Source organism: Geodermatophilus sp. SYSU D00684 (genome assembly GCF_054050455.1).
On the sequence record NZ_JBJGZI010000006.1, the window covers coordinates 1 to 55,682 of the forward strand.

Consider the following 55,682-nt stretch of genomic DNA (forward strand, 5'->3'; position numbering starts at 1 on the left):
GGTTGCCCACGTGTTACTCACCCGTTCGCCACTCATCCCCCCGCAAGCGGGGTTCAGCGTTCGACTTGCATGTGTTAAGCACGCCGCCAGCGTTCGTCCTGAGCCAGGATCAAACTCTCCGTAGATGCATTCAATCGCTGGCCGAGAACCGAGAGCTAGCACTCTCGATGTCATCAACCAAAGGAATCCCCCCGCGCCCGAAGACGCGGACAGGGGTTTGTTACTTGGCACTGACTTTCGGCACGCTGTTGAGTTCTCAAGGAGCGGACGCACACCAACTCGACCCTCTCGGGCTTCCTCGGTGGCTGCTTGTCCTACTCTACGCCGGCTCCGGAGTCCTGCACCGCTCGGGTGCTCCTCCGTGGCCCTCGCGGGCTCCGTCCGGCGCGAAGAGAACGGTACACGACATTCGAGGGGCGTGCACACGGGGTCTCGGTCACACCCCGGCACGGGACGGATCAAAGGCCGAGGAAGGTCTCGATCCCCACGGTCAGCCCCGGCCGGCGGCCGATCTCGCGGACGGCCAGCAGCACACCGGGCATGAAGGACGCGCGGTCGAAGGAGTCGTGCCGCAGCGTCAGCGTCTCCCCTGCCGCACCCATGAGGACCTCCTGGTGCGCGACCAGGCCGGTGAGCCGCACGGCGTGCACCGGGATCCCCTCGACATCGGCACCGCGGGCGCCGGGGAGCGCGTCGGTGGTGGCGTCCGGCGACGCCGGCAGCCCGGCCGCCCGGCGGGCGGCGGCGACGAGGCGCGCGGTCCGGACGGCGGTGCCCGACGGGGCGTCGACCTTGTTCGGGTGGTGCAGCTCGACGATCTCCGTGGAGGGGAAGAACCGCGCCGCCTCCTGGGCGAAGCGCATGAGCAGCACGGCGCCGATGCCGAAGTTCGGGGCGATGACCACGCCCACCTCGGGCTTCGGCTGCAGCCACTCGGCGACCGTGGCCAGCTTCTGCTCGTCGAAGCCCGTCGTCCCGACGACGCAGTGGATGTTCTGGTCGATGCAGAACCGGATGTTGTCCATGACGACGTCCGGCCGGGTGAAGTCGACGACCACCTGCGCGCCGGCGTCGGCGACGTTGAACAGCCAGTCCCCCTCGTCGACCATCGCGACGAGCTCGAGGTCGTCGGCGGCGTTGACCGCCTTCACCACCTCGGTGCCCATCCGGCCCCGGGCGCCGAGCACACCGACCGAGATCCGGGGCGGTTCGCCCGTGGCCGCGCCGGTCGCCTGCTGGTCGGGTGCGGGGGTGCTCGTGGTCACCGGGTCAGGCTTCCCGGCGACCGGTCCCGATGCAAGACGGCCCCGGCACGGGTCACCCGGGCGGTCCGGCGCTCCCCCACTGCCCACAGCACCAGGCCGAGCCCGACACCGACGGCGTCGGCGAGCCAGTCGAGGACCGAGCCCGAGCGCTCGACGGGCGTGATCGCCTGGACCACCTCGCTGACCGCGCCGTAGACGAGCAGCAGCACCGCCAGCGGCCCCCGGCACGCCCCCGCCCACCGTCCGGCCAGCGCCAGCGTCAGGAACAGGGCCAGGTGGACGAGCTTGTCCACGCCCGGCGGGGCGGCGGGGACGTCGGAGGCCGGCGCGAACAGCACGGCGAGCGAGACGAGCACCGTCACCGCGAAGGCGCCGCGGGACAGCGCCCCGTGCACGCGGAACGCCGAGGTGGGGCTCGGGTCGGTCATCGGTCTCCGGTCGTCGGGCTGGGCGGGGTCAGAGCCGGTCGAGGTCGGACTCCCGGTAGGGCCCGACGACGGCGAGGCAGGTCTCCCGGCCGAGCAGGTCCGCGGCGACCGCGCGCACCTGCTCCTCGTCGACGGCGGCGATCCGGTCGAGCACCTCGCGCACCGGCACGTACTCCCCGTGCGACAGCTCGCTCTTGCCCAGTCGGCTCATCCGCGAACCGGTGTCCTCGAGGCCGAGCACCGTCCCGCCGCGCAGCTGGCCGCGGCCGCGGGCCACCTCCTCGGCGGTGAGCCCCTCGGCGGCCACCCGGGCCAGCTCCTCGCGCACCAGGCGCAGCACCTCGGGCACGCGCTTCTTGGCGCACCCGGCGTAGACGGAGAACGCCCCGGTGCCGGCGTAGGAGGTCAGCGCCGACCCGACGCTGTAGACCAGCCCGCGCTTCTCCCGGATCTCCTGGAACAGCCGCGAGCTCATCCCGCCGCCGACCGCCGTCTCCAGGACCGCGGCGGCGTAGCGCCGCTCGTCGAAGCGGCTGAGGGCGAGGCTGCCCAGCAGCAGGTGGGTCTGCTCGGTCTTGCGGTTGACCAGCCCCGCGGGCCGCGCAGGGCGGCCGGGGACGAGCTCCTCGCCGCGGCGCAGCGGCGCCGGGGACGCCGAACCGGACAGCCGGTCGCCGAAGACCGCCGCCACCAGGTCGACCACCTGCTGGTGGTCCACCCGGCCGGCGGCGGTGACCACCATCGAGGGGACGGCGTAGCGCGAGCGGTACCAGCCGTCGACGTCGTCGCGGGTCAGCCCCTCGATCGACTCGACGGTGCCGAGCACCGAGCGGCCCAGCGGGGTGCCGCCGAACAGGGTCTCGGCGAACAGGTCGTGCACCAGGTCGGAGGGCTCGTCGTCGCGCATGGCGATCTCCTCGAGCACCACCGTCCGCTCGGACTCCAGGTCCTCGGCGGTGTTGAGCGCCTCGGTCACCAGGTCGCCGAGCAGCGTGACCGCCAGCGGGAGGTCGCTGGCGAGCACGTTGGCGTAGTAGCAGGTGTGCTCCTTGGCGGTGAAGGCGTTCATCTCACCGCCGACGGCGTCCATCGCCGTCGCGATCTCCAGAGCGCTGCGGCTGCGGGTGCCCTTGAACAGCAGGTGCTCGAGGAAGTGCGAGGCGCCGGCCACCCGGTCGGTCTCGTCCCGGGAGCCGACGCCCACCCAGATGCCGAGGGTGGCCGAGTGGACGCCGGGCATCGTCTCGGTGAGCACGCGCAGCCCGCCGGGCAGCACCGTGCGCTCGACCCGGCCGCCGACCTCGTCGACGTCGATGACGCGGGTGACACCGACCGGGGCCGGGGCGGACGTGAGGTCGGTGGACCCCACGCCCGGCCCGGCCCCGGTCGTCGTCGGTTCGGCGACCGTGTCAGGCCTCCGCGGGAGCGGGGGCGTCGGCCGGGGCCGCGCCGTCGCCGGCGGCGGCACCCTCGCCCTCGCCCTCGGCGGCCACCGGGACCAGGCTGATCTTGCCGCGGGCGTCGATGTCGGTGATCTCGACCTGCAGCTTGTCGCCGACGTTCACGACGTCCTCGACCTTGCCGATGCGCTTGCCGCCGCCCAGCTTGCTGATGTGCACCAGGCCGTCCTTGCCCGGCAGCAGCGAGACGAAGGCGCCGAACGGCGTCGTCTTGACCACGGTGCCGAGGAAGCGCTCCCCGACCTTCGGCATCTGCGGGTTGGCGATCGCGTTGATGCGGTCGACCGCGGCCTGGGCCGAGGGGCCGTCGGAGGCGCCGACGTAAATGGTGCCGTCGTCCTCGATGGTGATCTCGGCGCCGGTCTCGTCCTGGATCGAGTTGATCATCTGGCCCTTGGGGCCGATGACCGCGCCGATCTTGTCGACCGGGATGCGCACCGTGGTCACGCGCGGGGCGTACGGGCTCATCTCGTCGGGGCCGTCGATGGCCTCGTTCATCACGTCGAGGATGTGCAGGCGGGCGGCGCGGGCCTGGGTCAGCGCCTGGGCGAGCACGTCGGACGGGATGCCGTCGAGCTTGGTGTCCAGCTGCAGGGCCGTGACGAAGTCCTTGGTGCCGGCGACCTTGAAGTCCATGTCACCGAAGGCGTCCTCGGCGCCGAGGATGTCGGTCAGCGCGACGTACTCGGTCTTGCCGTCGACCTCGTCGGAGACCAGGCCCATGGCGATGCCGGCGACCGGGGCGCGCAGCGGCACACCGGCGTTGAGCAGCGACAGGGTCGAGGCGCACACCGAGCCCATCGACGTCGAGCCGTTGGAGCCCAGCGCCTCGGACACCTGCCGGATCGCGTAGGGGAACTCCTCGCGGTCGGGCAGCACCGGCAGCAGCGCGCGCTCGGCGAGCGCGCCGTGGCCGATCTCGCGCCGCTTGGGCGAACCCACGCGGCCGGTCTCGCCGGTGGAGTACGGCGGGAAGTTGTAGTTGTGCATGTAGCGCTTGCGCGTCTCGGGCGAGAGCGTGTCGAGCTGCTGCTCCATGCGGAGCATGTTCAGCGTGGTGACGCCCAGGATCTGGGTCTCGCCGCGCTCGAACAGCGCCGAGCCGTGCACCCGCGGGACGACCTCGACCTCGGCCGACAGCGGCCGGATGTCGGTGACGCCGCGGCCGTCGATGCGGACCTTGTCGCGCAGGATGCGCTGCCGGACGACCTTCTTGGTGACGGCGCGGAAGGCGGCCGACACCTCCTTCTCGCGGCCGGCGAACTGCTCGGCCAGCGAGGCGGCGACCTCGTCCTTGAGCGCGTCGGTGGCGTCGTTGCGCTCCTGCTTGCCGGCGATGGCCTGCGCCTCGGTCAGCCGCTCGAGAGCGGCGGACTCGACGGCGGCGTAGACGTCGTCCTGGTAGTCCAGGAAGCGCGGGAACTCGGCGACCGGCTTGGCGGCCTTCTCGGCCAGCGCGGTCTGCGCCTCGCACAGCGCCTTGATGAAGGGCTTGGCGGCCTCGAGGCCCTGCGCGACGACCTCCTCGGTCGGCGCGGTGGCGCCGCCGCGGACCAGCTCGATCGTCTTCTCGGTGGCCTCGGCCTCGACCATCATGATCGCGACGTCGCCGTCGGGCAGCAGGCGGCCGGCCACGACCATGTCGAAGACGGCGTCCTCGAGCTCGGCGTGCGTGGGGAAGCCGATCCACTGGCCGTTGACCAGCGCGACCCGGGTGCCGCCGACCGGGCCGGAGAACGGCAGGCCCGACAGCTGGGTGGACGCCGACGCGCCGTTGATGGCCAGCACGTCGTAGAGGTGCGCCGGGTCCAGCGACAGCACGGTGATGACGACCTGGACCTCGTTGCGCAGGCCCTTGGCGAAGGTCGGGCGCAGCGGCCGGTCGATCAGTCGGCAGGTGAGGATCGCGTCCTCGCTGGGGCGGCCCTCGCGGCGGAAGAACGAGCCGGGGATGCGCCCGGCGGCGTACATCCGCTCCTCGACGTCGACCGTCAGCGGGAAGAAGTCGAAGTGCTCCTTGGGCTGCCGGCCGGCCGTGGTGGCCGACAGCAGCATGGTGTCGCCCATGCTGACGACGACCGAGCCGGCGGCCTGCTTGGCCAGCCGCCCGGTCTCGAAGGTGATGCTGCGGCTGCCGTGGCTGCCGTTGTCGATGACCGCGGTGGCGGTGGTGACCCCGTCCTCGGGGTCGTACTCGGCAGCGATGCTGCCCTGGGTGGTGGGTGCGGACACGTCGTCCTCTTCCTACGTCGCATGCGGCGACGTCCTCTTCGTGGCGTCTGCGCCGGACTGCTCCCGGGTGACCGGTCTTCGATCGAAGCCCACGGGGGTCGTTCCCCCTCCCGTGGAGGGGCATTCCCGGGGGCCACCACCGAGGACCGGCCGGCGTCGGGGTGCGCGGGCGGGGCGCCGTGGGTCCCGTGGGGCGGGTGCCCCACGAGAGAGGGGACCGTCCCGGGCGGGACGGTCCCCTCTGGGTCAGCGGCGCAGACCGAGCCGCTCGATGAGCGAGCGGTAGCGGTTGATGTCGGTCTTCGCCAGGTAGTTCAGCAGCCGGCGACGGCGGCCGACCAGCAGCAGCAGGCCGCGACGGCTGTGGTGGTCGTGCTTGTGCTGCTTGAGGTGCTCGGTCAGGTCGCTGATCCGGCGGGTGAGCATCGCGACCTGGACCTCGGGCGAGCCCGTGTCCTTCTCGACCGTCGCGTACTCGGTCATGATCTGCTGCTTCGTCGCGCTGTCGAGCGCCATGGGCGGGCCTCCTGGCCAGGTCGGGTGTGGCCCCCGGTCTGGTTCACGGGGGCAGGGGTGCACACACGTCGGGCAGGGCCCGACAGCTGCGAGGCTACCAGCGCGCCGGCGGGGGCCCGGCGCGGTGATCACCCGGCGGGGGGCAGTCCCAGGACGGCGCGGGTGCGGACGACGTCGTCGGCCATGGCCGTGACGAGCTCGTCGACCCCGGCGAAGGTGGTCATCGGCCGCAGCCGGGAGACGAACTCGACGCCGACGTGCTCGCCGTAGAGGTCGCCGGCGAAGTCGAGGACGTAGGCCTCCACGGTGCGGCGGGAGCCCTGGAAGGTGGGGTTGGTGCCCACCGAGACGGCGGCGGGCCGGCTGTCCAGGGTGCGCCCGGCGGGGTCGCGGGTGACCAGGGACCCGGCGTAGACGCCGTCGGCGGGGATCGCGGTGTACGGCGGGCACTCGACGTTCGCCGTCGGGTAGCCCAGCTCCCGGCCGCGGCGGTCGCCGCGGACGACGACGCCGTCGACCCGGTGCGGGCGGCCCAGCGCCCGCGCCGCGCTCTCCATGTCGCCGGCGGCGACGCAGGCGCGGATGTAGGTCGAGGAGATCGTCACCTCGCCGTCGGCGGAGGCGTCGCCGGCCAGCGGGATCCCCTCGACGGCGAAGCCGAACCGGCGCCCCTCCTGGGTCAGCGTGCCGACGTTGCCGGCGGCCCGGTGCCCGTAGGTGAAGTTCTCGCCGACGACGACCGCCGAGGCGTGCAGGTCCTCGACGAGCACGCCGTGGGCGAACTCCTCGGGGGTCAGCCGGCTGAACTCGGGCGTGAACGGGATGACGCACATCGCGTCGACCCCGAGCCCGGCGACCAGCTCGGCCTTGCGGTGCAGCGAGGTGAGGATCGCCGGGTGCGAGCCGGGCCGCACGACCTCGGTCGGGTGCGGGTCGAAGGTGACCAGCACGCACGGCCGGTGCAGCGCCCGCGCGCGGGCGACGGCGGTGCCGATCAGCTGCTGGTGGCCGCGGTGGACGCCGTCGTACATGCCGACGGTGACCACCGTCCGGCCGAGGTCGGCCGGGACGTCGGCCAGCCCGCGCCAGTGCCGCACCCGCCCGCTCCCCCGTGTCGCCGCCGGGTCGCTCAGGCGACCCGGTGCAGCCAGCCGCGGGTGTCGGGCACCCGGCCGTGCTGGATGTCGAGCAGGTGCTCGCGCAGGCCCATGGTGACCGGCCCCGGCGTCCCGTCGCCGACGGTGAAGTCGCCGGTGCGCGCCTTCACCTCGCCGACCGGGGTGATGACCGCCGCGGTGCCGCAGGCGAAGGTCTCGGTGACCGTGCCGTCGGCGACGCCGGAGCGCCACTCGTCGACGCTGAACTTCCGCTCGGTGACCCGCATGCCCCGCTCGCGGGCCACGGAGATCAGCGAGTCGCGGGTGATGCCGGGCAGCAGCGTGCCGGTGAGCTCGGGGGTGACCAGCTCGGCGTCGTCGCCGGAGCCGAGGACGAAGAACAGGTTCATCCCGCCCATCTCCTCGACGTAGCGCTTCTCGACCGCGTCGAGCCACACCACCTGGTCGCACCCGGCGGCGATGGCCTGCTCCTGGGCCAGCAGGCTGGCGGCGTAGTTGCCGGCGCACTTGACGTCGCCGGTGCCGCCGGGCGCGGCCCGGATGTAGTCCTCGGAGAGGTAGACGCTCACCGGGTGCACGCCGCGCGGGAAGTACGCGCCGGCGGGGCTGGCGATGACGAGGAACAGGTACTCGTTCGCCGGCCGCACGCCGAGGAACGGCTCGGTGGCCAGCTGGTAGGGCCGGAGGTAGAGCGTCTGGTCGGGGCCGGTGGGCACCCAGTCGCGGTCGGCGTCGACGAGCGCGTCGACGGCGGCGAGGAAGGCCTCCTCGGGCACCGGCGGCATCGCCAGCCGGCGGGCGCTGCGGGCGAAGCGGGCGGCGTTGGCCTCGGGCCGGAAGGTCGCCACGCTGCCGTCGGGCTGGGCGTAGGCCTTGAGCCCCTCGAAGATCGACTGCGCGTAGTGCAGCGCGGCGGTGGCCGGGTCGACCTGCAGCGGCGCGTACGCGGTGAGCCGGGCGTCGTGCCAGCCGGTGCCGGCGGTCCAGCGGGCCACGAACATCGAGTCGGTGAAGTGCCGGCCGAAGCCGGGGTCGGCGAGCACCGCCTGGCGCTCGGCGGCCGGGCGGCGGGGCACGTCCTCCACGGTCACCGGGACGCCCTCGGTGAAGACCCGGGGCGTGGTCCTGCTGTCGGCGAGCGTGTCGGTCATGGCTCCCACCTGCGCGTGCTCCGTCTGCGGCCGGGGCGGCGTCGGGCCCGCCCCTCCGCTCACAGTAGCCCCGGGCCCGGCGGCGGCCGGGAGCCGACCGCCGCCGTCGCCCGCGCGGGTCAGGGCCGGTCCGGCGCCGAGCTCTCGACGACCTCGTAGGACCACAGGTGGTGGGAGTCGCTCGCGGCCGGGGCGAGCTCGTCCCCGCCGCCCTCGTGGGCGCGGGCGAAGTCCTGCCCGTCCTCCCAGGAGCGGTAGGCCTCCTCGCTCTCCCACCGGGTGTAGACGAGGTACTGGTCGGTGCCCTCCAGCGGGCGCAGCAGCTCGAACCACTCGAAGCCGGGGGTCTTCTCCACGGCGCCGGCGCGGCCGCGGAAGCGCTCCTCGAAGCGCTCGTGCATGTGCGGCGGCACGGTGATGGCGTTGATCTTGACGACGCTCATGGCAGGCCCCTTCCCGCCCGGGGGGACCGTCAATCCCCTGCGGCGTCCCGCGGGCCGGGCGAGGATGGCCCGATGACCTCGGCTCCGCGGCCCGGCGTGCTGTTCGACGTCGACGGCACCCTGCTGGACACCAACTACCTGCAGGTCCTCGCCTGGTGGCAGGCCTTCCGCGACACCGGGCACCCCGAGGTGTCGATGGCCGCCTGCCACCGGGCGATCGGCATCGCCAGCGAGGAGCTGGTCACCCACCTCCTCGGCGACGACGCCGACGACGCGTCCGAGGTGTCCGACACCAAGACCCGCCGCTACGAGCCGCTGCGCGAGCTGGTGACACCCTTCCCGCGCGTCGACGAGCTGCTGGCCGCGTGCCGGGAGCGGGACCTGGCGGTGGTGCTGGCCACCAGCGGCAAGGACTCGGACCTGGAGTGGATGGTGCCGGCGATCGGCGGCGAGGACGTCGTCGACGGGGCCACCTCCTCGGCCGACGTCGAGTCGGCCAAGCCGGCGCCGGACCTGCTGCAGACCGCCGTCGACCAGCACGGACTGGACGCCTCGCGCACCGTCGTCGTCGGGGACACCGTCTGGGACGTGCGGTCCGCGCGCGCCGCCGGGCTGCCGTGCATCGCGCTGACCTGCGGCGGCATCTCCCGCGCCGAGCTGCTCGAGGCCGGTGCCGACGAGGTCTACGACGACCCCGCCGACCTGCTCGACCACCTCGACGACTCGCTGATCGGCAAGGCCGCCCGCGGCTAGGACGGCGGGAATCCGACGGCGACCCGGGCGGTGGACCCGGCGTCCTCGACCAGCGCGACCAGCCGGCCCGCGGGGTCGACGGCGGCGGTCAGCCCGGACCGCCCGGTGGCCGGGACCCGCTGGCCGTAGCCGAGGGCGCGCGCCTCGTCGTCGGTGAGCCGCCGCTCGGGGTAGATCGCCGTCGCGGCCTCGGGGAGGGTCAGCGTCCCCGGCCCGCCCCCGGCGGCGAGCGCCGCCGCGGCCTCCTCGACCGGGGCGGCCTGCGCGGTGGTGAACGGGCCGGAGGCGGTGCGGCGCAGCGCGGTGAGGTGCCCGCCGACCCCGAGCGCGGCACCGGCGTCGCGGGCGATCGCCCGGACGTAGGTCCCGGCGGAACAGGCCACGGTCACCTCGACGTCGACCAGGCCGGGCCCGGTCCGGTCGACGCGGTGCACGTCGATGCGGTGCACGGTGACCGGGCGGGGCTCGAGCACGACCTCCTCGCCGGCCCGGACGCGGTCGTAGGAGCGGCGGCCGCCGACCTTCACCGCGCTCACCGAGGAGGGCACCTGCAGCAGCGGGCCGGTCTGGGCGGCCAGCGCCGCGCGGACCGCGTCGTCGTCGAGGTGCCCGGCGGGGATGGTGGTGAGGACCTCGCCCTCGCGGTCGTCGGTGACGGTGGTCTGGCCGAGGCGGATCGTGGCGTCGTAGACCTTGTCCGAGCCGCCGAGGTGGCCGAGCAGCCGGGTCGCCGACCCGACGCCGAGCACGAGCAGGCCGGTCGCCATCGGGTCGAGCGTGCCGGCGTGGCCGACCCGGCGGACCGAGAGCACCCGCCGGGCCCGGGCGACGACGTCGTGCGAGGTCATCCCGCCGGGCTTGTCGACCAGCAGGATCCCCGGGGTCACGTCGGCGTCGGCGGCGCGGCGGCGGCTCATGCGCCCACGGTCGCAGGTGCGGTCAGCCACCTGTCCCCCGCCACCCGGGCGAGCACCGCGACCAGCCGCAGCGCGATGAACGCCGTCAGGCCGGTCCACACGCCGGCCAGGCCCCAGCCCAGCGGCCCCGACAGCAGCGACAGCGGCAGGAAGCCGGCCAGTGCCGCGCCGACGGTCACCGTGCGCAGGTAGGCGACGTCGCCCGCGCCCATGAGCACGCCGTCGAGGGCGAAGACCACCCCGGCCAGCGGCTGGAACCCGGCGAGGAACCACCAGACCAGCTCCGCCTGCTCGCGGACGGCGGGGTCGCCGGTGAACAGCGGCACGAGCAGGTCGCGGCCGGCCAGCAGGGCGACGGCGACCAGCACGCCGGTGCCCAGGCCCCACAGGGTCACCCGGCGGGCGGTGGCCCGGGCCTCGGCGGGCCGGCCGGCGCCGAGCGCGTGGCCGACCAGCGTCTGCGCGGCGATGGCGTAGGCGTCGAGGACCAGCGCGAGGAAGAGGAACAGCTGCAGCGCGATCTGGTGGGCGCCGAGCTGCGCCTGGCCGGCGCGCGCGGCGACCCCGGCGGCGACCAGGAAGGCCAGCTGCAGGACGGTGGCGCGCAGCAGCAGGTCGCGGCCGAGCACCAGCTGCGCGCGGACGGCGGCCGGCCGGAAGCGCCAGTCGGCGCCCTCGCGCAGCAGCGCCCGCACGAACAGCGCCGCCGTCAGGGACTGGCCGGCGAGGTTGGCCACCGCGGAGCCGGGCAGCCCGAGACCGGCCGGGTGCACCAGCAGCGGGCACAGCACCAGGCTCAGCAGGCTGCCGGCGAGCACGAAGCGCACCGGGCGGCGCAGGTCCTGCACGCCGCGCATCCAGCCGTTGCCGGCCATGGAGACCAGCAGCAGCGGGGCCCCGCAGCCGGCGACGCGCAGCCACTGCTCCCCCGCCTCGGCCACCGCGCCCGGCCCGCCGGCCAGCGCGCGGGTCAGCGGCCCGGCCAGCACCTGGAACAGCAGGACGACGGCGGCGCCGAGCAGCAGCGCCAGCCAGGTGGCCTGCACGCCCTCGGCGACGGCGCCGGCGCGGTCCCCCGCCCCGGCCCGGCGGGCGGCCCGCGCGGTGGTGCCGTAGGCGAGGAAGTTCAGCAGCGCGGCGGCCCAGGCCAGCAGCCCGCCGCCGACGGCGAGCCCGCCCAGGGGGACGGTGCCCAGGTTGCCGACGACCGCGGTGTCGACCAGCAGGTACAGCGGCTCGGCGGCCAGCACGACCAGCGCCGGGACGGCCAGCCCCAGGACGGACGGCGCCCGCCCGGTCACCGCGCCGTCGTCGCGGCCGACACCTGCGACCGGATGGCCGCCACCGTCGCCTCGCGGTCCAGGTGCGAGGTGAAGCCGGCCGCGGCCCGGTGCCCGCCGCCGCCCAGCGCCATCGCGACCCGGGCGACGTCGGTGCCGCCGCGGGAGCGCAGCGACACCGCCCACGAGCCGTCGTCCTGGCCCTTGAGCACGCAGGCGACGTCGGCCTCGGCGGTCGACCGGACGACGTCGACCAGCGCCTCGAGCTGCTCGCCGGGCAGGCCGTGCTCGGCCGCCTCCGCGGTGCTCGACCAGGTCCACACCAGGCCGGCGCCGACGCCGGGCTCGAGCACCGCGCGCCCGGTCACCGCCGACAGCAGCCGCAGCCAGCCGAACGGGGCGGTGTCGAACAGCCGCTGGCTGATGGCGGCGTGGTCGATGCCGGTGGACAGCAGCCGGGCGGCCAGCGCGTGGGTGTCCGGCCGGGTGCTGCTGAAGCGGAAGGAGCCGGTGTCGGCGGCGAGGCCGGCGTAGAGCAGCGTGGCCAGCTCGGCGTCGAGGGCGACGCCGAGCTCGTCGAGCAGGCCGGCCACGAGGACGACGGTCGCCGGGGCGGCCGGGTCCACCAGCCGCACGTCGCCGAAGCCGGGGTTGCTCGCGTGGTGGTCGACGACGACCGAGGTGCCGGCGTCGCCGAGCACCGCGGCCAGCTCACCCAGGCGGGCGGGCGAGGCGGCGTCCAGGCTGACGAAGACGTCCGGGGACGCGGGGACGGCGGTGGAGGGCACCAGGTGCTCGGCGCCGGGCAGCCAGCCGAGCGAGTCGGGCAGCACGGGGCGGCCGGGGAACGTGGCGGTCACCCGGGCGCCGCGGCGGCGCAGCCCCTCGGCGAGGGCCAGGGTGCTGCCCAGCGCGTCGGCGTCGGGCTGCACGTGCCCGCTGAGCACCACGGTGGCGCCCGTGTCGGCGGCCGCGGCCAGCACGGCGGCCGGGGTGCGCAGGGGCACCCCGGCGGTCGGTGCGGTCACCGGTCAGGCGTCGGGGCCGGGATCGGCCACCGGGGGTGCGTTGCGGTCCTCGGTCACCAGCCCGCCCCCCGGCGGCAGCGGCGGGCCGCCGTCGTCGGGCTCGTCCTCCGCGATGGAGGGCACCTCCCCGATCTGGCCCTCGCGGCCGCCCTCGGTGGGGTCCCCGGCGTTCGGCTCGGCCCGCCCGCCGAGCTCCGAGCGGCCCTGTCCCTCCCCGGGGAGGTACGGGTCCGGGTCGTTCTCACTCACGAGGCACTCCTGTGCTCGGGGGACGCGCTGACGTCGGCGTCGGAGGACTCGTCGTCCTCCTCCGGGTGCCGGTAGGGGTCGGCCTCGCCGGCGTAGGTGGCGTGCTCGCGCAGCCGGGCGAGCTCGGCGTCGGCGTGCCGGACCCGCTCGAGGGCCTCGTCGAGCTCGCGCGCGGTGTCGGGGACGTGGTCGGCGACGAAGGCCAGCGTCGGCACGAACTTGATGCCGGTCTGCCGGCCCACCGTCGAGCGCAGCACCCCGGTGGCCGAGGCGAGCGCCTTGGCGGAGTCCGCGACGGCGGTGGCGTCGCCGTAGACGGTGTAGAAGACGGTGGCCTCGCGCAGGTCGCTGGTCACCCGGGCGTCGGTCACGGTGACCATGCCCAGCCGGGGGTCCTTGATCTGGGACTCGATCGCGGCGGAGACGATCTGTCGGATGCGCACCGCGAGCTTGCGGGCGCGGGCGGGGTCGGCCACGACGGACCTCCGGGGGTCTCAGGGGCGCGCGAGGAGGCGCGCCCGGACGGGCGTGGGCAGGCCGGATCAGGCGTCGGTGTCGGAGAACAGCTGCCGGTGCGTCGACAGCAGCGTCACCTCCGGCCGGTCGGCCAGCAACCGCTCGCAGGCGTCGAGGACGTCGGTCACCTGACCGGCGTCCCCCGCGACGGTGGCGACGCCGACCTGCACGCGGCGGTGCAGGTCGACGTCGCCCACCTCGGCCGCGGCCACGGCGAAGCGGCGCCGCAGCTCGGCCACGATGGGCCGGACCACGGCGCGCTTGCCCTTGAGCGAGTGGACGTCGCCCAGCAGCAGGTCGGCGGTCATCGAGCCGGTGAACACCGACCGGGGACCTCCCTCTCCCTGCTGCCGGGCGATCGTCTACCTGTGGCCCCCTCGCAGGGGCCCACCACGAGCGTGCGGGTGGTGGGGGGCGAGGGGGTCCTTCCTCAGTCGCGCGGCTTCTCGCGGACCTCGAAGGTCTCGATGACGTCCTCGACCTTGACGTCGTTGAACGACCCCAGGCCGATACCGCACTCGTAGCCCTCGCGGACCTCGGTGACGTCGTCCTTGAAGCGGCGCAGCGACTCGACGGTCAGGTTATCGGCGATCACCACACCGTCGCGGATCACCCGGGCCTTCGAGTTCCGGTTGATCGTGCCGCTGCGGACGATCGAGCCGGCGACGTTGCCGATGCGCGGCACCCGGAAGACCTCGCGGATCTCCGCCGTGCCGAGCGCGACCTCCTCGAACTCCGGCTTGAGCATGCCCTTGAGGGCCGACTCGATCTCCTCGATCGCCGAGTAGAGGACCGAGTAGTACCGGACGTCGACGCCCTCGCGGTTGGCGAGCTCGGTGGCCTGGCCCTCGGCCCGGACGTTGAAGCCGATGACGATGACGTCGTCGGCCAGCGCCAGGTCGATGTCGCTCTTGCTGATCGCGCCCACGCCGCGGTGGATGACCCGCAGCGAGACGTCGTCGCTCACCTCGATCTTCATGAGCGCGTCCTCGAGCGCCTCGACGGTGCCCGAGTTGTCGCCCTTGATGATCAGGTTGAGCTGGCGGTTCTCCTTCAGCGCGGCGTCGAGGTCCTCCAGGCTGATCCGCTTGCGCATCGAGGCGTTCTGCGCGTTGCGGATGCGGGCCTGCCGGCGGTCGGCGATCTGCCGGGCGACGCGGTCCTCCTCGACGACGAGGAAGGTGTCACCGGCACGCGGCACCGAGGTGAGACCCACGACCTGCACCGGGCGGGCCGGCGTGGCCTCCTTGAGCTTGGCGCCGTGCTCGTCGAGCAGCGACCGCACGCGGCCGAAGGCGTCACCGGCGACCAGCGAGTCACCGACCCGCAGGGTGCCGCGCTGGACCAGCACCGTGGCGACGGGGCCGCGGCCACGGTCCAGCTTGGCGTCGATGACGACGCCCTGGGCGTCCATCTCGGTGTTGGCGCGCAGGTCGAGCGCGGCGTCCGCGGTGAGCAGGATCGCCGCCAGCAGGTCGTCCAGACCCTGCCGGGTGACCGCCGAGACGTCGACGAACATCGTGTCGCCGCCGTACTCCTCGGCCACCAGCCCGTACTCGGTGAGCTGCTGGCGGATCTTGGCGGGGTTGGCCCCCTCCTTGTCCACCTTGTTCACCGCGACCACGATCGGCACCTCGGCGGCCTGGGCGTGGTTGAGCGCCTCGACCGTCTGCGGCATGACGCCGTCGTCGGCGGCCACCACCAGGACGACGATGTCGGTCACCTTCGCGCCACGGGCACGCATCGCGGTGAACGACTCGTGACCCGGGGTGTCGATGAAGGTGATCGCCCGGTCCTGGCCGTCCAGCTCCGTGTCGATCTGGTACGCGCCGATGTGCTGGGTGATGCCGCCGGCCTCCCGCGCCACCACGTTGGTGTTGCGGACGGCGTCGAGCAGCTTCGTCTTGCCGTGGTCGACGTGACCCATGACGGTGACGACCGGCGGACGGGTCTCCCAGTCCTCCTCGTCGCCCTCGTCACCGAAGGTGAGGTCGAAGGTCTCGAGGAGCTCGCGGTCCTCGTCCTCCGGGCTGACGACCTCGATGTTCCAGCCGATCTCGGCACCGAGCAGCTGCAGGGTGTCCTCGTTCACCGACTGCGTCGCGGTGACCATCTCGCCCAGGTGGAACAGGGCGGTCACCAGCGCGGCCGGCTGGGCGCCGATGCGCTCGGCCAGGTCGGTCAGCGAGGCGCCGCGGGGCAGCCGGACGGTCTGCCCGTTGCCGCGGGGCAGGCTGACGCCGCCCATGCTGGGCGCCGCCATCTGGTCGAACTCCTGGCGCCGCTGCTTCTTGCTCTTGCGCCCGCGGACCGGACCGCGGCCACCCGGACGCCCGAAGGCACCCGCGGTGCCCGCACCGGAGCCACCGCGACCACGGCCGCGGCCACCACCGCCGCCGCCGCCACGGAAACCACCGCCGGCCGGCGCCCCGGCACCGGGGCCACCGCCGCCGCCGGGACGGAAACCGCCACCGCCGCCGGGACCACCGGGACGGCCGCGGCCACCGGCACCGCCGGGGCCGCCGGGACGGCCGGCACCGGCCGGACGCGGCGGCATCATGCCCGGGTTCGGACGCGGCGGCATCATGCCCGGGTTCGGCCGGGGACCACCCGGACCGGCCGCGGGACGCGGACCGCCGGCACCGGGACCCGGACGCGGGCCACCGGGACGGGGACCACCGGCGCCGGGCGCCGGACGCGGACCGCCGGCACCGGGACCCGGACGCGGGCCACCCGCCGCCGGACCCGGACGCGGGCCACCGGCAGCCGGACCCGGACGCGGGGCGCTGCTGAAGGGGTTGTTGCCCGGCCGCGGAGCCGGACGCGGGCCCGGACGCGGACCGGCACCCGGGGCGCCGGGCGCGGCACCGCCGGGACGGGCGCCACCGGGAGCCGCCGGGCGCGGGGCACCCGGACGCGCGGGACCGGGGACGGGGCCGCCGGCCGGACGCGGCGCGGGCGCACCCGGACGCGGGGCATCCGGCGCGGCCGGGCGCGGACCCGAGGGCGCGGCCGGCTGCTGCGCCGGCGCACTGGCCGCCGGGGCCTGGGGCGCGGCCGGACGCGGGCCGGGCGTCGGCGCACCCGGACGCGGGGCACCGGGCCGCGGCCCCGGCGTCGGACCGGCCGACGGCGCGGGCGCGGACGGCCCGGCGGGGGGCTGCGGCGCACGCGCGGCGGGCGACGGCGCGGGGGCCGACGCGGCCGGCGAGGGCGCCGCCGGGCGCGGGGCGGCCGGGCGGGCGGGGGCACCGCCGCCGTTGCCGCCGCCGGCGTTACCGCCGGTGGACGCGCCGAGGGCCTCCCGGAGCCGCCGGGCCACGGGGGCCTCGACGGTCGAGGAGGCGGACTTCACGAACTCGCCCTGCTCCTTGAGCTTGGCGAGCACGGTCTTGCTGTCGACCCCGAACTCCTTGGCGAGTTCGTGGACGCGGGCTTTGCCTGGCACGGATCTCCTCTTGTGAGGCCGGCGGCTCGCCCGCGCGACCTCGTCGTCAGTGGTACATGGTCTGGCTTGTCATCGTGGGGACTTCACGGCTGACTCATCCGACGACGTCCTGCTCTCGACGTGCGGACCGGCCGGTTGCCGGTCCGTCTGTGGGAAGTGCGGTCTGTCGTTCGTCCGCTGTCGCCCGTCCCGGGCCCGGGTCCCCCGGCGCGGAGGCGCCGAGGACGTGGGCCCGGAGCGGACCGGCCTCCACCGCGGCACCGCGCGGGAGGCGCAGCGCCCGGGAGAAGGCCCGGCGTCGCTCCGCTGCGTGGAGGCACTCCGGGGTGGGGTGCACGGACGCACCCCGGCCGGGGAGCCGCCGTCGCGGATCGGGCACGAGGGTCCCGGACCGGAGGACGACACGCAGCAGGTCGGTGACCGGAGCGCGCTCCCGGCAGCCCACACACGTGCGCACCGGGATCGACGTTTCGGCCACCCGTCACTCTAGCGCGCTGCGGGACCCCGTTGTTCCGGACGCCGCGGACCGGACCGCAGCCCGCCCCCACCGGGGGACGGCCGCCCGCCCGGGGCGCCGGCCCGGACCGGCGGCGGGCCCGAGCGCAGCGGCGGGCGCCCCACCCCGGGCGAGGGGGTGGCGTCGTCGGGCCGGGCGTCGCTGCGGATGTCGATCCGGCAGCCGGTGAGCCGGGCGGCCAGGCGGGCGTTCTGCCCCTCCTTGCCGATGGCCAGCGACAGCTGGAAGTCCGGGACGACGACCCGCACCGCCTTGGCCTTCGGGTCGACCAGCGTGGCGCTGCTCACCCGGGCCGGGCTGAGCGCGGAGGCGACGAAGGTCGCCGGGTCGTCGGACCAGTCGACGATGTCGATCTTCTCGCCGTGCAGCTCGCTCATGACGTTGCGCACCCGCTGCCCCATCGGGCCGATGCAGGCGCCCTTGGCGTTGAGCCCCGGCACCGAGGTGCGGACGGCGATCTTCGAGCGGTGCCCGGCCTCCCGCGCGACGGCGACGATCTCCACGCTGCCGTCGGCGATCTCGGGGACCTCAAGGGCGAACAGCTTGCGCACCAGGTTCGGGTGGGTGCGCGAGACGGTCACCTGCGGGCCCCGGTGGGTGCGGGACACCGAGACGACGTAGGCGCGCAGCCGGCTGCCGTGCGGGTAGCTCTCGCCGGGCACCTGCTCGGCGGCGGGCAGGACCGCCTCGACCTTGCCGATGTCGACCAGAACCGCGCCCTGGGCGTTGCGGCGCGCGTCGGCCTGGACGACACCGCTGACGATGTCGCCCTCCTTGCCGGCGTACTCGCCGAAGGTCTGCTCGTGCTCGGCGTCGCGCAGCCGCTGGACGATGACCTGCTTGGCGGTGCTGGCCGCGATGCGGCCGAAGTCACTCGGGGTGTCGTCCCACTCGCGCACGACCTCGCCGTCGGGGCCCAGCTCCTGCGCGAGCACCGCGACCTCACCGGTCTTGCGGTCGACGTGCACGCGCACGTGCTTGGCCGCGCCGTCGGCGTGGCGGTACGCGGTCACGAGCGCCGTCTCGAGGGCCTCGATGACCGTGTCGACGGGGATGCCCTTCTCCCGCTCGACCGCCTTGAGGGCGGTCACGTCGATGTTCACTGTCCTCCTCCGTCGTCGTCGCCCTCGTCGTCGTCCGCGTCGAGCACGTCGTCCGGCTCGTCCGCCGGGTCGTCCGTCAGGTCGTCCGTCTGGTCGTCCTCGCCCGGGCGGCCGAACTCGACCTGCACCCGGCCGGGGCCGAGCTCGGCCCACGGCACCTGCCGCGGCGTCGGCGGCCGCTTGCGGGCCCCGGGCTTGGCCTTCGGCTCGACGGCGAGGGTCACGCCCTCGTCGTCGACGGCGGTGACCCGGCCGGTCACCTGCTCGGCCGCCCCGGCCGGGCCGACGGTCACGGTGACCAGCCGGCCGGTGTTGCGCCGCCAGTGCCGCGGCTCGGTCAGCGGCCGGTCGACACCGGGGCTGGTCACCTCGAGCACGTAGGGGGCGCGGCCGAGCTCGCCGTCGTTCTCGTCGAGGACCGCCGACACCGCCCGGCTGACCTCGGCGACGTCGTCGAGGGACACGCCCTCGTCCCGGTCGACGACCACGCGGACGACGCTGCGCCGGCCGGCGGGCGTGACCACGAGCTCCTCGAGGTCGTAGCCGGCGGCCCCCACCACGGGCTCGATCCAGCCGGCCAGCCGTGTGGCGGCCGGGTCCTGCCGTCCCCTCACGGCCGGGTCCTGCCGGGACCCCACGGCCGGGTCCTGCCGGGACCCCACGGCCGGGTCCTGCCGGGACCCCACGGCCGGGTCCTGCCGTCCCCTCGCGGACACGGGCTCCCTCCCCTCCTGCAACCGGTCGGAGCTCGTGCTCGGCGGACCGCACCGTCCGGGGCCGCGCCCGGTGGCGCGGGTCAGCGCGGCACCGGCCGCGGCGTACCCGGGGAGTCGTCAGGCTACCGCTCCACCGGGCATCGGGGCCCGGCCGCTCGGGCGGGTGAGCTCCCGGAGGTCCCGACGCGCCCGGGAGCCGTCCGGGCGGGCCGGGCGGCTCCTGGGAGGATGGCGGGCGATGTCCCCCTCCCCCACCCCCGCCGGGTTCCCGCGCCGCCGCCTGCTCGCGGGCACGGCGGGGCTGGCACTGCTCCTGGCCGGCTGCACCTCCGGCGACTCCGGGGAGGCGGCCCGGGAGACGGCGGCGCAGCAGGACCGGCTGGCCGGCCAGGTCGCCGTCCAGGAGGCGGTGGTGGCCGCCTACGACGCGGCGGTCGCCGCGGACCCCGCGTTCGGCGGGACCATCGCCGACCTGACCGGACAGGCCCAGGAGCAGCTGGAACGGCTGCGCGCGGCGGCACCGGGGGCGACCCCGTCGCCGCCGTCGCCGCCGGCGGCGCCGGCGGGCGGGGACCTGCGCGCGTGGCTGCGCGAGCAGGTGGGCGCCGCGGCCGCCGCCCACGCGGCCGCCTGCGTGGAGGTCCCCGGTGCCGGGGCCGCGCTGCTGGGGTCGATCGCGGCGGGGCTGCGCGGGCACGCCGCCGCGCTGGCGTGAGGGAGGCCGCACGTGGCTGAGGACGGGACCGCCGGGAGCGCGGAGGACACCGCGCTGCGCGAGGTGGTGGCCGCCGAGCACGCGGCGGTGTGGGGGTACGGCGTCGTCGGGGCGGCCCTGCCGGCCGACGGCCGGACGCCCGCCGCCGATGCCGAGCAGGCCCACCGGGACTCCCGCGACCGCCTGGCGGAGCTGCTCGACGAGCGCGACGCCGACCCGGTGCCCGCCGAGGCCGGCTACGAGCTGCCGTTCCCGGTGCTCTCGGCGGTCGACGCCGCGGCCCTGGCCGTCGTGCTCGAGGACGGCGTCTCCGCGGCCTGGGTGGCGCTGCTCGACGCGGCGGAGGAGCCCGGGGTGCGGCAGCTCGCCGTCGACTCCCTGGGCGCCGGCGAGGAGCGCGCCGTGACCTGGCGCGCCGCCGCCGGCCGCACCCCGGTCACGTCGGCCCTGCCGGGCCTGCCCGAGAGCTAGCCCAGCGCGCCGAGGAAGGCGTCGGTGACGGCGACGGCGGCGCTGCTGGACTGCCCGCCCTCGACCAGCACCGCGAACGCGATGTCGCCCTGCGGGCCGCCGAGCTGGTAGCCGGTGAACCAGCCGTGCGCGTCCGGCGGGGTGTTGCTGCCGAACTCGGCGGTGCCGGTCTTGCCGTAGACCTCGCCGCGGTCGGCCAGCGCCTGCGCGGTGCCGGTCAGCACGACCTGGCGCATCATCGGCCGGAGCTGGTCGAGCACCGCCTGGCCCGGGCCGGCCGGCGCGGGGCCCGCCGGGTCGGCGCCGACCACCTCGACCGGCGCGGCCGGGGTGCCGCTGGCCACGCCCGCGACCACCAGCGCCATCTGCGCCGGGCTCACGAGCACCTGGCCCTGGCCGATCGCGTCCGCGGCCTTCGTGGTGCCGGTGGCGTCGGCCGGGACGCTGCCGCTGAACACGTCGACCGGCAGCTGCCAGTCGCTGCCTACCCCGTAGGAGGCGGCCGCCGCGGCGAGGGCGTCGTCGGGCAGCTGCAGGCCGGCCTGGATGAAGGTGGTGTTGCAGGACCGGGCGAACGCCTCGGTGAACGGCACGGTGCCGAGGTCGAACTGGTCCTGGTTCTCGAACTCGCGGCCCTCGACGACCGTCGTCCCCGGGCAGGGGACCGCGGTGTCCGGGGTGAGCGCGCCGGCGGACAGCAGCGCCGTCGCCGTGATCGTCTTCATGCTCGACCCCGGCGGGTACTGGCCGGTCAGGGCGTTGCCGGCCGCCGCGGCCTCGTTCGAGGAGACGGCCAGCAGCTCCCCCGTGCCGGGCCGGACGACGACCAGGTGGGTCGCCAGCGGCTGGGTGGCGACGGCGCCGTCGGCGGCGTCCTGCAGCGCGCGGACCAGCGGCGTCCGGATCGGCTCGCCGGGGACGGGCTCGGCGGCGCCGACCTCCTGGCCGGCGTCGCCGGTGGACTCGTCGGTGCTCACCACCGAGACGGTGAAGCCGGCGGTGCCGGTGAGCTGCTCCTGGTAGGCGCGCTGCAGGCCGGAGAGGCCGAGCTGGTCCCCCGCGGCGTACACGGCCCCGTCCTCCCCGGTGCTCTCCTCGAGCACCTCGGCGGTGGCCGCCCCGACCCGGCCGAGCAGCGCGGAGGCGAACCCGGCCGACGGCGCGAGCAGCCGCGTCTCGGTGGGGAACACCGCGCCGGGCAGGTCGAAGACCTGGGCGCGGATGGCCTCGAAGTCCGGCCGCCGCAGGGTGATCACGGGGACGAACTGGCCGGCCGGGGCGGCCTGGACGTCGGCGGTGATCTCCTCGGCGGACACCCCGGTGGCCGCCGACAGCGCCGCGGCCAGCGACGGCAGGTCGGCGACCTGGCCGGTGTCGACGCCCACGTTGACGACCTCGGTCGGGGCGAACAGCGGCTGGCCGGCGGCGTCGGTGATCGCGGCGCGCTCGGGCAGCGACCGGGTCAGCTGCAGGCGCTGGCCCTCGCCCAGCTCGGGGTGCACGAGCGTGGGCTCGGCGACCACCTGCCAGGCGTCCTCACCCTCCCGCAGCTCCAGGGTGGCCTCGTAGCTCCAGGCGGGTGCCGCGGCGAGGTCCCAGGTGGCGGTCCAGGCGGCGGTGGCGGTGCCGTCCCGGACGGTGACGTCGCCGAGCTCGGCGCCGAGCGTGGCCTCGGGCAGGTCGGTGGCGGTCTGCTCGAGCAGCGCGGTGGCGGCGTCGGGGTCGGTGGTGGCGTCGGCCGCGGCGCCGGTGTCGCCCCCGGCCCAGTCGTCGAGGAAGGCCTGCGCGGCGGCGCGGACGTCGTCCTCGGAGCTGCCGGAGCAGGCGGCGAGGGCCGGCGCGGACAGGAGCGTGAGGACAGTGCCGAGGACCGCCGTGCGTCGTGCTGCCACGACGGGACACCCTCTCAGACCGGGGCGGCGTTCCCCGGGAGGTGGCTCAGAACAGGACGCTGGCGTAGCGGCCGACCTCGCGGAACCCGACCCGGCGGTACACCGCCCGTGCGGGGGCGTTGTAGTCGTTGACGTAGAGGCTGACCACCGGGGCGATCATGGTCCGCGCGTACTCGACGACGGCGGCCATCCCGGCGGCGCCGATGCCGCGGCCGCGCATCTCGGGGGCGGTCCACACGCCCTGCACCTGGCAGGCCGCCCGCGACACCGCGCCGATCTCGGCCTTGAACAGCACCCGCCCGTCCTCGATCCAGGCCAGCGACTGGCCGGCGCGGACGAGGTCCTCGACCCGCGCGCGGTAGCCGACGCCGCCGTCGGTCCGCAGCGGGCTGACGCCGACCTCCTCGGTGAACATGGCCACCGCCGCGGGCAGCAGCACGTCCACCTCGCGCGGGCGCACCGGCCGGACCCGCGGCTCGGGGGCGACCGCCGGCGGGCCCTCGATGGCCATCAGCGGCTGCCGGGGCCGGTGGTCGCGGCACGGGCCCCACGCGGGCTCGAGCAGCTCCCACAGCGGGTCGACGGCCGCGGCCGGCCCGACGATCGTCGAGCAGCGGCGGCCGGCCCGGCGGGCGCGCTCGGCGAACGCCTCGGCCGCCGCCTGCTCGGCGCCGGGGACGGCGAACGGGATGAGGTTGGCCCCGGCCAGGCAGACGGCGTCGAGGCTGCGGCCGGCGCCCATCCCCCACAGCGGCGCCCCGAGGGTCGACGGCGCGGTGCCGGCCGCCTCCACGCGTCCGGCGAGCACGCACGCGGCGACCGGGTCGGAGTCCAGCAGCCGGCGGACGGCCGGCTCGTCGGTCTCGTCGAGGACGCGGGCGGTCGGCGAGCGGAGCACGGATCTGGCCCAGGAGGACGGACGGCGGGGCGGGTCAGCTGACGGTGACGACCGGCGGGCCGGACGGCGTGCCGGCGTCGACCTGCTCGCCGGCAGGCATCTCGGCGGCGAGGCGCATGGCCTCCTCGATGAGCGTCTCGACGATCTGCGACTCGGGCACGGTCTTCACGACCTGGCCCTTGACGAAGATCTGCCCCTTGCCGTTGCCCGAGGCCACGCCGAGGTCGGCCTCGCGGGCCTCGCCGGGGCCGTTGACGACGCAGCCCATGACGGCGACCCGCAGCGGCACCTCGAGCCCGTCGAGGCCGGCGGTCACCTCGTCGGCCAGCTTGTAGACGTCGACCTGCGCGCGGCCGCACGAGGGGCAGCTGACGATCTCCAGGCCGCGCTGGCGCAGGTTCAGCGACTCCAGGATCTGGGTGCCGACCTTGACCTCCTCGACCGGCGGCGCCGAGAGCGAGACGCGGATGGTGTCGCCGATGCCCTGCGACAGCAGCGCGCCGAACGCGACGGCCGACTTGATCGTCCCCTGGAAGGCGGGGCCGGCCTCGGTGACGCCGAGGTGCAGCGGGTAGTCGCACTGCGCGGCGAGCAGCTCGTAGGCGCGGACCATGACCACCGGGTCGTTGTGCTTGACCGAGATCTTGATGTCGCGGAAGTCGTGCTCCTCGAACAGCGAGCACTCCCACAGCGCCGACTCGACCAGCGCCTCGGGCGTGGCCTTGCCGTACTTGGCGAGCAGCCGCTTGTCGAGGGACCCGGCGTTGACGCCGATGCGGATCGGGATGCCGGCGTCCTTGGCCGCCTTCGCGATCTCACCGACCCGGTCGTCGAACTTCTTGATGTTGCCGGGGTTGACCCGCACCGCGGCGCAGCCGGCGTCGATCGCGGCGAACACGTACCGCGGCTGGAAGTGGATGTCGGCGATGACCGGGATCTGCGACTTCTTCGCGATCGCCGGCAGCGCCTCGGCGTCGTCGGTGTCGGGGACGGCGACCCGGACGATCTGGCAGCCGGCGGCGGTCAGCTCGGCGATCTGCTGCAGGGTGGCGTTGACGTCGGCGGTCTTCGTCGTCGTCATCGACTGCACGCTGACCGGGGAGTCGCTGCCGACGCCCACGCCGCCGACGTCCAGCTGCCGCGTCTTCCGGCGCGGGGCCAGGACGGGCGGGGGCGCGGCGGGCATGCCGAGAGCGACGGGGATGGCCATGACCACGAGTATCCCCGCTCTCCCGGGGTCGGCGCCGACGCCTACTGGAGTGTGATCGGGTTGACGACGTCGGCGATGAGCAGCAGCCCCGACAGCGCGATGAACAGCCCGGCGACGACGTAGGCGACCGGCATCAGCCGGGCGATGTCGAAGGGGCCCGGGTCGGGCCGGCCGCGCCAGCGGGCGACCACCGAGCGGGCCTTCTCGTACAGCGCCCCGGCCACGTGCCCGCCGTCGAGCGGGTAGACCGGCAGCAGGTTGAACAGGAACAGCACGAGGTTGACGCTGGCCAGCAGGCCGAGGAAGAAGCTCAGCTTCTCCGCGCCGCTGAACTCCTGGATGGCGAAGACCTCGCCGGAGATCCGCCCGACGCCGACGACGCCGATCGGGCCGTTCTCGTCCCGCTCCTCGCCGAGGAAGGCGGCGCGGAACAGCTGCGGGACGCGCTCGGGGACCTCCAGCAGCCGCTGCACCGACTGGGACACGACCATGCCGAAGTAGCCGGGCAGGTCGGCCACCGACTGGCGGGCGAAGCCGAACACCGGGCTGACGCCGAGGTACCCGGCGGTCATCGTGCCCTCGCCGTCGTCGGCGGCGACGACGTTCTCGATCGGCGTGACGGTGAGGTCCCGGCGCTCGCCGTCGCGCTCGACGGTGAGGGTCAGCGACTCCCCCGCCGAGCCGCGGATCGCCTGCTGCACCGTCGTCCAGCTGTCGTAGGCGGTCGGGTCGACCTCCCCGCCGTCGATCGCGACGATCGTGTCGCCCGGCCGCAGCCCGGCCCGGGCTGCGGGGCTGGCCACCGGCTCGGCACAGCCGGGGGTGCCCGCCTCGCAGAGCTGCCCGGCGTCGGCGCCGCTGGTGACGATCGGGATGTCGCAGACGTCGCGGTCCTGCTCACGGGCGACGGCGATGCTCTCCGCCCCGGCGGGGACCACGCAGGCGGGGACGGTCTCGAGCTGGGTGGTGATGACGCTGGTGCCGATCGCGGTGAGCGTGATCGCGAAGAACACGACCGCGAGCACCAGGTTGTGGAACGGCCCGGCGAACATGACGATCACGCGCTGCCACCAGGGCTTGGCGTAGAAGACCCGGCCGGCGTCGCTGGGCCGGACGTCGTCGAGGGCCTGGCCGCGCACCTCGGCGATGAACGTCCGCATGCGGGTGGCGCGCTTGCTCTCGTTCTCCTCGGCCGGCGGGATCATGCCGACGATGCGGATGTAGCCGCCGAGCGGGATCGCCTTGATGCCGTACTCGGTCTCGCCGCGCCGGAAGGAGAACACCGTCGGGCCGAAGCCGACCATGAACTGCGGCACGCGCATGCCGAACTTCCGCGCCCAGTAGAAGTGGCCGAACTCGTGGAAGCCGATGCTGAACAGCAGGCCGATCGCGAACGCGACGATCCCGAGGACCGTCAGGAGGGTGGTCAGCTCAGGCCTCCGGCGACAGCGGCGCGGGCGTGCTGCCGGGCCCAGCGCTCCGCGGCCAGCACGTCGTCCACGCAGGTGGGGGCGCCGAGGTCCGGCGCGTCGTCGAGGGTACGCGCGACCAGGCCCACGACGTCGGTGAAACGCAGCCGCCCGGCGAGGAAGGCGGCGACCGCCTCCTCGTTGGCCGCGTTGTACAGCGCCGGGACGACGCCGCCGGCCTCCCCTGCCGCGCGCGCGAGCCGCACCGCCGGGAACGCCTCGGGGTCCAGCGGCGCGAACTCCCAGGTGCTCGCCGTCGACCAGTCCAGCGCCGGCTGCACGTGCGGCAGCCGGTCGGGCCAGGCCAGCGCCAGCGCGATCGGCAGCCGCATGTCCGGCGGGCTGGCCTGGGCGATGGTCGCGCCGTCGGCGAAGGTGACCATCGAGTGCACGATCGACTGCGGGTGCACCACGACGTCGATGTCGGCGTAGGGCACGCCGAACAGCAGGTGCGCCTCGATCAGCTCCAGGCCCTTGTTGACCAGCGTGGCCGAGTTGATCGTCACCACCGGGCCCATGGCCCAGGTGGGGTGCGCCAGCGCCTGCTCGACGGTGACGTCGGCGAGGTCGGCGGCGCTGCGCCCGCGGAACGGCCCGCCGCTGGCGGTGAGCACCAGCCGGGCGACCTCGCTCCGGTGCCCGCCGCGCAGGCACTGCGCCAGCGCCGAGTGCTCGGAGTCGACCGGCACCAGCTGGCCGGGCGCGGCCGCGGCGGTCACGAGGTCCCCGCCGGCGACCAGCGACTCCTTGTTGGCCAGCGCGACGACGTTGCCGGCGCGCAGGGCGGCGAGCGTGGGGCCCAGCCCGATCGAGCCGGTGATCCCGTTGAGGACGACGTCGGTGGGGCGGGCGGCGAGCTCCTCGGCGGCGCGCGGCCCGGCGAGGATCTCCGGCAGCGCGTACTCGCCGCGCGCCCAGCCGCGCTGGGAGGCCGCCGCGTAGAAGGCCAGCTGCAGGTCCTGGGCGGCGGTCGCGCGGGCCACCGCGACCGTGCGGACGCCGAGGGTCAGCGCCTGCTCGGCCAGCCGGGCGACGTCGCCCCCGCCGGCGGCCAGCGCGGCGATCCGCAACCGGCCGGGGTTCTGCTCGGCGACCGCGATCGCCTGCCGGCCGATCGACCCGGTCGAGCCCAGCACGGTCACCTCGCGCGGCTCGCTCATGCCGCGATCCTCCCAACCGCCCGCCCCCACCCGCGCACCGGCGGCCCCCGCGCCACTCCAGCCCCTCCTGACCCGAAGTGATCATGTTCGCTACAGCGGAACGGAACCGTGCCGATGGGGATCACGACGGCCCGGGGAACGGGCCACCGAACGCCCCGGAGGGCCCATGTCCCGCGTGTCCCCGCTCCGCCTCTGCACCGTCGCAGGGCTCGCCGCCGGTACCGCCGCGGCCGGCCTCGCGCTCGCCCCCGCCGCCCTCGCCGCCGGGCTCCCCGCCCTCACCGGCCCCTCGACCGTCGCCGCCGACGTCGAGTTCGACGTGGCCGGCGAGGGGTGCACCGCCGCCGACCCGCTGGACCCGGCGATCGTCTACGTCGCCACCGACGTCGACCTCAGCGACCCGGAGGGCTGGGCCCAGGCGATCCTCCCCGAGGACGACGGCTCGTGGACCGCGACGCTGAGCTTCCCCGCCGGCACGACCGGCACCCACCAGGTGCTCGCCGGCTGCGGCTCGATGTACGCCGAGGGTGCCGTCGACTACCCCGAGTTCACCATCACGGTGGGGACCCCCACGCCCGGCACCCCGACGACGCCGACCAGCGCGGCCCCCACCACCGCCGCCCCCACCACCGCCGCCCCCACCGCCGCGGCCGTCACCACCCCGGCGACCGGCGCCATCCGCGGCACCACGGCCAACACCGCCGGCGTCAGCAGCCCCGACACCGGCGCCGCCACCGGCGACAGCGCCGTGCCCGGCCGCACGGTCGTCAAGATCCTCACCGGCTTCGAGCCGGGCGAGGTCGTCACGGTGACCCTGCACTCCACCCCGCAGACGGTCGGCCGGTTCACCGCCGACGCCTCGGGCACCGTCCGCGTCGAGTTCACCGTCCCGGCGGGCACCCCGGTCGGCGACCACACCCTCGTCTACGAGGGCAGCCAGGGCACCTACTTCCAGGAGGCGTTCGCGGTGACCGCGGCGTCCGGCACGCCGTCGTCGCCGGCCCTGGCCTACACCGGCGCCAGCGTCGCGCTCCCGCTCGGCCTCGGCGCCGGCGCCCTCGCGGTCGGCGGCGGCCTGGTGTTCCTCGCCCGGCGCCGGGCCGCGGAGGCCCCCCCGGCCTGAGCATGACCCCCGCGCCCGACACCGACGCCGGCCAGGGCTCCCCTGGCCGGCGTCGGTCGCGTCCGCGGCGCCGACGGTGGTCCCGGGCCGCGCTCACCGCCCTCCTGCTGACGCTCCTCGCGCTCGGCACGGACGCCGCCGTCCTCGCCGGCCGGGTGGACGAGGTCAACGTCGGCCTGACCGCCGACGACGCCGACGGCCGCACCTGGGTGCTCGTCGGCCTCGACTCGCGCGCCGCGCTGCCCGAGGGCGCCGACGTCCGGCACTTCGGCACGCCCGACGACGTGCCCGGAGCGCGAGCCGACGTGGTGGTCGTGGTCCACCAGACCGACGCCGGCACCACCGCGTTCTCGGTCCCGCGCGACCTCGTGGTGGCCAGCGGACGCCACCTCGACCGACTGGCGCTGACCTGGCTCGGCGGGCCGTCGGCCACCGTCGCCGCGCTGTGCCGGCTGGGCGTCCCCGCCGACCACCTGGTGACCGTCGACCTCGCCGGCTTCGCCGCGGTGGTCGACGCCGCCGGCGGCCTCGACGTCGACGTCCCCGCGCCCGTCCGCGACCGGCCGGCCGGGCTGCTGCTCGAGCGCGCCGGACGGCAGCACGTCGACGGCGCGACCGCGCTGGCCCTCGTCCGCTCCCGGCACCCCGAGCACCGGGTCGACGGCGTCTGGGTGCCCGCGCCGGTCGACCCCGACGGCCGGGCCACGGCGGCCGGCGCCGTCCTGTCCGCGCTCGTCGCGCAGGTGCAGCGGTCCCTCGTGCTGCCCTGGCGCGTCCAGTCGGTCGCCTGGGCGGCCTCGGGCGCGCTCGCCGTCGACCCCGGCACCTCGGTCCCCGACCTGCTCGCCCTGGCCCGGGCCGACGTCGGCACAGTGGACGTCCTCCCGGCGGCCGACCCGGTCGACGGCACGCTGCCCCGCCTGCCCACGGCGGAGACGACCGCGGCCGTCGCCACGGCCGGGATGTCCTGCGACGGCTGACGACCCGCCGCGACCTCGACCGGTGACCCGCGGACGGGACTGGCAGGATGAGGGGCGTGAGCGAGCAGTCCGGCCCCGGGGTCCGCCAGCACGACCCGCTGACCACGCGCGTCAACCAGCCCAACCGCGAGGAGGGCGTCGTCCGCGCCGGGGAGCACCCGGTCGAGGAGGAGCGGCCCGAGGACTGGGGCTGGCACGCCCGCAGCGGCAAGTGGGCGCAGATCGCCGGCTGGCTGACCGTGCTGGTCATGCTGTCCTACACGTGGGGCAACCACGAGGGCCGCATGGAGGACCTGTGGCTGTTCGGCATCGCCGCCGGCCTGGTCGTGCTGCTGCTCTGGGACCTGCGCCGCAAGCGCACCGCCTGGCGCAGGTGACCCCCACCGACACCGACGCCCGATCCGGCTCCCGCCGGGTCGGGCGTCGTCGTTCCTGAGCCGTCGTTCCGGAGCCGTGGTTCCGGAGCTGTCGTCTCCAGGACGGCTCAGGAGACCGCGACGCCGATCGCCGCGCCGATGGCGTACGTCGCCCCTGCCGCGAGCGCGCCGAAGAGCAGCTGCCGCAGGGCCGCCGACCACCAGGAGCGCGGGGTGAACCGCGAGGACAGCGCCCCGGCCGCGGCCAGGCCCACCGCGCCGCACACCAGTGCCGCGGCGAGGACGGAGAACCCGAGCAGGTAGGGCAGCAGCGGGATCACCGCGCCGGTGGCGAAGGTGAGCAACGAGGAGACCGCCGCGGTCCACGGCGAGGGCTTGTCGGCCGGGTTGAGGCCCAGCTCGGCGACCACGTGCAGCCGCAGCGCCGTGTCGGGGTCGCGGTGCAGCTGGACGGCGACCCGCTCGGCGAGGTCGGCGTCGACGCCCCGGACCCGCAGCATCTCCACCAGCTCGGCGAGCTCGCCCCGCGGGTTGCGCTCGAGCTCGCGGCGCTCCTTCTCCACCTCGAGGTCGAGCTGCTCGTTCTGCGTGCTGACCGAGGTGTACTCCCCCAGCGCCATCGAGATCGCGCCGGCGACCAGACTGGCGACGCCGGAGAGCACGATCGCCTGCGACGAGGCGCCACCACCGCCGACGCCGGCGACCAGCGCGGTGTTGGTCACCAGACCGTCCATCGCGCCGAAGACGGCCGCCCGAAGCCACCCGCCCGAGACGTCGGCGTGACTGTGCTCGTGCGCCTCGGCCGCGGGGACCTCGGCGCTCACGCGGCGGCCCCGGTACTCATGCGTCCGACTCGGCCCCGAGCTCGACCGGGGGCTCCAGCGCGGGGACCGGCGTGGCCACGGTCGGCACGCCCACCCCGTCGTCACCAGCGCGGTCGGCCGCGGCGAGCTGGCCGCAGGCGCCGTCGATGTCCTGGCCGCGGGTGTCGCGGACCGTCGTCGGCACCCCGTGCGCGCGCAGCCGGGCCACGAACTCCCGCTGGGCGGGCAGCGGGCTGGCGTCCCAGGGGCTGCCCGGCGTCGGGTTGAGCGGGATGAGGTTGACGTGCGCGAGCCGCTTGGCCAGCAGCCGGCCGAGCAGGTCGGCGCGCTCGGGCTGGTCGTTGACGTCGCGGATGAGCGCGTACTCCACGGAGTAGCGGCGTCCGGTGCGCGCGGCGTAGGCGTCGGCCGCGTCGACGACGTCGGCCACCTTGTGCCGGGTGTTGATCGGCACGAGAGTGTCCCGGAGCTCGTCGTCGGGGGCGTGCAGGCTCACCGCGAGGGTGACGCCCAGGCCCTCCTCGGTCAGCCGCCGGATCGCCGGCACCAGGCCCACGGTGGAGACGGTGACCGACCGCTGCGACAGGCCCAGGCCCCACGGCGCGGAGGTGAGCAGCGCGTCCAGCGTGCGGCGGACGCGGGCGTAGTTGGCCAGCGGCTCGCCCATGCCCATGAAGACGACGTTGGACAGCCGGCCCGGTCCGCCGGGGATCTCCCCCGACGCCATGGCCGCGGCGGCGGCGACCGCCTGGCCGGTGATCTCGGCGGCCGAGAGGTTGCGGGTCAGCCCGTTCTGGCCGGTGGCGCAGAAGGGGCAGGCCATGCCGCAGCCGGCCTGGCTGGAGATGCAGACGGTGGCCCGGTCGGGGTAGCGCATGAGCACGCTCTCGACCAGCGCGCCGTCGTGCAGGCGCCACAGGGTCTTGCGGGTGCGCCCGCCGTCGGCCGACTGGTGGCGCACGGGCGTGAGCAGGCCCGGCAGCAGCGCCTCGGACAGCGGCTCGCGCACCGCGGCGGGCACGTCGGTCATCTGCGCCGGGTCGGTGGTGCCGCGGAAGAAGTGCCGGGCGAGCTGGTCGGCGCGGAACGCCGGCTGCCCGAGCTCGGCGACGGCGGCGCGCGCCTCCTCGCGGGTCAGGTCGGCGAGATGACGCGGCGGCTTGCCCCGGCGGGGGGCGTCGAGGACGAGCGGCAGGGCAGTCATGACCGCTCCATCGTCCCACCCCCGCGCCGGGCGTGGGCCGCCGTGCAGGTGAGGTCGCTCGCTCAGGACGCCTCTGCGCCCGTCGGCGCGGCCGTGGGCACCGGTGTCCCGGAGGGCGGCGTGGGCGTCGGGGTGGGGGTCACCTCGCCGTCCGCCGGGTCCGGGAGGGGGTGCTCGGTCGGGGTCGAGGGCGGCGCCGGTGTCTCGGACGGCGTCGGCGTCGTCGTCGGCGGGGCCGTGGGCTCCGGGGGCTCGACGGTCCCGGTCGACGGGGGCACGGTCCCGGTCGTCGGGGCCGGGTCCGTGACGGGCACCGGCGGCTCGACGGAGGGCAGCACCGCGACGGTCTCCGGCGTCGCGGACGGCTCCGGCGCGACCACCGTCGGCAGCGGCGCGTCCGGGGTCGTCACGGGGGACGGCGTCGCGCCGGTCCGCACCGGGGCCGGGTCAGGGTCGTTCGCCGCCGCGGACGGGGAGGGCACGGGCACGCTGCTCGTCGGCGCGAGGGGGACGACACCGGCGACGGTGGACGGCCGCGGCACCGGGACCGCCCGGGTCGGCGCGGCGGCCGTCGGGGACGTGGACTGCACGGCCGCCGTCGGGACCGAGCCGGACGAGGCGCCCGCCAGCAGGACCGCACCGGTGATGCCGCAGGCGGCGAGCACTCCCGCCGCCACGGCGACGCCGACCCGGCGCCGGGGACGCACCCGCGGGCGGACGACGACCCGCGGCGTCACGATCTCGGCGAGCGCCGGGACCGGGAGCACGTCCGGGTCCGGCAGCGCGTCCGGGTCCGGGAGCGCGTCCAGGACCGGCAGCACGTCCGGGACGGCGGGCGCCACCTCCGGGGCATCCTCGGCGGCGGCGCCGTCCGGCAGGACGGGGTCCCCCGGGACGCCCTCGTCCTCCGCGGTCCCGCCGTCCGGCGCCTCCTCGACAGGCGTCCCGCCGTCCGGCGCCTCCTCGACAGGCGTCCCGCCGTCCGGCGCCTCCTCGGCCGGGACCGCTGCCCCGGCGACCTCGTCGACCGGGACCTCGTCCTCCGCCGTCCCGCCGTCCGGGAACTCGGCGAGCGGGACCTCGCCGACCACGACCTCGCCGCCCACGACCTCGCCGACCGGGGCGTCCTCGAGGACCTGCTCGGCCGGGGCGTCCTCGTCAGCCGCCTCGGGGTCGGGCTCGTTCACCCACCCGGGCAGCCACTCCCCCCACGGCTCGACCGGGGTGCCGGCCTGCTCGGGGTCGCCAGGGTCACCGTCCTGCCGCGCCGTCATCCCACCTCGCTGTCACTCACGGTCATCTGATGCTCACCCCGTGGAGTGGTCATCGTGCCCCACGGACCCGACCGGGTGGCGGAGGCGCGGCCGGGCGGCGGGGCGCGGCCCGCTAGCGTCGGGCGGGTGTCCGAGGCCGAGCGCGCACCCGTCCCGCTCGACTCGGTCGGCGTCGGCCCGTGGGAGGGGCCGTGGCCGGAGGACCCGCGCTACGACCCCGAGCTGCTGGCGCACGGCGACCGGCGCAACGTCGTCGACCGGTACCGCTACTGGACCGTCGAGGCGATCGTCGCCGACCTCGACCTGCGCCGGCACGGCTTCCACGTCGCCATCGAGAACTGGCGGCACGACCTCAACATCGGGACGGTCGTGCGCACCGCCAACGCGTTCCTCGCCGCGGAGGTGCACGTCGTCGGCCGGAAGCGGTGGAACCGCCGGGGCGCGATGGTCACCGACCGGTACCTGACCGTGCGGCACCACCCCGACGCCGCCGCGCTCGGCGCCTGGGCGCGGGATCGGGGCGTGCCGGTGCTCGCCGTCGACAACCTGCCCGGCGCCCGGCCGATCGAGACCGCCGTCCTCCCCCGGTCCTGCGTGCTGCTGTTCGGCCAGGAGGGCACCGGGCTGTCGGAGGAGGCGCGGGCGGTGGCCGACGACGTGCTGTCCATCGCCCAGTTCGGCTCGACCCGCTCGGTGAACGCCGGCGTCGCGGCGGGGATCGCCATGCACGCCTGGATCCGCCGGCACGCGCAGCTGCCGACCTGACAGCGCGGGCCGCATGGGCCAGTCTCTGCGGGGTGGGCCGACTCGACGACGTGGACCTCACCCTCCGGCTGGGCAAGCGCGAGGCCAAGGACCAGCTGACCGCCGCGCAGCAGCGCCTGGTGCACCTGCGGCTGTTCCTCGGCGGGCAGCTGGGCACCCCGCTCGGACCGCCGGTCTGCGTGCTGTTCGAGGGTTGGGACGCCTCGGGCAAGGGCGGCGCGATCAAGCGGCTGGTCGACCAGCTCGACCCCCGGCACGTGCGGGTGGCCCAGTTCGCCGCCCCGTCGTCGAACGAGAAGCGACACCACTTCCTGTGGCGGTTCTGGCCCGTGCTGCCCGGCTGGGGCGGCATGGCCGTCCTCGACCGCACCTGGTACGGCCGGGTGCTGGTCGAGCGGGTGGAGGGGTTCGCCTCCGAGGAGGCCTGGCGGCGGGCCTACGGCGAGATCGTCGACCTGGAGACCACGCTGGCCGCCGAGGGCATGGTCCTGGTGAAGTTCTGGATGCACGTCTCCCCCGAGGAGCAGCTGCGCCGCTTCGAGTCCCGCGCGGCCGACCCCTACCGGGCCTGGAAGCTGACCGACGAGGACTGGCGCAACCGGGAGAAGCGCCCGGCGTACGAGGCCGCCGTCGAGGAGATGCTCGAGCGCACAGACCACCCGGCGGGCCGGTGGACGCTGGTCGCGGGCGACGACAAGCGGTGGGCGCGGGTGGCCGTCGTCCGCACCGTCTGCGAGGCGATCGAGAAGGCGCTGGCCGCGCGCGGGATCGACCCGGACGAGACCCCGGGGGCATGAGCGTCCTGGCCCACCTGTGCGCCCCGGCCGACTGGCGGGCCGCACTGTCCGCCGGTGCGGTGCCGCCCGCCGGGGCGCCGTTCGTGCACCTGTCGCACCCGGAGCAGGTGCACCTGCCCGCCGCGCGGCTGTTCCCGGGCCGGCGCGACCTGGTGCTGCTCGTCGTCGACCCGGCCCGCCTGACCCACCCGGTGGTCGAGGAACCCGGCGTCGCCGCCGACCCCGCCGGCATGCGCTTCCCGCACCTGTACGGCCCGCTGCCGACCGCGGCGGTGCTCGCCGTCGTGCCCTACCGGCCGCCCGTGCCGCCGGTCCTGCCCGCGCCGGACGACGCGCTGGGCCGGGCGCTGGCGCACGGGTTGTCGCTGCGCACCCGGCGGGCCGCCGAGGTGCGCGACGTCCCCGGCGGGGTCGCCGTCCTCGACCCGCGCTTCGCGCACTCCCGCGACGACAACCGGCTGGTGCTCGACGACCCCGTCGACGCCGCCACCGTGGCGCGGACGGCCGGTGAGGTCGCCGCGGACGCGGGCCGGCCGGCCCGGGCGGCGGTGCTGCGTTGGCGCGGCGCCGGCAAGGTCGCCGCCGAGCTGGCCGCGGCCGGCTGGGAGGCCGGGGAGCTGGTGGTCATGGCCCGCCCTGCCACCCCCGGCCTGCCCGGGGCCGAGCGGGCCGAGGTGGTCGCGCAGGAGGAGGTGCACCCGCTGTGGGAGGCGGGGTGGCGGCGCGACCTGGCCGGGATCCCGGACCTCGACGAGGTCGTCGCCCAGCTGGTGGGCCGGGAGTCCCGCAACGACCGGGTCGTCGCGGTCAGCGACGTCGTGGTGCGGGAGGGCGGCCGGGTCGTGGCCGCCGGGCAGCTGCGGGTCGACGGCGCGACCGCGGCGGTCGAGTCGGTGATGACCGAGCCCGCCGCCCGCGGGCGCGGCCACGCCGACGCCGTCCTCGCCCGGCTGCTGGAGCTGGCCGCGGGCGCCGGCTGCGACCTCGCCGTCCTCGAGGCCGACGCCGGCGACTGGCCGCGCCGGTGGTACGCCCGCCGTGGCTTCGCCGCGGTCGGGTCGACGTGGGAGCTCAGCGCCCCGTGGCCGCCTCAGCCGGGCGGCGCGACCCAGGACAGCAGCAGGTAGGCCACCGCCGCCGAGGGCAGCAGGCTGTCGAGCCGGTCCATGATCCCGCCGTGGCCCGGCAGCAGGTTGCCCATGTCCTTGATGCCGAGGTCCCGCTTGATCAGCGACTCGCCGAGGTCGCCCAGCGTGGCGGTCACCGCGAGCGCGACGCCGACGAGCACGCCGCCCCACCACGGGCCGTCGAGGGCGAGCACGACGATCGGGGTGGCGACGGCGACGCAGGCCACGACCGACCCGGCCATGCCCTCCCACGACTTCTTCGGGCTCACCGACGGCGCCATCGGGTGCCGGCCGAACAGCACGCCCGCGGTGTAGCCGCCGACGTCGTTGCCGACCACGGTGGCGATGAACGCGAGCACCCGCGCGACGCCGTCGTCCGGGACGAGCAGCAGGACCGCGAACCCGGCCAGCAGGGGCACGTAGAGGGTGACCAGAACGCCGGCGGCGGCGTCGCGGCGGTAGTCCGCGGGGCCGTCGCCGAGCCGCCAGAGCAGCACCGCGACGACGGTGAGCAGGAAGCCGACGACGAGGCCGTCGGGGCCGCGGGTCCACGCCAGCGCCAGCATCGCGACGGCGCCGACCAGCACCGGGGCGAGCGGCGGCCGGGCGCCGCCGGCCTGGAGCGCGCGGACGAGCTCGACGATGCCGACGAGGATCGCCGCGACGATGACCAGCAGGAACGCCGGCCGGTAGACCAGCAGCGAGGCGAGGATGACCGCGCCGAGGCCGAGGCCGACGCCGATGGCGGCGACCAGGTCACGCCCGGCCCGGCCGCCCTTGCGCGGCTCCGGCCCGGTGCCGGCGTCGCCGCCGGCCGCGTCGCCGCCGGCCGTGTCGGGGCCGGGCGCCGCCGGCGCCTCGGGCACCGGCGGGACGGCGATGCCGGCGGCCGGCACCGCCATCTCCTGGGTGCCCGGCGCGGGGGACCCGGGGGCCGTCGCGATCGGGCCGGTCGGCGGAGCCGCCGGCCGGAGCGGGCCGGGCGGCGGGGGCGGCGGCGAGGGACGCCGGACCACGGGGATCGGCCCGGTGTCGGCGTCCCCGGACGGGCCGGCCCCGGCGGCGTCGGGACGGGAGGTCATGGCAGGGATCGGGGCGAGCGGCTCAGACCTCGAGCAGCTCGGACTCCTTGTTCTTCACGGCCTCGTCGATGGCCGCCACGTGCTGGGCGGTGAGGTCGTCGAGCTCCTTCTCCGCGCGGCGCACGTCGTCCTCGCCGGCCTCGCCGTCCTTGGCGATCCGGTCGAGCTCCTCCTTGCTGCGGCGGCGCACGTTGCGGATGGCGACCTTGGCGTCCTCGCCCTTGGACCGGGCCTGCTTGACCAGGTCGCGGCGGCGCTCCTCGGTCAGCTGCGGGAAGACCACGCGGATGATCTGCCCGTCGTTGGTCGGGTTGACGCCCAGGTCGCTGTCGCGGATGGCCTTCTCGATGGCCGACAGCTGGCTGTTGTCGTAGGGCTTGATGACCGCCATGCGCGCCTCGGGCACCGTGATCGACGACATCTGCGGCACCGGGGTCGGGGCGCCGTAGTAGTCGACCAGGACCTTGTTGAACATCGAGGGCGCCGCGCGGCCGGTGCGCACCGAGCCGAGGTCCTCCCGCGCGACCGACAGGGCCTTGTCCATCCGCTCCTCGGCGTCGAGCAGGGTGTCGTCGATCACGGTCTCTCCTCCTGCGGCGGGATCGTCCCCGCCGTCGTCCTGCGGTGCGGCGTGCGCGTTCCGGCGCGCGCTCAGCTGATCAGCGTCCCGATCCTCTCACCTGCCACCGCGCGGGCGATGTTGCCGTTCTCCAGCAGGTTGAAGACGACGATCGGCATCTGGTTGTCCATGCACAGGCTGATGGCCGTGGCGTCGGCGACCTTGAGCTGGTCGGCGAGGACCGTGGCGTAGTCGAGCTCGTCGTACATGGTCGCCGCCGGGTTGGTGCGCGGGTCGTCGTCGTAGACGCCGTCGACGCCGTTCTTGGCCATGAGCAGCACCTGGCAGCCGATCTCCAGCGCGCGCTGGGCGGCGACGGTGTCGGTGGAGAAGTACGGCATGCCGGCGCCGGCGCCGAAGATGACCAGCCGGCCCTTCTCCAGGTGCCGGACGGCCTTGCGCGGGATGTAGGGCTCGGCGACCTGGCCCATGGTGATCGCCGTCTGCACCCGGGTCTCCAGGCCCACCTGCTCGCAGAAGGCCTGCAGCGCCAGGCAGTTCATGACCGTGCCGAGCATGCCCATGTAGTCGGCGTGCCGGCGGTCCATGCCCGCCTGGGACAGCTCGGCGCCGCGGAAGAAGTTGCCCCCGCCGACGACGACGGCGACCTGCGTGCCGCCGTGGACGACCTCGGCCAGCTGGGTGGCGATGTCGTGGACGATCTTGGAGTCGACGCCGACGTTGCCGCCGCCGAAGGCCTCACCCGAGAGCTTGAGCAGCACCCGCTGGTAGCCGGCGCCGTCGGCCGGCTGGAAGGCGCTCGGGGCCGACAGCGGCGGGTGGGGTGCCTCGGTCGTCTGCGTCGTGGCGGTCTCGGTCAACAGCTCTTCCCTCGCTCGACGTCGTTCTTCGTGATCCTGACAGAGTGCCCGGCGCTCGCCAGCCGGACCCGGACACACCACCGGCCCCGTCCCGGGGATGGGGCGGGGCCGGTGGCGCGATGTCTCCGTCGCCTGCGGCTCAGGCCTGGCCGACCTCGAAGCGGGCGAACCGCTGCACGGTCAGGCCGGCCTCGTCGATGACCTGCTTCACCGTGCGCTTGGGCTCGGTGATCGACGGCTGCTCGAGCAGGACGAAGTCCTTGTAGTAGGCGTTGACCCGGCCCTCGACGATCTTGACGATCGCCTGCTCGGGCTTGCCCTCCTCCTTGGCCGTCTGCTCGGCGACCCGGCGCTCGGTCTCGACGGCCTCCGCCGGGACCTCCTCGCGGGACAGGAAGCGCGGGCGGGCGGCGGCGATGTGCATCGCCAGGGCGCGCGCGGCCTCCTCGTCGCCACCCTGGTACTGGACGGCGACGCCGATGGCCGGGGGCAGGTCGGTGGCCCGCTTGTGCAGGTACACCGCGGTCGGGCCCTCGAAGGTGGCGAAGCGGGAGAGGACGAGCTTCTCGCCGATGCGGGCGGACTCGGCCTCGATGAGCTTGGCGACGGTCTGGCCGTCGACCTCGGTGGCCATCAGGGCGTCGAGGTCGGCCGGCGACTGCTCGAGGACGATCTCGATGAGCCGCTCGGCGAGCGCCACGAAGTCGGCGTTCTTGGCGACGAAGTCGGTCTCGCAGTCGAGCTCGAGCAGTGCGCCGTGCTTGCTGACGACGATGCCGTTGGTCGTGGAGCGCTCGAGGCGCTTGCCGACGTCCTTGGCGCCCTTGATGCGCAGCAGCTCGATGGCCTTGTCGTACTCGCCGTCGGCCTCGGTGAGGGCCTTCTTGGCGTCCATCATGCCGGCGCCGGTGGCGTCGCGGAGCCGCTTGACGTCGGCGGCGGTGAAGGCAGGCATGTCACTTCCTCGTCGGTGGGGAGGGGTGGGCGTCCCGAGGGCGCCCGAGGGCGGCGCGGGAGTTCTCAGGCCTCGCCGGCGGCGGGGGCCGGGGCGGTGGCGGAGGTGTCCGAGGGCTGCTCGGTCGCGGCCTCGGCGCCACCGGTCAGCAGCTCGCGCTCCCAGTCCGGCAGCGGCTCGTCGCCACCGATGGCCTGCTCGGCGCCGTCCTCGCGGCCGGCGTTGGCCTGCGCGGCCGAGCGGGCCATGAGGCCCTCGGCGACGGCATCGGCGATCACGCGGGTCAGGACGTTGATGGCACGGATCGCGTCGTCGTTGCCCGGGATCTTGTAGTCGACCTCGTCGGGGTCGCAGTTGGTGTCGAGGATCGCGACGACCGGGATGCCCAGCTTGCGGGCCTCGCCGACGGCGATGTGCTCCTTCTTGGTGTCCACGATCCAGATGGCGCTGGGCACCTTCTGCATGTCGCGGATGCCGCCGAGGCTGCGCTCGAGCTTGGCCTTCTCGCGGGTCAGGCCCAGCTGCTCCTTCTTGGACAGGCCGGCCATCACGCCGGTCTGCTCCATGTCCTCGAGCTCCTTGAGCCGCTGGAGCCGCTTGTGGACGGTGGAGAAGTTGGTGAGCATGCCGCCCAGCCAGCGCTGGTTGACGTAGGGCATGCCGACGCGCTGCGCCTGCTCGGCGACGACCTCCTGCGCCTGGCGCTTGGTGCCGACGAACAGGATCGTGCCGCCGTGCGACACGGTCTGCTTGACGAACTCGTAGGCCGAGTCGATGTACCCGAGCGTCTGCTGCAGGTCGATGATGTAGATGCCGTTGCGCTCGGTGAAGATGAAGCGCTTCATCTTCGGGTTCCAGCGACGGGTCTGGTGCCCGAAGTGGACGCCGCTGTCGAGCAGCTGCTTCATGCTGACGACTGCCATGGGGGCGCAGCCTCTCGTGCTCGCGCGCGGCCGCCGGGCGGCCGCGCTCCTCGGTTGACGCGGGCACCGGGTGGTGTCCCGCCCTGGCGTCCCGCGGCGCCACCGACCCGGGGAGACCGGGACCGAGGTGGGGCTGCCCCGCCGTGCTGGCGGGTGGAGGACGCGCGGAGTCGACCCGTGCAGACGGGTCGCACCGGACAGCATACGCGCCGGGCCGGACCGCTCCTCCCCCGCGTCCGGGCCGTCCACAGGTGCGCGGCCCGGGACCCGCCGCGGCCCGCCGGCGGTGAGTCTCGACGGCGTGCCCGCCCGCCCCCTGCCCGTGCTCCTGCTGGCCTGCGCCGCCCTGCTCGTGCCGGCGCCCGCCGTCGCGGAGCCGGCCGCTCCCGCCGTCCCCGTCGTCGCCGTCTGGACCGCACCGCTCGGCGGGCCGCCGGTCGTCACCCGGCCGTTCGCTCCCCCGCCCTCGCCCTACGGCCCCGGGCACCGCGGCGCGGACCTGGCCGGCGCCCCCGGCGACGTCGTGGTGGCGGCCGGGGACGGCGTCGTCGTCTTCGCCGGGCGAGTGGCGGATCGGCCGGTGGTCAGCGTCGACCACGCCGACGGGCTGCGGACCACCTACGAGCCCGTCGACCCCGCCGTCGCCGCCGGGCAGCGCGTCGCCCGGGGCTCCCGGCTGGGGACGCTGGCAGCCGGGCACGCCGGCTGCCCGGCCGCCGCGTGCCTGCACTGGGGGCTGCGGCGCGGAGAGGTGTACCTCGACCCGCTGTCGCTGCTGCGCCCGCCGCGGGTGCGGCTGCTGCCGCTCGGGTGACGTGCGGGGACCGCTGCCGGACCGGCCGCCGCCCCTAGCCTGCGCGGGGTGCAGACCGAACGGGGCCTCGACCGTTTCGTCACGTTCCTCGACGCGGTCGTCGCCATCGCCATCACCCTGCTCGTGCTGCCGCTGACCGAGCTGCTCGACGGCGCGGAGCCGCGGACCGGCCTCGGCACGCTGCTGGCCGGCGAGGCGTCCCAGATCGGCGCGTTCTTCCTCAGCTTCGTCGTGATCGCGCGGCTCTGGCTGGTCCACCACCGGGTGGTCGAGACCGTCGGGTCCTACGACCCCGCGTTCCTCACGGCCAACCTGCTGTGGATCCTCACGATCGTCCTGCTGCCGTTCGCCACCCAGGTGTCGGCCCGCTACGGCACCGACCGGCCCGCGGTCGCGCTCTACATCGGCACGATCACGCTGAGCTCGTTCTGCCTCACGGCGATCAGCCTGCTGCTGTGGCGGCGCCCCGCCCTGCGCCGCGACGCCGCCGCGCCGGTCGGCCCCCCGTGGCCGTCCCTGGTCGCCAGCGGGCTGTTCCTCGTCGCCCTGCTGGCCGGCTCGCTGCTGCCGGGCGTGCACTACTGGGCGATGTTCCTGCTGTTCCTGTCGGGGCCGATCGAGGCCGCGCTGCGGCGCCGCGTCGCGGCGGCCTGATCCCCGGCCGCCGCCACGTCGGTGAAGTGCTCGACCACGGGGAACGGGTCGTAGAAGGAGTGCAGCAGGGCCTTCCACTCCTGGTAGGCGGCCGAGCCGCGGAACCCCTCGGTGTGGTCCTCCAGCCGGTCCCACTCGACCAGCAGCAGGTAGGTCCCCGGCCGCTCCAGGCACCGGGACAGCCGCAGGGAGCGGAACCCCGGGGACGCCTCGACGATCGGCCGGGCGCGCGCGAAGGCCGCCTCGAAGGCATCCTCCCGGCCGGGGCGGACCGGGAGGAGCGCGTGCTCGAGCACCACCGGCGGCTCAGGCGATGTCGGCGAGCTTGGTGCGCAGGTGCAGCACGGCCTTGGTGTGCAGCTGGCAGATGCGGCTCTCGGTGACTCCGAGGACGCGGCCGATGTCGGCCAGCGTCAGGCCCTCGAAGTAGTAGAGGCTGACGACGACCTTCTCCCGCTCGGGCAGCTGCTCGACGGCGCGGGCGAGCAGCTGGCGGGCCTCGCCGTGCTCGGCCATCGCCTGCGGGTCGAGGGCGTTGGCGTCCTGCAGCGTGTCGACCAGCCGGGGCGCGCCGCCGTCGTCGTCGGTGAGCAGCTCGTCGAGGGCGACGACGTTGACTAGGGAGAGCTGGCCGAGGAACTTGCGCACGTCCTCGACGTCCATCTCCATCGCCGCGGCGATCTCCTCGTCGGTCGGGCTGCGCCGGAGCTGGTTCTCCAGCGTGGCGACCGTCCGCTCGAACTGCCGGGCACGCATCCGCACCGACCGCGGGATCCAGTCGGTGCTGCGCAGCTCGTCGATGATCGCGCCGCGGATGCGGGACATCGCGTAGCTCTCGAACTTGACCTCGCGCGAGGGCTGGTAGCGGGTGATCGCGTCGATGAGCCCGAAGGTGCCGTAGGAGACCAGGTCGGCATGCTCCACGTGCGCCGGCAGGCCGCTGCCGACCCGGCCGGCGACGTACTTGACCAGCGGCGCGTAGTGCAGGATCAGCCGGTCGCGCAGCTCGGGGGCGCGGTCGGCGACGTACTGCGCCCACAGCTCGGCCAGCGCGGCGTCGGCGTCCTCCTCGGACTCGCCGCCGATCCGGTGGATGGTGGCCTCGGGCACGTCGGGTCTCCCGCTTCGTGGTGGCTGGGGGTCCTGCCGGACCCGGGACGGTCGTTCGGGTGGGCGGTCGGCTCAGGCCCGCGGGTGCGCCTGGGCGTGCACCGCACGCAGCCGCTCGACGGTCACGTGCGTGTAGATCTGCGTCGTCGCGAGGCTAGCGTGGCCGAGCAGCTCCTGGACGGAGCGCAGGTCGGCGCCGCCCTCCAGGACGTGGGTGGCCGCGGAGTGCCGCAGCCCGTGCGGGCCGACGTCGGGGGCGCCGGGTGCGCGGGCCACCGCGGCGTGCACGGTCCGGCGGGCCTCGCGCGGGTCCAGCCGCCGCCCGCGCAGGCCCAGCAGCAGCGCCGGGCCGGAGTCGGGAGTGGCCAGCGCCGGGCGGCCCCGGGTCAGCCAGGCGTCGAGCGCCCGCTCGGCCGGCGCGCCATAGGGCACGCTGCGCTCCTTGCGGCCCTTGCCGAGGACCCGCAGCAGCCGGCGGCCGCGGTCGACGTCGTCGACGTCCAGGCCGACCAGCTCGCTGACCCGGATGCCGCTGGCGTACAGCAGCTCGAGGACGACGGCGTCGCGCAGGCCCACGGGGTCCTCGGCGCCGGCGGTGGACTCGACGACGGCGCGGGCCTGGTCGGGGGCGAGCACGTCGGGCAGCGTCCGGTGCGCCTTGGGGCTGACCAGCCGCAGGCCGACGTCCTCGGGGGTGTGTCCCGAGCGGCGCAGCCAGGCGGTGAACGAGCGGGCGGCGGCGGCGCGGCGGGCGGTGGTCGCGCGGCTGGCGCCGCGCGCGCGGCCCTGGGCCAGCCAGCTGCGCAGCGCGGCGAGGTCCAGCTCGTCGACCCGCGTGCCGCCGCGGCGGGCGAGGTGGTCGAGCAGCCAGACGGCGTCGGTGACGTAGCCGCGGACGGTGTGCCCGGACAGGTCCCGCTCGTCCCGCAGCGCGTCCTCGTAGCCCTCGAGCGCGGCCGCGAGCGCCGGCGGCAGCGCGGCGCGGGCGTCGGCGGTCCGGGCGGTCACGCTCCGACCGTCCGACGGCACCGTCCGTGGGTCAAGCCGCCGCGCCGTCCGGTCGCGCGCGACGGATGTCGCACGCGACGCGGGACCCGCCGGTCGGGCCCCGGCGGGCCCCCGCCGGGTCAGCGGCCGGGTCAGCGGCCGCGTCCCTCCCGCGGCGGTGGCGCCAGCCGCCAGCCGGTGCCGGTCCACTGCACGAGCTCGGCGATCTCCAAACCGGGCAGCACGCGCATCGCCTCGAGCGGGTCGCAGCCGGCGACCGCGGCCAGCCGCTCGGCACTCACGCCGGTCCGCACCGGGCAGGCGTCGAGCACCCGGCGGGCCAGGTCGGACAGGCCGTCGCGCGGTGACACGGGCCGGTGCGCCGGCGCGGCGAGGTCGTCCCCGAGGCTGCCGACGGCCTCGATGACCTGCGCGGCGTTGCTGACCAGCCGGGCGCCGGACTCCTGCTCCCGCAGCAGCTCGTGGCAGCCGACCGACATCGCGCTCGTCACCGGACCGGGCACGACCAGCACCTCCTTGCCCAGGGCGCGGGCGCGCCGGGCGGTCGCCTGCGCGCCGGAGCGGGCCGCGGCCTCGACCACCACGGTGCCGCGGGTGAGCCCGGCGATGATCCGGTTGCGGACGAGGAAGCGGTGCCGGTGCGGAGCCGCGCCCGGCGGCCACTCGCTGACCAGCAGGCCGCCGCCGCTGACGATGCGCGCGAACACCGCGGAGTGGGCGGCCGGGTAGGCCCGGTCGACCCCGCAGGCGAGCACGACCACGGTGGGGGCGCCCGCGGCCAGCGCGCCGCGGTGGGCGGCGACGTCGATGCCGTACGCGCCGCCGGAGACGACCGTCCAGCCGCGCTCCCCCAGCTGCGCGCCGAGGTCGGCGGCCACGTGCTCGCCGTAGGCCGTGGACGCCCGCGCGCCGACCACGGCCACGGAGCGGTCGACGGCCGGCCCGAGCGGCGGGTCGCCGCGCACCCACAGGGCGACCGGCGGGACGAGCGCGGTGGTCCGGTCGCGCCGGCCCGCGCCGTCGCCGTCGGTGTGCGCAGCGACGGTCAGCGCGTGCAGCGGCAGCGCGGGCCACTCGTCGTCCTCGGGGACCACCAGCCGGGCCCCGCACCGCTCCGCCCGGTGGAGGTCGGCGAGGGTGGCGTCCTGCTCGGCGCGCACGCCGACCAGGGCGCGGGCCCGCTCGGGCGCCGCCCCGGCCCGCAGGGCGCGCACCGCGGCGACCGGGCCGACGTCGTCGACCCACCGCCACAGGGCCACCGAGCCCGGCTCCGCGGCCCGGGTCAGCCAGGCGCGGGCGCGCCGGATGCCGGGGACCGCCACCCCGTCGACCGCGGCCGGGCCGGCGAGGGCGTCCTCGAGGTCCTCGTCGAGGGTGGGCGCACTCATGCCGCCACCCGCTGCAGCCGCATCCCCAGCGCCTCGGCGACGTCGCCGCCGTCGGGGACCGCGCGCCCGGCGAGGTCGGCCAGCGTCCAGGACACCCGTAGCACGCGGTCCAGCCCGCGGACCGACAGCAGGCCGCGGTCCAGCGCCCGCTCGGCCAGCGCCAGCGCCGGCCGCGGCACCGCCCAGCGCTCGCGCAGCAGCCGCCCGGGCACCTGGCTGTTGAGCAGCAGGCCGGTGCCGTGCAGCCGGGCGGCGGCGGCTCCCCGGGCGGCCGCGACGCGGGCCGCCACCGCGGCGGTCGGCTCCGGGGGCGCCCCGGTGTCCAGCCAGGCGGCGCGGGTGACCGGCGGCAGCTCGATCCGCAGGTCGATGCGGTCCAGCAGCGGGCCGGACAGCCGGGACTGGTAGCGGCGGCGCTCCAGCGGGCTGCAGGTGCACGCGGAGTCGCCGGCCGCGCTGGCGCACGGGCACGGGTTGGCGGCGAGCACCAGCTGGGCGCGGCACGGGAAGGTCGCTGACCCGGCGGCCCGGCTGATCGTGACCTGGCCCCGCTCGAGGGGCTGGCGCAGCGTGTCCAGCGTCGCGCGGGCGAACTCCGGCGCCTCGTCCAGGAACAGCACGCCGCGGTGGGCGCGGCACAGGGCGCCGGGGCGGATGGCGCCCGAGCCGCCGCCGACGAGGGCGGCCATGGTGGCCGAGTGGTGCGGCGCCTCGAACGGCGGCCGGCTGAGCAGCGGCGCGTCCGGCGGCAGCGTGCCGGCGACCGAGTGGATGGCGGTGACCTCGAGCGCGGCCCGCTCGTCGAGGACGGGCAGCAGGCCGGGCAGCCGCTCGGCGAGCATCGTCTTGCCCGCCCCCGGCGGCCCGGTGAGGAGCAGGTGGTGCCCGCCGGCCGCCGCGACCTCCACCGCGCGCCGGCCCGCGGCCTGGCCGACGACGTCCCCGAGGTCCGGGGCCGGTGCCGGCGGGGGCAGCGGGCCGCGGAGGTGCGGCGTCAGCCGGGCGCGGCCGGACAGGTGGGCCACCAGGTCGCCGAGGGTGTGCGCGGCGAGGACGTCGACGCCGTCGACCAGCGCGGCCTCCTCCGCGTTGCCGGCCGGGACGACGACGGTGCCGTGCCCGGCCCGGGCGGCGGCCAGCACGGCGGGCAGCACGCCCCGGACCGCGCGCACCGAGCCGTCGAGCCCCAGCTCGCCGAGCAGGACCAGCCCGTCGGCGGCGTCGGCCGGGAGCGTGCCGGCCGCGGCGAGCACGGCGGCGGCCAGCGCGAGGTCGAAGCCGCTCCCCTGCTTGGGCATCGACGCCGGCGACAGCCCGATGGTGATCCGCCGCATCGGCCAGGACGCCCCGGTGTTGACCACGGCCGCGCGGACCCGGTCGACCGACTGGCGCACCACGGCGTCGGGCAGGCCGACCAGGACCACCCCGGGGACGCCGGCGGACATGTCCACCTCGACCTCGACCATCGCGCCGGAAACCCCGGCCAGCCCGACCGACCAGGTGCGGGCGAGCGTCACGAGAACGCCCCGCGCAGGTGGGTGACCAGCGCCGGCGCGGCCGGCCGCACCAGCACGCCGACGACGTCGAAGCGCAGGTCGGGCGCGTGCTCGTCGTGGGCGGCCAGCCACCGCTGGGCCAGCGTGCGCAGCCGCCGCTGCTTGGCCGCGGTCACCGCCTCGACGGGGTGGCCGAAGCCGGTGGCGCGGCGGGTCTTGACCTCGCAGAAGACGATCGCTGTCCCCTCGCGGGCGACGATGTCGAGCTCGCCGTCGCGGCACCGCCAGTTGCGGTCGAGGACGGCTAGCCCGGCGTCGGTGAGGTAGGCCGCGGCGATCGTCTCCCCGCGGCTGCCGAGTTCGGTTCTCGTGGACACCCGCCGACCGTGACCCCGCACGCTCGACGTCCGGGACCTCCCGGCCGTTCTGTGGACGGGGTGAGGGCCTGTGGAGAGGCCCTCGTGCCCTGTCGGTTCCCGCCCACAGGCTCCTAGCGTCGCCGCGTCCCCGGTCCGGGCTCGGCAGGGAGGAGGGACCACCGTGATCCTCGTCGTGGGGGCGACCGGCCAGTTGGGCTGCCAGGTCGTCCGGCTGCTGGCGGCACAGGGCCGTCCGGTGCGGGCAGTGGTGCGCCGGCCGGAGGCCGCGCCCGACATCGCAGCGACCGGCGCGGAGATCGTGGCGGCCGACCTGCGGAAACCGGAGACGCTCGACGCGGCGCTGGCCGGAGTCCGGGGCGTCGTCGCGACCGCCAGCGTGATCGCGCCCACGCAGCGCGGGGACACGCACGCCGCAGAGGTCCGCGGCTACGCCGAGCTGGTGGCCCGGGCCGAGCGGGCCGGGGTGCGCCGCTTCGTGTACGCCAGCGTGCCGGCCGGACCGGTCGACGAGGCCGTGCCACCGGTCCGGGCCAAGCGCCGGACGGAGGAGCGGCTCGCGGCGTCCACGCTGTCGTGGGCATCGCTGCGGCTGGCGCCGTTCACCGAGGTGTGGCTGGCGCTCGTCGGCAGCTCTCTCCCGGTCCGGGCCGAGCTGCGGCCGGTCACGTCACGGCCCTTCCCGTTCCTGCAGCGGTTCCGCCGCCTGACCGGCCGCAGCATCGACGACCACGGCCTCATGCTCGTGCCCGGACCGGCGTCGGCGCGACACGCGTTCATCTCCGTGCACGACGTCGCGCGGCTGATGGTGGCAGCGGCGGACGCCCACGACGTCGACGGCGCCGTGGACGTCGGCGGCCCCGAGGTGCTCACGTGGGCCGACGTCGCCCGGCACTTCGAGGAGGTGCTGGACCGGCGCGTCCGGGTGCTGAGCACGCCCGCCGCGGCCTACGCCGTCGCCCAGCGCGTGCTGGCGCCCGTGGCACCCGCCGCGGCCACCGTCATGGCGCTCGACCGCTTCATGGCCTGCCTGGAGACCCCCTGGGACACCACCGCGCTGACCAGGCGGATGGGCGTCGAGAACATGAGCACCGTCGCGGAGGTGCTGCGCGAGAAGGCGGCCGTCCCCTCACCGGCCTGAGCCGGGAGCGCCCCGGACCTGCGGCGTCCCCGGCCCGGACTGCGGATCAGGACAGGCGCGGCCCCTCGGGCAGCTCGAGGTCGGGCTTGTCCAGCTCCTCGACGTTGACGTCCTTGAACGTCAGCACCCGGACGTTGCGGACGAACCGCGCCGGCCGGTACATGTCCCAGACCCAGGCGTCGGACAGCTTGAGCTCGAAGAACACCTCGCCGCCGGCCTCGCGGACCTGCAGGTCGACGGCGTTGGCCAGGTAGAAGCGCCGCTCGGTCTCCACCACGTAGGTGAACTGCCGGACGATGTCCCGGTACTCGCGATAGAGCTGCAGCTCCATCTCGGTCTCGTACTTCTCCAGGTCCTCGGTGCTCATCGCGGCTCTCCGGAGATCGTGCGCATGCCCCCATCATCGACCATGCCGCCGGCAGCGGTGAGCTGGAGTTCCCGGACGGCGCGCGCGTCGCGGGCGCGGACGACGTTGACGAAGCGCGACCGGTGCTCGGGACAGGGCCCGTGACGCTCCAGCGCGGCGGTGTGCGCCTCGGTGGCGTAGCCCTTGTGCACCGCGAAGTCGTACTCGGGGAAGCGCTCGTGCACGTCGAGCATGATCCGGTCCCGGGTGACCTTGGCCAGCACAGACGCCGCGGCCACGCAGGCGGCGACCCGGTCGCCCTTCCACACGGCCAGGGCCGGCACCCCGAGGCCGGGCACGGAGAAGCCGTCGGTGAGCACGTAGTCCGCCGGCGGGTCCAGCGCGCTGACCGCGCGGCGCAGCGCCTCGAGGTTGGTGACGTGCATGCCGCGCGCGTCGAGGTCGGCGACCGGGATGACCACGACCGACCAGGACAGCGCGCGGTCGACGACCTCGGCGTAGACCCGCTCGCGCGCCGCGGCGGTCAGGAGCTTGGAGTCGGCCAGCCCGGGCACCCGCCCGCGGCGCCCGGGGGGCAGCACGCACGCGGCGGCGACCAGCGGTCCGGCGCACGCGCCGCGGCCGGCCTCGTCGGCGCCGGCGACGGCGGAGAACCCGCGCCGGCGCAGCGAGCGCTCCATGTCCCAGAGCGAGTCGTCGCGGCCCGGGTCGCCGACGGGGTCGGGACGGCGGGTGCGGGCGGCCGGCGTCACGGCGGCCCGGTGAGCGGGGGGAAGACGGCCTGCCATCGCCGTCCGACACTACGACGCCCGGGGGACACGTCCCGTCCCCGGGACGGCGGGACGGGACGGTGCGCAGACGGCGGCGGGCCGGCCCCCGGGGTCAGAGGGGGCCGGCCCGTCGTCCCCGTCCGGCCGCCGAGGAGGCGGACGGCCGGCCGGGGGGCGCCGGACCCGGCGCGGTGCTGCCGGGTCCGGGCGCCGGGATCAGACCTCGGCCGGGGCCGGGGCCGGGGCCGGGACGGTCAGCGCGTGGGCGCCGCAGGTGCAGGTGCCGGAGGAGCGGGAGGACAGGACCAGCGAGACGGCGTGCGCGCGGTCGCGGGCGCCGAGCTTGCGCAGGATCGCCTTCACGTGCGACTTGACGGTGTCCTCGCTGATGAACAGGTTGCGGCCGATCTGCCGGTTGGACTGGCCCTGCAGCAGCTCGTCGAGGACATCCTGCTCGCGCCGGGTGAGCGGCACCTCGGGGGTCAGCGGCTTGCCGACGGGGGCGGCGGCGGGCTCAACGCGGCGGATCTGCGGGTCGACGACGGTCCGGCCGGCGCGGGCGGCCAGGATCGCCCAGCCGAGCAGGGTCGGCGAGGTGTTGAGCATCAGGTAGCCGCGGACGCCGGCGGCGACCGCCTCGTTGACCACGGCCGGGTCCTCGGAGGTGGCGAGGGCGACGACGGCGACCCGCGGGAAGCGGCGGCGCAGGTCGCGGACGACGTTCAGGGTGGCGGCGCGGCCGGCGCCCATCTCGACGACCACGGCGTCGGGTCGGGCGGTCTCGACGAGGGTGAGGGCGCGGCGCAGCTCGCCGGGGGTGCCCACCGACTGCATGCCGGCGGTCTCATTGATCATGCTGACCAGGCCGCGCCGCAGGACGGGGGCGTCGGCGAGGAGGAGCACGCGGGTGACGCCTCGGGTAGCGCTCGCCAGGGGTGCGGACACGACATTCTCCATTTCGGTGGACCGGGTTGCTCTCGACTACTCCATCGGGATGAATGGCGCGGTCCTTGAACACTTCCTGGGGATTTTCTTCGCAGCCCGTATTGGTAGCGCTCGTCACAGGAGAAACCGGAAAGGTGACCGTCTCCCATTTGTCGACTTGGGGACGCCGATCCCGGGAATGGCGCAGGAAAGACGACGGCGCCGTCCCTCGGGGAGGGACGGCGCCGTCGGGAGGCGGGCGGGGGTCAGCCCGGGGGCGGGCGGCGCGACCGGCGCCGGCGGTTCCACGCCGCGACCGGCAGCGCGCCGACGAGGCCCGCACCGAGCGGGAGCACCTGGCCCACGGTGCCCGCGGCGGCGGCCGCCTCCGTGCGCTGGATGTCCGGGGAGTCCAGCGTGCCGAACCGGGACACCGGCCAGACGATGAGCGCGGCCTTGCCGATCACGTCGTCGACGGCGACGGTGCCGCCGTAGCGGTCGCCGACGTGCGAGCGGGAGTCGGCCGAGGCCGACCGGTGGTCCCCCATGACCCACAGCCGGCCCTCCGGCACGGTGACGGGGCCGAAGGCGCGGGACTCCAGCGGGGTGTCCTCGTAGATGTAGGGCTCGTCGAGCGGCTCGCCGTCGACGGTCACCCGGCCCTCGGCGTCGCAGCACTGCACGGTCTGGCCGCCCACGGCGATGACCCGCTTGACGTAGTCGTCCTCGCTCGGCGGCGCCACGCCGACGGCCCGGCCCAGCCACAGCAGCCCGCCGGTGAACCAGTTGGTGGGCTCGGAGACCTCGACCTCGGGCGTCCAGGTGTCCGGCCCCTCGAAGACGACGATGTCGCCGGGCTCGGGGTCGCCGAACCAGTACGGGACCTTGTTGACCAGGACGCGGTCCCCGGTGCAGCCGGTGCAGCCGTGCAGCGTCTGCTCCATCGACCCGGAGGGGATGAAGAAGGCCTGCGCGAGGAAGGTCTTCACCAGCAGCGCGAGCACGAAGGCCACGAGCAGCAGCACGGGCAGCTCGCGCAGCAGCGAGCTCTTCTTCTCCGGCTCGTCCCGCCGCCGCCAGGTGCGGCGGCGGCCACCGGCGTCCGGCCGCTCGGGCGTGGGGTCGTCCCCCGGGACGACGTCGGCGGGCCCTCCGGACCGATCGCTGCTCATCAGGAGCCAGCGTACGGCCGCGGAGGACCCGCCGTGGTCAGGCCGGGTCGGACCGGCCCGGAGTCGTCCGGCCGGAGCCGGGGACGGTCAGCGCGCGACGGTCTCGCGACGCTCCTTGATCTTGGCGGCCTTGCCGCGCAGCTCGCGCAGGTAGTAGAGCTTGGCCCGGCGGACGTCACCGCGGGTCAACACCTCGATCTTCTCGACGACCGGGGTGTGCACCGGGAAGGTGCGCTCCACGCCCACGCCGAAGCTGACCTTGCGGACGGTGAAGGTCTCGCGGATCCCGCCGCCCTGGCGCCGGATCACGACGCCCTGGAAGACCTGGATGCGCGAGCGGTTGCCCTCGACGACGCGGACGTGCACCTTGACGGTGTCCCCGGGGCGGAACTCGGGGATGTCGTCGCGCAGCGAGTCGGCGTCGAGTACGTCCAGGGTGTTCATCGCAGCATTCCTCGGTCTCAGCGTTGGCTCGTCGTCGGCCCGGGCATCGGGGTGCCCCACGCTCCGGACCAGGTGGCTGCGACTCCGGGAGGAGTGCCCGTCGGCGGCGCCTCCGGTCTGCAGCGACTCTCTACTGTGCCACACGGGCGCCACCCTGCCGAGCGCGGGCCGGGCGAGGCTGGTCCCCGGGCCGGTCAGTCGACCACGCGGGGTGGCCGGCGCCACGGCCCGGCCAGCAGCTCGGGCAGCACGCCGGCGAGCTCGCGCGGCGCGAACTCCACGTCCGCCGCGGCGATCTCGGCGGCGGTCCACCAGCGGTGCGGCTCCTCCCCCAGCAGCTCCAGCTCGGTGCGGCCGGTGGCGTCCACCTCGTGGACGACGTCGCGCAGGACGAAGAAGGTCTCCCGCGAGTCGATCTGCACGCCGGCGAACGGCCCGACGTGCCGCCGGAACCACACCGGGCCCTCCAGGGCCGCGGGGTCCACGACCAGGCCGATCTCCTCGGCCAGCTCGCGGGCGGCGGCCTCGCGGACGCTCTCGCCGCCCTCCACTCCCCCGCCGGGCGTGTACCAGAACAGCACGTCGCCGGGCGGGACGGCGGGGTCGGTCAGCCGGGCGCCGAGCAGCAGCACCCGGCCGCCGGGGTCGAGCACGACGACCCGCGCCGTGGGGCGGACCACCGCCCGAGCGACCTCCGCGCGCTCAGGCACCGTCGAGGACCGCCCGGTCGGCGGCCGACAGCGCGTCCTCGGGCAGCGCGGCCAGCAGGTCGGGACGCCGGGTCGCGGTCCGCCGCAGCGACTCCGCGCGGCGCCAGCGGGCGATCGCGGCGTGGTCGCCGGACAGCAGCACCGGCGGGACGTCCAGCCCGCGCCAGGACGCCGGGCGGGTGTAGGAGGGGCCCTCGAGCAGCCCGTCGGCGTGCGAGTCGAACTCGACCGACTCGCGGTTGCCGACGACGCCGGGGATCAGCCGGGTGACCGCCTCGACCATCACCAGCACCGCGGACTCGCCGCCGGCGAGCACGTAGTCGCCGATCGAGACCTCCGACACCGGCCCGGCCGCGGCGGCCCACTCGGCCACCCGCTGGTCGATGCCCTCGTAGCGGCCGCAGGCGAACACCAGCCCGGGCTCGGCGGCCCACTCGGCGGCGACGGCCTGGGTGAACGGGCGCCCGGCGGGCGTGGGCACGACCAGCCGGGTGCCGGGCGGGCGGACGGCCTCCAGGGCGCGCGCCCACGGCTCGGGGCGCATGACCATGCCGGGGCCGCCGCCGTAGGGGGCGTCGTCGACGGTGCGGTGGACGTCGTCGGTCCACTGCCGCAGGTCGTGCACGCCGACGGAGACCAGGCCGCGCTCGGCGGCCTTCCCGAGCAGCGACTGGCGCAGCGGTGCCAGGTACTCGGGGAAGATCGTGACGACGTCGATCCGGAAGGGGGCGCTCACAGGTCGAGCAGCCCCTCGGGCGGGTCGACGACGACGAACCCGCCGGGCACGTCGACGGTCGGCACGATCGCCGTGACGAACGGCACCAGCAGCTCGCCGCCGTCGGGGCGCGCGACGACCAGCAGGTCCGCGCCCTCGTGGCGGACCGCGGTGACCTCGCCCAGCGGGGTGCCGTCGGTCAGCCGGGCGGCCAGGCCGACCAGCTGGTGGTCGTAGAAGGCGTCGGGGTCCTCCAGCGCCGGCAGGTCGGCGACCGGGACCTCGAGCAGGGTGTCGCGGAGGGTCTCGACGGCCTCGCGGCTGTCGTAGCCCTCGAACGCGAGCAGCAGCACCTCGCGGTGCCAGCGGGCGCCGGCGACGGTCAGCGGACCGCGCCCGGCGGGGACGGTGCGCAGGACGGCACCGGGGCGGAAGCGCTCACCGGGGTCGTCGGTGCGGACCTCGACGGTGGCCTCACCACGGACACCGTGGGGCCGGCCGATGCGGCCGACCACCACGGTGTCGGTGGAGGAGTTCTGCGCGTCCAAGCCGCGCGGCTCAGCGCCCGTCGGTGTCGACGACGTCGACCCGCAGGCCGCGACCGCCGACGCCGGTCATGACCGTGCGCAGCGCCTTGGCGGTGCGCCCGCCGCGGCCGATCACCTTGCCGAGGTCGTCGGGGTGGACCCGGACCTCGAGGGTCTTGCCGCGGCGGCCGCCGACCAGGTCGACGGTCACGTCGCGCGGGTGGTCGACGATGCCCTTGACCAGGTGCTCGAGCGCCTCTTCGAGCACGTCTTACTCGGCAGGCGTCGTGGTGGCGCCGGCGGCCGGGCCCTCGCCACCGGCACCGGCGGCCTCGGCCACCGTGGCGGCGGCGTCGTCGGCCTTGGGAGCGGCCTTCTTCTTCGGGGTGGTCGCACCGGCGGCCGGCTCCTCGCCGGCACTGCGGACGGCCTCCTCGTAGAGGGCCTTGCGGTCGGGCTTGGGGGCGGCGACCTTCATGGGCGGCGGGGCCGGCTCGCCCTTGAACTTCTGCCAGTCACCGGTCACGCGGAAGATGGCCGCGACCGGCTCGGTCGGCTGCGCGCCGACACCCAGCCAGTACTGCGCGCGCTCGCTGTCGACCTCGATGAAGGAGGGCTCCTCCTTCGGGTGGTACTTGCCGATCGTCTCGATGACGCGGCCCTCGCGCTTGGTGCGCGAGTCGGCGACGACGATGCGGTAGTACGGAGCACGCATCTTGCCCAGACGCATGAGCTTGATCTTGGTGGCCACGGTGGCTCGGAATCTCCTCGAACGCTGTTCGTCGGTGCTCGCCGGACGGACGCGTGGGGTTACGCCGGGGCGGAGCCAGGGACACGGCCGGCGTCGGTGAGAGGGCCGCACACCGCCGTGTTCGACCGACCATGATGCCAGATGCCGGGAGGCGTGCCATGACCAGCCGGGGTCTGCTGCACCACGTCGAGCTGTGGGTGCCCGACCTGGCCCGCGCGGAGCGCTCGTGGGGCTGGCTGCTCACCGCGCTGGGCGCGGCGCCGTACCAGTCGTGGGAGCACGGCCGGTCCTGGCGGCTCGGCGACGTCTACGTCGTCGTCGAGCGGTCGCCGGACCTCGCCGCGGACACCCACGAGCGGCGCCGGCCGGGCCTCAACCACCTCGCCTTCCGGGCCGGCACCGCCGACGACCTCGACGCCCTGGTGGCCGCGGCGCCGGCGCACGGGTGGCGGCTGCTGTTCGCCGACCGCCACCCGTTCGCCGGCGGCCCGCAGCACCGGGCGGCCTACCTCGAGGACGCCGACGGCTACGAGGTCGAGCTGGTCTCCGACCGGACCTGAGCGAGCACCGCCGCGGCGGCGCCGGCCACCGGCACCTCCGACCGCTCCCCCGTCGCCCGGTCGCGCAGCTCGACGACGCCGTCGGCGAGCCCGCGGCCGACGGTCACGATGGTCGGCATCCCGAGCAGCTCGGCGTCCTTGAACTTCACCCCGGGCGACACCTTCGGCCGGTCGTCGTAGAGCACGGTCAGCCCGGCGGCGACCAGCTCGTCGGACAGCGCCTGCGCGGCCTCGAACACCGCGGCGTCCTTGCCGGTGGCGACGACGTGCACGTCGGCCGGGGCGATCTCGCGCGGCCAGACCAGGCCCAGCTCGTCGTGGGTGGACTCGGCGATCGCGGCGACGGCACGGGAGACGCCGATGCCGTAGGAGCCCATGGTGACGGTGACGAGCTTGCCGTTCTCGTCGAGCACCTGGAGGCCGAGGGCGTCGGCGTACTTGCGGCCCAGCTGGAAGATGTGCCCGATCTCCACGCCGCGGGCGAGCTCCAGCGGCCCGGAGCCGTCGGGCGCGGGGTCGCCGGGCAGCACCTCGGCGGCCTCGACGGTCCCGTCCCAGGAGAAGTCGCGCCCGGCCACCAGGTCGAACACGTGCCTGCCCGGCTCGTTGGCGCCGGTGACCCAGCGGGTGCCGGGGACGACGCGGGGGTCGACGAGGTAGCGGATGCCCGACTCGCTGTCCTTCCCGAGCACCTGCGGGCCGATGTAGCCCTTGACCAGCGCCGGGTGCGCCTCGAAGTCGGTGAACGGCTCCACCTCGGCCGGCGCCACCTGCGCCTCCAGCCGCTTGGCGTCGACCTCGCGGTCGCCGGGGATGCCGATCACCAGCGGCTCCCGGGTGCCGTCGGGGTGCACGAGCGTGACGACGACGTTCTTCAGCGTGGCGGCGGCCGTGTACCCGGCGTCGGGGAACAACTCCCGCGCGACGG

General features: G+C 75.7%; 61 protein-coding genes, 1 rRNA gene and 1 pseudogene (1 of these 63 running past the window's edge). 13 read left to right on the forward strand and 50 right to left on the reverse strand.

Annotated features, from left to right (window positions below):
- The 9 genes from ACI79L_RS05350 to ACI79L_RS05390 form a co-directional block, all read right to left on the reverse strand.
- Positions 1–125, reverse strand: a 16S ribosomal RNA gene (locus ACI79L_RS05350); the annotation flags it as partial.
- A 333-nt stretch (positions 126–458) separates the two neighbouring features.
- Positions 459–1,265 carry a 4-hydroxy-tetrahydrodipicolinate reductase gene (gene dapB, locus ACI79L_RS05355; protein ID WP_456935783.1) on the reverse strand — a complete coding sequence of 269 codons (807 nt, stop codon included), beginning with the start codon at positions 1,263–1,265 and terminating at the stop codon, positions 459–461.
- Complete coding sequence (locus tag ACI79L_RS05360) at positions 1,262–1,693, reverse strand: VanZ family protein (protein WP_456935784.1); 432 nt, start codon at positions 1,691–1,693, stop codon at positions 1,262–1,264. Before ACI79L_RS05360 ends, dapB begins: the two co-directional genes overlap by 4 nt.
- Positions 1,694–1,721: 28 nt before the next feature.
- Positions 1,722–3,062 carry a M16 family metallopeptidase gene (locus ACI79L_RS05365; protein WP_456935785.1) on the reverse strand — a complete coding sequence of 447 codons (1,341 nt, stop codon included), beginning with the start codon at positions 3,060–3,062 and terminating at the stop codon, positions 1,722–1,724.
- Positions 3,063–3,102: 40 nt separating this feature from the next.
- Positions 3,103–5,385: a polyribonucleotide nucleotidyltransferase gene (locus ACI79L_RS05370; protein ID WP_456935786.1), complete on the reverse strand. Its 2,283-nt coding sequence runs from the start codon at positions 5,383–5,385 to the stop codon at positions 3,103–3,105.
- A gap of 246 nt (positions 5,386–5,631) precedes the next feature.
- Complete coding sequence (gene rpsO, locus ACI79L_RS05375; protein ID WP_072920360.1) at positions 5,632–5,901, reverse strand: 30S ribosomal protein S15; 270 nt, start codon at positions 5,899–5,901, stop codon at positions 5,632–5,634.
- A gap of 128 nt (positions 5,902–6,029) precedes the next feature.
- Positions 6,030–6,998: a bifunctional riboflavin kinase/FAD synthetase gene (locus tag ACI79L_RS05380; RefSeq protein ID WP_456935787.1), complete on the reverse strand. Its 969-nt coding sequence runs from the start codon at positions 6,996–6,998 to the stop codon at positions 6,030–6,032.
- Between the two features lie 32 nt (positions 6,999–7,030).
- Positions 7,031–8,170: a branched-chain amino acid aminotransferase gene (locus ACI79L_RS05385; RefSeq protein ID WP_456935788.1), complete on the reverse strand. Its 1,140-nt coding sequence runs from the start codon at positions 8,168–8,170 to the stop codon at positions 7,031–7,033.
- A 119-nt stretch (positions 8,171–8,289) separates the two neighbouring features.
- Positions 8,290–8,613 carry an antibiotic biosynthesis monooxygenase family protein gene (locus ACI79L_RS05390; protein WP_456935789.1) on the reverse strand — a complete coding sequence of 108 codons (324 nt, stop codon included), beginning with the start codon at positions 8,611–8,613 and terminating at the stop codon, positions 8,290–8,292.
- Positions 8,614–8,685: 72 nt separating this feature from the next.
- Between ACI79L_RS05390 and ACI79L_RS05395 the strand changes: the two genes are divergently transcribed.
- On the forward strand, positions 8,686–9,366 hold the full coding sequence (locus ACI79L_RS05395) for an HAD family hydrolase (RefSeq protein ID WP_456935790.1): 681 nt from the start codon (positions 8,686–8,688) through the stop codon (positions 9,364–9,366).
- Here ACI79L_RS05395 and truB read toward each other — a convergent pair.
- The 11 genes and pseudogenes from truB to rimP form a co-directional block, all read right to left on the reverse strand.
- Positions 9,363–10,283: a tRNA pseudouridine(55) synthase TruB gene (gene truB, locus ACI79L_RS05400; protein WP_456935791.1), complete on the reverse strand. Its 921-nt coding sequence runs from the start codon at positions 10,281–10,283 to the stop codon at positions 9,363–9,365. The genes ACI79L_RS05395 and truB overlap by 4 nt on opposite strands.
- Positions 10,280–11,584 carry an MATE family efflux transporter gene (locus ACI79L_RS05405; RefSeq protein ID WP_456935792.1) on the reverse strand — a complete coding sequence of 435 codons (1,305 nt, stop codon included), beginning with the start codon at positions 11,582–11,584 and terminating at the stop codon, positions 10,280–10,282. The genes truB and ACI79L_RS05405 overlap by 4 nt, the downstream gene beginning before the upstream one ends.
- The gene (locus tag ACI79L_RS05410; protein WP_456935793.1) at positions 11,581–12,591 is read right to left on the reverse strand and encodes a DHH family phosphoesterase; all 1,011 of its coding nucleotides are present in this window, start codon (positions 12,589–12,591) and stop codon (positions 11,581–11,583) included. Before ACI79L_RS05410 ends, ACI79L_RS05405 begins: the two co-directional genes overlap by 4 nt.
- 3 nt (positions 12,592–12,594) lie before the next feature.
- A complete protein-coding gene (locus tag ACI79L_RS05415) occupies positions 12,595–12,840 on the reverse strand; it encodes a hypothetical protein (protein ID WP_456929918.1) in 246 nt (81 codons plus the stop codon).
- Complete coding sequence (gene rbfA / locus ACI79L_RS05420; protein ID WP_456935794.1) at positions 12,837–13,316, reverse strand: 30S ribosome-binding factor RbfA; 480 nt, start codon at positions 13,314–13,316, stop codon at positions 12,837–12,839. Before rbfA ends, ACI79L_RS05415 begins: the two co-directional genes overlap by 4 nt.
- 66 nt (positions 13,317–13,382) lie before the next feature.
- A complete protein-coding gene (locus tag ACI79L_RS05425; protein ID WP_456935795.1) occupies positions 13,383–13,679 on the reverse strand; it encodes a DUF503 domain-containing protein in 297 nt (98 codons plus the stop codon).
- A 107-nt stretch (positions 13,680–13,786) separates the two neighbouring features.
- A complete protein-coding gene (gene infB, locus ACI79L_RS05430; RefSeq protein WP_456935939.1) occupies positions 13,787–15,619 on the reverse strand; it encodes a translation initiation factor IF-2 in 1,833 nt (610 codons plus the stop codon).
- Between the two features lie 1,038 nt (positions 15,620–16,657).
- Positions 16,658–16,804, reverse strand: a pseudogene (locus ACI79L_RS05435) (translation initiation factor IF-2 N-terminal domain-containing protein); the annotation flags it as partial.
- A gap of 94 nt (positions 16,805–16,898) precedes the next feature.
- On the reverse strand, positions 16,899–17,282 hold the full coding sequence (locus ACI79L_RS05440; protein WP_456935796.1) for a YlxR family protein: 384 nt from the start codon (positions 17,280–17,282) through the stop codon (positions 16,899–16,901).
- 8 nt (positions 17,283–17,290) lie between these two features.
- Positions 17,291–18,424, reverse strand: coding sequence for a transcription termination factor NusA (nusA, locus tag ACI79L_RS05445; protein ID WP_456929916.1), 1,134 nt, complete (start codon positions 18,422–18,424; stop codon positions 17,291–17,293).
- Positions 18,421–19,038, reverse strand: a complete 618-nt coding sequence (gene rimP / locus ACI79L_RS05450; RefSeq protein ID WP_456935797.1) for a ribosome maturation factor RimP — start codon at positions 19,036–19,038, stop codon at positions 18,421–18,423. Before rimP ends, nusA begins: the two co-directional genes overlap by 4 nt.
- A 340-nt stretch (positions 19,039–19,378) precedes the next feature.
- Between rimP and ACI79L_RS05455 the strand changes: the two genes are divergently transcribed.
- Both ACI79L_RS05455 and ACI79L_RS05460 read left to right on the forward strand, forming a co-directional pair.
- Positions 19,379–19,855 (forward strand): hypothetical protein, encoded by a 477-nt coding sequence (locus ACI79L_RS05455; protein WP_456935798.1) that lies wholly within the window; start codon positions 19,379–19,381, stop codon positions 19,853–19,855.
- A 12-nt stretch (positions 19,856–19,867) separates the two neighbouring features.
- A complete protein-coding gene (locus ACI79L_RS05460; RefSeq protein ID WP_456935799.1) occupies positions 19,868–20,326 on the forward strand; it encodes a ferritin-like domain-containing protein in 459 nt (152 codons plus the stop codon).
- On the opposite strand, the gene ACI79L_RS05465 is transcribed toward ACI79L_RS05460, so the two are convergent.
- Genes ACI79L_RS05465 through dxr form a run of 5 tightly spaced genes read right to left on the reverse strand, consistent with a single transcriptional unit; the run spans position 20,323 to position 26,955 of the window.
- The gene (locus ACI79L_RS05465) at positions 20,323–22,218 is read right to left on the reverse strand and encodes a penicillin-binding transpeptidase domain-containing protein (protein WP_456935800.1); all 1,896 of its coding nucleotides are present in this window, start codon (positions 22,216–22,218) and stop codon (positions 20,323–20,325) included. The genes ACI79L_RS05460 and ACI79L_RS05465 overlap by 4 nt on opposite strands.
- Positions 22,219–22,264: 46 nt before the next feature.
- Positions 22,265–23,116: a GNAT family N-acetyltransferase gene (locus ACI79L_RS05470; RefSeq protein WP_456935801.1), complete on the reverse strand. Its 852-nt coding sequence runs from the start codon at positions 23,114–23,116 to the stop codon at positions 22,265–22,267.
- A 34-nt stretch (positions 23,117–23,150) separates the two neighbouring features.
- Positions 23,151–24,326, reverse strand: a complete 1,176-nt coding sequence (gene ispG / locus ACI79L_RS05475; RefSeq protein WP_456929910.1) for a flavodoxin-dependent (E)-4-hydroxy-3-methylbut-2-enyl-diphosphate synthase — start codon at positions 24,324–24,326, stop codon at positions 23,151–23,153.
- A 41-nt stretch (positions 24,327–24,367) separates the two neighbouring features.
- Complete coding sequence (locus ACI79L_RS05480; RefSeq protein ID WP_456935940.1) at positions 24,368–25,801, reverse strand: M50 family metallopeptidase; 1,434 nt, start codon at positions 25,799–25,801, stop codon at positions 24,368–24,370.
- Complete coding sequence (dxr, locus tag ACI79L_RS05485) at positions 25,753–26,955, reverse strand: 1-deoxy-D-xylulose-5-phosphate reductoisomerase (protein WP_456935802.1); 1,203 nt, start codon at positions 26,953–26,955, stop codon at positions 25,753–25,755. The genes ACI79L_RS05480 and dxr overlap by 49 nt, the downstream gene beginning before the upstream one ends.
- Before the next feature lie 166 nt (positions 26,956–27,121).
- Between dxr and ACI79L_RS05490 the strand changes: the two genes are divergently transcribed.
- The 3 genes from ACI79L_RS05490 to ACI79L_RS05500 are packed head-to-tail and all read left to right on the forward strand — an operon-like array spanning position 27,122 to position 29,435.
- Positions 27,122–28,078 carry a hypothetical protein gene (locus tag ACI79L_RS05490; protein ID WP_456935803.1) on the forward strand — a complete coding sequence of 319 codons (957 nt, stop codon included), beginning with the start codon at positions 27,122–27,124 and terminating at the stop codon, positions 28,076–28,078.
- 2 nt (positions 28,079–28,080) lie between these two features.
- Positions 28,081–29,058: an LCP family protein gene (locus ACI79L_RS05495; RefSeq protein WP_456935804.1), complete on the forward strand. Its 978-nt coding sequence runs from the start codon at positions 28,081–28,083 to the stop codon at positions 29,056–29,058.
- Positions 29,059–29,114: 56 nt separating this feature from the next.
- Positions 29,115–29,435, forward strand: coding sequence for a DUF2631 domain-containing protein (locus tag ACI79L_RS05500; protein ID WP_456935805.1), 321 nt, complete (start codon positions 29,115–29,117; stop codon positions 29,433–29,435).
- 107 nt (positions 29,436–29,542) lie between these two features.
- On the opposite strand, the gene ACI79L_RS05505 is transcribed toward ACI79L_RS05500, so the two are convergent.
- The 3 genes from ACI79L_RS05505 to ACI79L_RS05515 form a co-directional block, all read right to left on the reverse strand.
- Positions 29,543–30,259 (reverse strand): VIT1/CCC1 transporter family protein, encoded by a 717-nt coding sequence (locus ACI79L_RS05505; protein ID WP_456935806.1) that lies wholly within the window; start codon positions 30,257–30,259, stop codon positions 29,543–29,545.
- 16 nt (positions 30,260–30,275) lie between these two features.
- Entirely contained in the window at positions 30,276–31,463 is a 1,188-nt protein-coding gene (gene rlmN / locus ACI79L_RS05510) for a 23S rRNA (adenine(2503)-C(2))-methyltransferase RlmN (protein ID WP_456935807.1), read from the reverse strand.
- Positions 31,464–31,525: 62 nt separating this feature from the next.
- The gene (locus tag ACI79L_RS05515; RefSeq protein WP_456935808.1) at positions 31,526–32,737 is read right to left on the reverse strand and encodes a hypothetical protein; all 1,212 of its coding nucleotides are present in this window, start codon (positions 32,735–32,737) and stop codon (positions 31,526–31,528) included.
- A 126-nt stretch (positions 32,738–32,863) separates the two neighbouring features.
- Here ACI79L_RS05515 and ACI79L_RS05520 point away from each other — a divergent pair, with 126 nt between their 5' ends.
- The 3 genes from ACI79L_RS05520 to ACI79L_RS05530 are packed head-to-tail and all read left to right on the forward strand — an operon-like array spanning position 32,864 to position 35,426.
- Positions 32,864–33,502, forward strand: a complete 639-nt coding sequence (locus tag ACI79L_RS05520; protein ID WP_456935809.1) for a TrmH family RNA methyltransferase — start codon at positions 32,864–32,866, stop codon at positions 33,500–33,502.
- Between the two features lie 32 nt (positions 33,503–33,534).
- On the forward strand, positions 33,535–34,299 hold the full coding sequence (locus ACI79L_RS05525) for a polyphosphate kinase 2 family protein (protein ID WP_456935810.1): 765 nt from the start codon (positions 33,535–33,537) through the stop codon (positions 34,297–34,299).
- Positions 34,296–35,426, forward strand: a complete 1,131-nt coding sequence (locus ACI79L_RS05530; RefSeq protein ID WP_456935811.1) for a GNAT family N-acetyltransferase — start codon at positions 34,296–34,298, stop codon at positions 35,424–35,426. Before ACI79L_RS05525 ends, ACI79L_RS05530 begins: the two co-directional genes overlap by 4 nt.
- On the opposite strand, the gene ACI79L_RS05535 is transcribed toward ACI79L_RS05530, so the two are convergent.
- From ACI79L_RS05535 to rpsB, 5 genes are all read right to left on the reverse strand, one after another.
- Positions 35,390–36,328 (reverse strand): phosphatidate cytidylyltransferase, encoded by a 939-nt coding sequence (locus tag ACI79L_RS05535; RefSeq protein ID WP_456935812.1) that lies wholly within the window; start codon positions 36,326–36,328, stop codon positions 35,390–35,392. The two genes, ACI79L_RS05530 and ACI79L_RS05535, sit on opposite strands and share 37 nt — an antisense overlap.
- A gap of 202 nt (positions 36,329–36,530) precedes the next feature.
- Complete coding sequence (gene frr / locus ACI79L_RS05540) at positions 36,531–37,088, reverse strand: ribosome recycling factor (RefSeq protein ID WP_387993397.1); 558 nt, start codon at positions 37,086–37,088, stop codon at positions 36,531–36,533.
- A 71-nt stretch (positions 37,089–37,159) separates the two neighbouring features.
- Positions 37,160–37,948, reverse strand: a complete 789-nt coding sequence (pyrH, locus tag ACI79L_RS05545) for a UMP kinase (RefSeq protein WP_456935813.1) — start codon at positions 37,946–37,948, stop codon at positions 37,160–37,162.
- Between the two features lie 139 nt (positions 37,949–38,087).
- Entirely contained in the window at positions 38,088–38,903 is an 816-nt protein-coding gene (tsf, locus tag ACI79L_RS05550; protein ID WP_456929899.1) for a translation elongation factor Ts, read from the reverse strand.
- A 65-nt stretch (positions 38,904–38,968) separates the two neighbouring features.
- Positions 38,969–39,826 (reverse strand): 30S ribosomal protein S2, encoded by an 858-nt coding sequence (gene rpsB / locus ACI79L_RS05555; protein WP_456935814.1) that lies wholly within the window; start codon positions 39,824–39,826, stop codon positions 38,969–38,971.
- Positions 39,827–40,127: 301 nt separating this feature from the next.
- Between rpsB and ACI79L_RS05560 the strand changes: the two genes are divergently transcribed.
- Together ACI79L_RS05560 and ACI79L_RS05565 are read left to right on the forward strand one after the other, a co-directional pair.
- Positions 40,128–40,640 (forward strand): M23 family metallopeptidase, encoded by a 513-nt coding sequence (locus tag ACI79L_RS05560; protein ID WP_456935815.1) that lies wholly within the window; start codon positions 40,128–40,130, stop codon positions 40,638–40,640.
- A 48-nt stretch (positions 40,641–40,688) separates the two neighbouring features.
- Entirely contained in the window at positions 40,689–41,294 is a 606-nt protein-coding gene (locus tag ACI79L_RS05565; RefSeq protein ID WP_456935816.1) for a TMEM175 family protein, read from the forward strand.
- Here ACI79L_RS05565 and ACI79L_RS05570 read toward each other — a convergent pair.
- From ACI79L_RS05570 to ACI79L_RS05595, 6 genes are all read right to left on the reverse strand, one after another.
- A complete protein-coding gene (locus tag ACI79L_RS05570; protein ID WP_456935817.1) occupies positions 41,219–41,593 on the reverse strand; it encodes an antibiotic biosynthesis monooxygenase family protein in 375 nt (124 codons plus the stop codon). The two genes, ACI79L_RS05565 and ACI79L_RS05570, sit on opposite strands and share 76 nt — an antisense overlap.
- A gap of 7 nt (positions 41,594–41,600) precedes the next feature.
- Entirely contained in the window at positions 41,601–42,404 is an 804-nt protein-coding gene (gene whiG / locus ACI79L_RS05575; protein WP_456935818.1) for an RNA polymerase sigma factor WhiG, read from the reverse strand.
- A 72-nt stretch (positions 42,405–42,476) separates the two neighbouring features.
- Positions 42,477–43,412, reverse strand: coding sequence for a tyrosine-type recombinase/integrase (locus ACI79L_RS05580; RefSeq protein WP_456935819.1), 936 nt, complete (start codon positions 43,410–43,412; stop codon positions 42,477–42,479).
- A 131-nt stretch (positions 43,413–43,543) separates the two neighbouring features.
- Positions 43,544–44,800 carry a DNA-processing protein DprA gene (gene dprA / locus ACI79L_RS05585; RefSeq protein WP_456935820.1) on the reverse strand — a complete coding sequence of 419 codons (1,257 nt, stop codon included), beginning with the start codon at positions 44,798–44,800 and terminating at the stop codon, positions 43,544–43,546.
- A complete protein-coding gene (locus ACI79L_RS05590; RefSeq protein WP_456935821.1) occupies positions 44,797–46,317 on the reverse strand; it encodes a YifB family Mg chelatase-like AAA ATPase in 1,521 nt (506 codons plus the stop codon). Before ACI79L_RS05590 ends, dprA begins: the two co-directional genes overlap by 4 nt.
- Positions 46,314–46,673 (reverse strand): YraN family protein, encoded by a 360-nt coding sequence (locus ACI79L_RS05595; RefSeq protein ID WP_456935822.1) that lies wholly within the window; start codon positions 46,671–46,673, stop codon positions 46,314–46,316. Before ACI79L_RS05595 ends, ACI79L_RS05590 begins: the two co-directional genes overlap by 4 nt.
- 163 nt (positions 46,674–46,836) lie before the next feature.
- Here ACI79L_RS05595 and ACI79L_RS05600 point away from each other — a divergent pair, with 163 nt between their 5' ends.
- The gene (locus tag ACI79L_RS05600; RefSeq protein ID WP_456935823.1) at positions 46,837–47,814 is read left to right on the forward strand and encodes an SDR family oxidoreductase; all 978 of its coding nucleotides are present in this window, start codon (positions 46,837–46,839) and stop codon (positions 47,812–47,814) included.
- A gap of 46 nt (positions 47,815–47,860) precedes the next feature.
- On the opposite strand, the gene ACI79L_RS05605 is transcribed toward ACI79L_RS05600, so the two are convergent.
- The 10 genes from ACI79L_RS05605 to rpsP form a co-directional block, all read right to left on the reverse strand.
- Positions 47,861–48,181, reverse strand: a complete 321-nt coding sequence (locus ACI79L_RS05605) for a DUF2469 domain-containing protein (protein ID WP_456929888.1) — start codon at positions 48,179–48,181, stop codon at positions 47,861–47,863.
- Positions 48,178–48,933: a ribonuclease HII gene (locus ACI79L_RS05610; RefSeq protein ID WP_456935824.1), complete on the reverse strand. Its 756-nt coding sequence runs from the start codon at positions 48,931–48,933 to the stop codon at positions 48,178–48,180. The genes ACI79L_RS05605 and ACI79L_RS05610 overlap by 4 nt, the downstream gene beginning before the upstream one ends.
- A 234-nt stretch (positions 48,934–49,167) precedes the next feature.
- Complete coding sequence (locus ACI79L_RS05615; RefSeq protein ID WP_456935825.1) at positions 49,168–49,896, reverse strand: LuxR C-terminal-related transcriptional regulator; 729 nt, start codon at positions 49,894–49,896, stop codon at positions 49,168–49,170.
- A 245-nt stretch (positions 49,897–50,141) separates the two neighbouring features.
- A complete protein-coding gene (lepB, locus tag ACI79L_RS05620; RefSeq protein WP_456935826.1) occupies positions 50,142–51,047 on the reverse strand; it encodes a signal peptidase I in 906 nt (301 codons plus the stop codon).
- Positions 51,048–51,134: 87 nt separating this feature from the next.
- Positions 51,135–51,491, reverse strand: a complete 357-nt coding sequence (rplS, locus tag ACI79L_RS05625; protein ID WP_387993438.1) for a 50S ribosomal protein L19 — start codon at positions 51,489–51,491, stop codon at positions 51,135–51,137.
- Between the two features lie 194 nt (positions 51,492–51,685).
- Positions 51,686–52,171, reverse strand: a complete 486-nt coding sequence (locus ACI79L_RS05630; protein WP_456935827.1) for an NUDIX domain-containing protein — start codon at positions 52,169–52,171, stop codon at positions 51,686–51,688.
- Between the two features lie 22 nt (positions 52,172–52,193).
- Positions 52,194–52,937 (reverse strand): tRNA (guanosine(37)-N1)-methyltransferase TrmD, encoded by a 744-nt coding sequence (trmD, locus tag ACI79L_RS05635; RefSeq protein WP_456935828.1) that lies wholly within the window; start codon positions 52,935–52,937, stop codon positions 52,194–52,196.
- Positions 52,934–53,464 (reverse strand): ribosome maturation factor RimM, encoded by a 531-nt coding sequence (gene rimM / locus ACI79L_RS05640; RefSeq protein WP_456929882.1) that lies wholly within the window; start codon positions 53,462–53,464, stop codon positions 52,934–52,936. Before rimM ends, trmD begins: the two co-directional genes overlap by 4 nt.
- A 10-nt stretch (positions 53,465–53,474) precedes the next feature.
- On the reverse strand, positions 53,475–53,711 hold the full coding sequence (locus ACI79L_RS05645) for an RNA-binding protein (protein ID WP_387993447.1): 237 nt from the start codon (positions 53,709–53,711) through the stop codon (positions 53,475–53,477).
- A 3-nt stretch (positions 53,712–53,714) separates the two neighbouring features.
- Positions 53,715–54,194, reverse strand: coding sequence for a 30S ribosomal protein S16 (gene rpsP, locus ACI79L_RS05650; RefSeq protein WP_456935829.1), 480 nt, complete (start codon positions 54,192–54,194; stop codon positions 53,715–53,717).
- A gap of 158 nt (positions 54,195–54,352) precedes the next feature.
- On the opposite strand from rpsP, the gene ACI79L_RS05655 reads away from it, so the two are divergent.
- Positions 54,353–54,754 (forward strand): VOC family protein, encoded by a 402-nt coding sequence (locus ACI79L_RS05655; protein ID WP_456935830.1) that lies wholly within the window; start codon positions 54,353–54,355, stop codon positions 54,752–54,754.
- On the opposite strand, the gene ACI79L_RS05660 is transcribed toward ACI79L_RS05655, so the two are convergent.
- Positions 54,721–55,682 carry the 3' portion of a proline--tRNA ligase gene (locus ACI79L_RS05660; protein WP_456935831.1) on the reverse strand. 793 nt of this gene lie beyond the right edge of the window, so the window shows 962 of its 1,755 coding nt (coding positions 794–1,755); the start codon falls outside the window, past its right edge; its stop codon occupies positions 54,721–54,723. The genes ACI79L_RS05655 and ACI79L_RS05660 overlap by 34 nt on opposite strands.

Bases quoted from the DNA above. Each gene is read 5' to 3' on its own strand.
- ACI79L_RS05360 (WP_456935784.1), bottom strand. From the start codon at position 1,693: ATGACCGACCCGAGCCCCACCTCGGCGTTCCGCGTGCACGGGGCGCTG.
- rpsO (WP_072920360.1), bottom strand. From the start codon at position 5,901: ATGGCGCTCGACAGCGCGACGAAGCAGCAGATCATGACCGAGTACGCG.
- ACI79L_RS05385 (WP_456935788.1), bottom strand. From the start codon at position 8,170: ATGACCGACACGCTCGCCGACAGCAGGACCACGCCCCGGGTCTTCACC.
- ACI79L_RS05390 (WP_456935789.1), bottom strand. From the start codon at position 8,613: ATGAGCGTCGTCAAGATCAACGCCATCACCGTGCCGCCGCACATGCAC.
- ACI79L_RS05395 (WP_456935790.1), top strand. From the start codon at position 8,686: ATGACCTCGGCTCCGCGGCCCGGCGTGCTGTTCGACGTCGACGGCACC.
- truB (WP_456935791.1), bottom strand. From the start codon at position 10,283: ATGAGCCGCCGCCGCGCCGCCGACGCCGACGTGACCCCGGGGATCCTG.
- infB (WP_456935939.1), bottom strand. From the start codon at position 15,619: ATGGCGGCGCCCAGCATGGGCGGCGTCAGCCTGCCCCGCGGCAACGGG.
- ACI79L_RS05455 (WP_456935798.1), top strand. From the start codon at position 19,379: ATGTCCCCCTCCCCCACCCCCGCCGGGTTCCCGCGCCGCCGCCTGCTC.
- ispG (WP_456929910.1), bottom strand. From the start codon at position 24,326: ATGGCCATCCCCGTCGCTCTCGGCATGCCCGCCGCGCCCCCGCCCGTC.
- dxr (WP_456935802.1), bottom strand. From the start codon at position 26,955: ATGAGCGAGCCGCGCGAGGTGACCGTGCTGGGCTCGACCGGGTCGATC.
- ACI79L_RS05490 (WP_456935803.1), top strand. From the start codon at position 27,122: ATGTCCCGCGTGTCCCCGCTCCGCCTCTGCACCGTCGCAGGGCTCGCC.
- ACI79L_RS05495 (WP_456935804.1), top strand. From the start codon at position 28,081: ATGACCCCCGCGCCCGACACCGACGCCGGCCAGGGCTCCCCTGGCCGG.
- rlmN (WP_456935807.1), bottom strand. From the start codon at position 31,463: ATGACTGCCCTGCCGCTCGTCCTCGACGCCCCCCGCCGGGGCAAGCCG.
- ACI79L_RS05515 (WP_456935808.1), bottom strand. From the start codon at position 32,737: ATGACGGCGCGGCAGGACGGTGACCCTGGCGACCCCGAGCAGGCCGGC.
- ACI79L_RS05530 (WP_456935811.1), top strand. From the start codon at position 34,296: ATGAGCGTCCTGGCCCACCTGTGCGCCCCGGCCGACTGGCGGGCCGCA.
- ACI79L_RS05535 (WP_456935812.1), bottom strand. From the start codon at position 36,328: ATGGCGGTGCCGGCCGCCGGCATCGCCGTCCCGCCGGTGCCCGAGGCG.
- tsf (WP_456929899.1), bottom strand. From the start codon at position 38,903: ATGCCTGCCTTCACCGCCGCCGACGTCAAGCGGCTCCGCGACGCCACC.
- rpsB (WP_456935814.1), bottom strand. From the start codon at position 39,826: ATGGCAGTCGTCAGCATGAAGCAGCTGCTCGACAGCGGCGTCCACTTC.
- dprA (WP_456935820.1), bottom strand. From the start codon at position 44,800: ATGAGTGCGCCCACCCTCGACGAGGACCTCGAGGACGCCCTCGCCGGC.
- ACI79L_RS05605 (WP_456929888.1), bottom strand. From the start codon at position 48,181: ATGAGCACCGAGGACCTGGAGAAGTACGAGACCGAGATGGAGCTGCAG.
- lepB (WP_456935826.1), bottom strand. From the start codon at position 51,047: ATGAGCAGCGATCGGTCCGGAGGGCCCGCCGACGTCGTCCCGGGGGAC.
- rplS (WP_387993438.1), bottom strand. From the start codon at position 51,491: ATGAACACCCTGGACGTACTCGACGCCGACTCGCTGCGCGACGACATC.
- ACI79L_RS05655 (WP_456935830.1), top strand. From the start codon at position 54,353: ATGACCAGCCGGGGTCTGCTGCACCACGTCGAGCTGTGGGTGCCCGAC.